We start from the raw sequence: 57,671 nt of genomic DNA, 5'->3' as shown, positions 1-57,671 counted from the left end.
ATTTAACGAAGGATCACAGGCAGGCGATTGAAATCTCGCGCGATAACCCAGCGATGCTGGTCTATAGCATGGCTTCGCTGGAAGAAGAACTGGGATTGAAGCAGGACTATAGCGTAGGCCGATAAATAAAATGGACGATTTTGTTTCAACTAAAAGGTCGCTCGAAAATGACAAGCTGCGGGGAGTTGTGGTATTTGTACACCCTGAACTGCAATGTGATCCTTTGGGCAAGCGCAACCAGGTCGGCGTGATCTGCGAAGCCGACATCGCCCTTGATAATATTTATGTTGACTTCCGGGATAAGGTCGGGCTTTTTTCCGCCGATGCCCTGTTTACTTTTCTGCGTTCGGATCAAATACAGGATAACCTCGTGAACCTGTTACAGGACAAGACGTCCTTGGAGTTCAAGGTATTGCGGAGTGTGGAGCTGCTGGTTCGCTATGGCGATGTGACTGAAAAAATCAAAGCCATGCAGACGGCCCGTGACTTCCCGGCTATTCAACCTATGTGCGTCGAAGTCTTAAAAGATAAAATTTCGCGCGACATTTCTAACCAATACGAACGGTGATTAAATTATTTTACTGCTGCTTGCTGGCTTTGCCCCTGCGGCACATGGTATTAACATCAGGCTATGGTTGCAGGGTTCATCCCGTCACCGGGCGGTTCTGTTTTCATTCTGGCGTTGATCTCCAGGCCAGGCATGATACCGTTTTTGCGGTGATGCCGGGCCGCGTTGCCTTTGTCGGCTATGACCCGGTGACGGGTGTGCATATCCGCCTGACAAGCGATGACTTTAGTTTGCTGTACGGCCATTTATCGCAGGTTTTTGTCTTAGCGGGGGATTCCGTTAATTCCTGTACCCCATTGGGCATTACGGGTTCATCCGGCCGCGTGACCGGCGAGCATTTACACTTCAGCGTCAGCTACAGACAGGTTCCTGTCAACCCGCTGCATTTTCTGCGGGGCTTAATGAATAATCAATTAACAAATTAAATAAGGAAAAACCATGAGTGCACCTTTTAAACCCCTGTCCGAACAGATCACAGGAAAAATGATCGCGGACCTGAAAGCCGGAACTTCTATCTTTCAACGGCCAAACAACAATTCAAACTCGGCATTGCCGTTCAACATCGAAAGCGGCCACCGTTATGCCGGTCCGTCGGCGCTGATCCTTTTAATGCAGAAGCGGGACGACCCGCGCTGGGGCACCTCCAATCAGGCCAACCGTAACCATACGGCGGTGGTCAAAGGCGCGACCGGCTCACTAATCCAGTTTATGTCCAATTATGAATACCAAAAAATGGTGGACGGTGACGGCCAGCCTGTTTTAAAAGAGAACGGCAGGCAGCGCACTGAACGGATCAGGCTGGAGGAACCCAAACAGGTCGATGCCTGGCTCTTCAACGGCGAGCAGATGCGCAATATTGAAAAATGGGAAAAAGAACCTAACATCCTTTCACCCGCTGAACGTGCCCAGGTGATCCTGGATAATAGCAAGGTGGTGATCGAAAATGGCGGTGAGGATATGTTTTATGACCGCCAGCTGGATGCGATCATTATCCCTGAAATGGAGCAGTTTGCCAGCCCGGAACAATATTATGCCGAAGCGCTGCACCAGTTGGCGCACCGCACCAATGCGGTGGAAGCACTGGACCGTCCGCAGGCCGGTAATGATCCGGGCGGCATGATCAGTGAGGAACTGCGCACTAATTTAGCTTCTCTGTTTTTGAGCAAGGAACTGAATTTACCGTATAGCCTGAATGACCATGTTGGCTATGTGCAAAGCTGGTCGGTGATGATGAAAGAAGACCCTGCCGAATTGTTTAAAGCCGCTTCCGATGCGCAAAAGATCGTGGATAAAATTTTAGGATTTGAGCAGCAGATCGAGGAAAAACAGGAAGTCGAACAAACACAGCAGTCAGAAACGGAGGCTGGAAGAGTAGCGGAAACTCAAATAGATACACCGAAGATCGATCTCACCAAACTCACCGAAGGCGAGGTCATCCCCCATAACGGCACCGAGTTTAAAGTGGTTAAGGCCCAGAAGAACAACGTTTACCAGATGCAGGATTTAGGAAGTGAGCGCAAGTTCAAAATGAGTTCGAAAGATGTACTGTTTAACGAGTTGCTGGATGCCCGGAATAACTCACAGGAAGTGTCTTCCAGCCGGGGTATTTCCACTGACGAATCTGCTTATTATGAAACCGAGGCTGTTGAACAATCCCTGGATGATCAATACCAGATAGAACGCTAATACGCTATGATAAAACAACAATTCAAAAGGGAGGAACTCCCGATGGAGGAACTTCAAAAATTAGGGCTGGCCGATTGGAATGTCCTGCACATCGATGATGACGACCTGGCAGCTTTGCTGAATGGTCGCCGGACGGATATGCTGCGTCTGGAAAATCTGGAACAGCAGGGTTTGCATATCCCGGCATTGGATGCGAAGCTATCGCTGCGCCGCAATGAAAGTGGTGGTGTGGATCTCTTGGCGCACCCGATTTATAAATTCGCCGAAAGGCCGGAATACCTGACGGATACCGAAATTGAAAGCCTGGAAAAAGGCGAAGCCGTGAATGTGGTAAAAACAATAAGTGACGGTGAAGGCGATAAACGCGAAGTGCTGGTCGAATTTGATAAGGATACCAATGAGTTTATTACTGTCGATACCGGGAAGATATTTCCACCGGATGAAATCAATGGCATCCCGCTGACACAGCAGCAAAAGAAAAACTACCGCAGAGGAAAAGAAGTCGAGACCGAAGACGGTACGACTATCCAGTATTCTGCCAAAGACAAACAGGCTATACGTGCCGATCGTTTGGCTTTGATCGCTTCCGTGCTGATCGATGGCGGTGTTTCTTATATATTGTTCAAAGGGTTAAATGCCTTGTTTAACAAGAAGCAGGAGGCAGCACCGGGCAAGAACTTTCATAAGGCTTTGGAAAAACTCAAAGAAGCGGAAGCAAGACAGGCTGGGCCAACTGCACACCCAGAACAAGGTGAGGACGAGGAACAGGCAGAAACGATCAGCCGCTGATGCACCCTTATTTTACCCGTTTAGGTATCAGGCCGGAAGTGCAACGGTTCTTCCGGCCATTTTATGATTCGGACGCTTTGGGTAACCTGGTCTTTCCTTATAGTGACGGAATGGAACACTATGGTTTTGCTTTTCATCGGATACCAGTAACGGATGGGTTTTGGCTGGCGGGAAATTTGCAATTTTCGCAAGTCCGGCTTGTCATCCTGTCCGCTTCGGCACTCGACGCCGTTTCCTGGCTGAACAAAAAGGCGGCTGCCTTTCCGCAAACCGAAAATTTGCTGTTCGTGAGTTTGGGGGCAGGTGTGAGTGAGGCAGTTTTGTTGTGGATCAGGGCGCATTTGGAAGGTAAAGCCTTCCGGCTGTTGTTTGGGCTGGATGTGCTGGGCGGTATAGCTGATGTGAAGCTGGCGGCTGCCATAAAGGGCTGGCCTTTGTCGGTTTATTTGGGCGAAGGTGAACAGGTAGTTGTTAGTTTCCGGCAACATTATTTTTCTTTCAGCCAGGAACAATTCAGCCTGGCGGCTTTTGAGAAGGCGGCGGGAGTCCGGTTTGGCGTGGCCACCGACAAACCCAAAGTGTATAATTCTTTTTTTGACGAGCTGAAGGCGGAAGCCGGGCTTTTGATCTGATTTAATCTTTATTTTATGGAATCAATAATAATTGATGAGCCGCAGGTGATCACGATCCGGCCTGCTGCGGTGTTTGCCTTTGTCCATGTCATGGCCTTTATGTTGTGCAGCCTGGGCTTTTTGTTGCTGGCCTGGCGTTACTGGCCGGGGCTGGTGTGGATCAGTTTATTGTCGGCCGCATTCGGGCTATACCGCTTTTGGTTTATCCGCCATATTTGTTATACCATCACGCCGGAGATTATCCGCATCAGGCGGGGGATCTTTTTTAAGCGCACCGACCAGGTTGAGTTATATCGTGTGAAAGATTACATTTTAACGCAGCCGTTTTTATTGCAGGTCTGCGGGCTGATGAACCTGACGCTGAAAAGTACCGACCCGGAAACCCCCATTGTTTGGTTGCGTGGAATTCCAGCCTCCGACCTCGTAGATACCCTGCGCGGATATGTGCAACAGGCCCGGCTGAATAATAAAATTTACGAGATCAATTAAACTTTTTTGTTAAAACCCTTTCTAATAACTAATTAAATTAGTATCTTTAAATATAAAACATGAGGGTACTTTTGCCAATTTGCCCGAGGTTGCTTAGCAAGGAAATCCGATCATTTACTATAATGAAAACGTTTGTTTATTTGGTATTTACCTGTTTTATTTCTACCGGTGCGTTTATGGGTGCCCTGTATTCCAAAACACCCTTCCTGCTGTATGCCGTTGGCTTTGGGGTTTGGGCGCTTTTCCTTTGGGGCGTTTATCGCCGCATGAAAAAAAATGATGAGCGCCGTGATATGGAGCGTCAGTTTCAGAACTACATGCGCTACCAGCTGCGCAAGCCCGGACGCTGAGAAGATAATTAACAGACCCGCTGCCCCCAGCGGGTTTTTTGTTTTCCCAAATTTCAGGATATATGCCTAACTGGTGTTCTAACAGCGTGGTGTTTTCCGCAGCAGAGGACAAGCTGGAGATGATTCGCCAATTATTTGCGGAGAAATAGCTCAAAAAAGCAGCGACGACATTTACCAGCGGCTGCACTGATCACTCATTAAAGGAATTTTTGCTTATTTTTGTACCATTATATGCTTGCATCCTTGCGGGCATTGATAAGGTTTAGGTTGAAAGCCCCGGGCAGCAAGTGCATCGGGGTTTTCTATTTTAATACCGTTCCCTGTGAAATACATCCGGTTGCGAAATCACCACATCTGTTTTCTTAAATGCTCGCCTATAACCTGCAGATCCTGCGCAGTATAATAAGGAGTGCCAATCGGCTGATAGGTGCCATTTTTTTGCCTGGAGATATAACCCTTGAAGCAGCCGCCTACGGTGATCATAAAACAGGGACCGGCTTCACCCGGCATCGCCTTTTTGTCAAATTGCAGTTCTAATTCCTGGCCTTCTATCGGGCATTTTATATTGATTCTATCCATTTTATATCAGGTTAAGAAATGACGGGATTGGGCAAAATCGGCAGTTTGGCAAATTTGAGTACCTCCAGGCTGGCAAATCCGAATTCAGCAACCACTTTACCGAGTATTAAATAACATCCTTTTCCACGAAAAGGGTAAACGGGTGTCCTGTTTGGAAAATGTACGGTATCAAAGGTGTTCCCCTCAACATCCAAAAAATTGCCGAACCACATTTTCTGATTGTTTTTGGTATGTACGGTTTTCTCACAGATATACTGTCCGACCATTCTTACGAGCTGACCCACATGATTGATCAGATCATTGGCACCGACTTCGCCACGATATTCGGTCTGCAACAAATCAAACATGGTCATACTTAAGGGAAAACCGAGCAGTTCCAGTTCATGGTAAGCATTTTCCAGTTGGGTATTGACCAGTACAGGTAAGGAATAGTTTTTTGCCTCCAGGCAAAACAGTTCCGCATTATTGTTGGGTTTTGCTTTAGCGCCCAGTAAAAGATGTATCGCCCACAATAATTCCTTTTTGCTTTTCCCGGTAAACCGGAGCGCACCTACGCGAATAAGGGTAATCGCATGTTCCAGACCGATCCCTGTTCTTTTTACAAAATCCTCCAGGCTCTGATAGAGTCCATTCCTCCGGCGTTCTTCAGGTATCAATTCGATGAAGGTCTCATTCAAACCGTGAATACCTACAAAGCCGAGGTAAACGTCCACCCCAATTATATTGACAATGCCGTCGCTGTTATTTACACATGGCAGATGTACGATCCCTCCCGACCGCTGCAACTCCTGTACGTATAGTGCCCGGTCATAAAATCCCCCATAATTATTTAATACCGCCACCATGAACTCCCTTGGAAAGTAAGTTTTCAGGTACAGACTTTGATAGCTTTCCACCGCGAAGCTGGCAGAATGTGCTTTGGAAAAGCTGTAACCGGCAAAAGAGGATACCTGTCGCCATACCTCTTTCACTACGTCTTCCGGCCGCCCTAGCGCCATCGCTTCCTGGTGAAACCTTTCCACCAGTCGGTCAAATTCTTTTTTTGACCGGTACTTGCCGCTCATTCCACGTCTTAAAATATCGGCATCCGTCCCATCCATCCCTGCAAAATGAATACAAACTTTGATCACATCTTCCTGGTAAACCATCACGCCATAGGTTTCCTTTAATATTTCTTCCATGACGGGATGCAGGTATTGCACGCTATCGGGGGCATGATGATATTTGATATAGGTGCCCATCATGCCCGAACTGGCCACACCCGGCCGGATAATAGAGCTGGCTGCGACCAGCACCAGGTAATTATCGCAACCCAGTTTCCGGTTTAGCTGGATCATGGCCGGAGACTCGATGTAAAAGCAGCCCTTGGTATTCCCGATCTTTAAATTGGCATTTACTACCGGGTCTTTCATAAAGTTCTTGACCTGGTGAATATCGATCTTGCGCTGCTGATTTTCTGCTACCAGCTGAACGGCCATTTTGATATGTCCAATACCTCGCTGGCTGAGGATGTCATATTTATCAAAGCCTATCTTTTCAGCTTCGTACATATCCCATTGTACCGTCGCCATGCCTTTGGGCGGCAGGTCAAGCGCGGTGTAGTAAGTAATCGGCTCTTCAGTGATCAGCACGCCACCCGCGTGAATGGAACGCTGGTTGGGCATATTGGCCATTCGCTCATAGATAGCGGTTATCTTTCTGAAGGCCTCGTTATCCCGGTTAAAGGCTATCCGCGTAGTGTCCGTAAAGCCGTCGATCTCAGACTTCGGTAAACCCATGACCTTACCGATCTCCCGGATAATACTGCGGTCTTTAAAGGTTGACATCGTACCAAGCAAGGCGGTATGCTGACTGCCATAGCGCTTAAAAATATAATCCTGCACGTCTTCCCGCTCGTCCCATGAGTAATCAATATCAAAGTCAGGCGGAGAAGTGCGCTGCGCGTTCAGGAACCTTTCAAAGTACAGGTCCAGTTCAATAGGATCAACATCGGTTATTTTAAGACAATAGGCTACTATGCTATTGGCCCCGGAACCGCGGCCGACATGGTAATAACCCTGCGAACTGGAATAGCGGATAATATCCCAGGTAATCAGGAAATAGGCGCAAAAATCAAGTTCGTAAATGACCTTTAGTTCATGCTTGACCCTTTTCAATGCTTCTTTGTTGGATTTGCCATACCGGTATTCCATACCGCTAAGTGCCAGTTTCTCCAAAAGCTCCCGGTCATTTTTCTTGTTACCGGTGAACGTTTTGCGGTTTAGGTTTACCCTCCCTTTCGGATAATCCATCTCACAGCGGCTCATCAGGTTGCGGGTGTTGTCCAGTATAAAGGCATACCTCGAAAATTTCGCTTCCAGTTGACCGGGTGCCAGAAACATATCGGTCGGCGCACATTTGTCTTCGGCGGTGACTTCTGTAAGCACTACATTCAGATCGATGCCCCGCAGGTATTCATGTAACCGGTATTCAATTTTATCCGCGACAAAGACAGGCTGCAAAGCCAGCAGTTTCTCCCTGATGCCAATGAGATCTTTGTTGAATAAACTATTGAGCTGATTATAACGGATACCCAGGTATTCATTTTCCTTCAGCGGCTCCTGATGACCATATGGATAAACAATAAAGGCATTTACAAATGCCGGCGCAAGATCAGGTAAGGGCTTTTGTTCCAGGTTATGCTCCGTCAGGAAATCATTCAATTCCTTCATGCCCTCCTTATTCCGGGCGATGCCAAAATAAAGCAGCCGTTTATCCCGCCTGAATTCCATGCCTGCAATGGGCTTGATTCCTTTTTCTTCACATTCCCGCATAAATTCCATAATGCCGGTCGAATTGTTGATATCCGTAAGCACCATTTGGGTCACGCCCCGCGCAATAGCTTCTTCCACCAATGCCGGGATCGACATGATGCCATAACGGAGGCTATATTGGGAGTGGACGTTGAGATACATAGCTACTTAAAGATTGATATTAATACCGGAAGCGAGTTTGATGGAATCAGGGCCGAAACGTCGGCGTATCTTATCCATCGCCTGGCAAAGACTATATTGTTCTTCAGATTCAGCATACAGGTCGATCTGTTCGAAACCATTCACGAGATTAGACAAACGAACGCCCACCAGCCTGATCAGTAACCTTTTCTGGTAAGCCGCCTTAAAAAGCTCTTTCACTTTTTTGATCAGCGGCCCGTCTAAGGCGGTGTAGGGAATCGTTGCCTGTTTGGTAACATCCTCGCGGGTGGAATAACGAACCGTCACGGTCACACAAGCGGTTTGTTTCTTTTTCTGACGCAGTTCAAAAGCCAGTTCCATCACCATCGAGGTCAGCAGGTCGTTGATGGCTGCAAGGTCGATACTGTCGTTTTTGAAGGTGGTTTGTGTCCCGATGGATTTTTGCTCCTGGTAGGGTATGATTGGCGAATCATCAATGCCCTTAGCTTTTTGTAAAAGCCAGATGCCGTTTTTGCCCAGGATACTGGTCATGTATTCCGGATGAACCTGTGAAAGTTCATAGATCCGCTTAATACCCATGTCGCTGAGCTTGACAAACGTTTTGTCCCCTAAGCCTGGAATTTTGCGGATGGATAAGGGGTTCAGAAAGGGGCGCACCACTGCCTTTTCGATATTCAGTTCGCCGTTTGGCTTGCATTCATTGGTTGCCATTTTGGAAACGGTTTTATTGACCGAAAGCCCGAAAGAAATTGGCAGTGCGGTTTCCTTCATCACCTTTGCCCGTAATTCTTTGGCGTAACGCAGCGTACCGAAATGCCTGTCCATGCCGGTCATATCGATATAGTGTTCGTCTATGCTGGCTTTTTCAATGAGCGGCACATTCTCTTTAAGGATTTCCGTGATCTCGTGGGAGGCTTTGGAATATTCATCCATGTTGCCTTTGATCCAGATGCCGTGCGGGCAAAGCATTCGCGCCATACGGGCGGGCATGGCAGAGTGGATACCAAATTTACGTGCTTCATAACTGCACGAAGCCACCACACCACGATCCGACAGGCTCCCGATGATCACCGGTTTGCCTGTCAGTTCTGGGTTTTTACGGACTTCAACGGATACGAAAAATGCATCCTGGTCCATGTGGATGATCTGGCGGTCTGTGCTCATTTATGCCTGGGATTTTAGTATTAAAACTTCAGTGTTTAATCATTATATAACTTTGCTTTTATTCGTTCCAAAAACGGATAACAAAACTAATACTAAAAATATTAGCATTTTGTTTATATTTGAAAATAATTTTAGAATTGGGCTAAATGGCTGATAGCTTGTTTTATAATCCATTTCTTCGCATTAAGGAAGACTCCTTGAAGAAACTCATGGGTGCAGGTAATCCTTATGTGGTCATCCAACGCTTTCAATGGCCGGGCCAGCCGCTGCAAAAAACTTTTTTACTGTCGGCATATGCAGATGAGCAGGAAGCGCAGTACCATGAACAGGAATTAAGGCCGAATGAAGGTAAAGCACAAAACCTGCGGGACCCGAATCAGTACCAAACGGTTGTTAAGCTCTTAAAAAACGAATCCGGCGTTACGATGTTCTTCAATAAAACAATAGATGTCCGTCATGAAAAACGACTGCAGAAAGCCTATGTGAAAAATGTTTCTGCGTATATTCACTATATCCGCATGAAAAAAGAAGATCACTATGATGTGCGTATATTTGTGGTTTACGGCCGACTTAAAGCAGAAATCACCTCCGGTGACCAAAGCCATACGGCCCTTTTTTATGATATGATCAAATAGCTTATGTGCAGAGATATCAGCTTTCATTCAGAAATACAAATCGTCACCCAGGATTTTAAAGGCATTCAACTGGCCCCCAGTTTGGCGCATTACCCCAATGAAATGTTGCATGTAACCTGCGAGGTATTGCCTACGCATCCTATCGTTGTTAATAGGAAGGCTTTGGTGTTAGCGAATATGAGTTGGGGCGTGGTACCAACCTTTATTGACGACCCTAACGAAAGGCAAAAGCAGCGACTCAACTACGTTAACGCCCGGTCAGAAAGAATTATCGGTGATAAAAAATCTTACTGGTATAGGATTCGTAATAACCGTTGCCTGATTCCGGTTACTGGCATCTATGAACACCGGGAAGTTAAGGGCTTTAAAAACAAGATCCCTTATCATATCAGCCTCGAAGGCCGCAAGCAATTTTACGTTCCCGCACTTTACCAGGTTAGCCAGGAAGTAGATCAGCATAGCGGTGAGTTCTACAATCTCGCATCTTTCACGATGATCACCCGGCATGCCAACGATAAAATGCAGTGGATACATAATGCCGGCGACAATAAACACCGTATGCCATTGTTCCTAACACCTGAAATGGAACATGCCTGGGTACTGGATGACCTGGGTGACGACGACATGGATGAGTTCTTTCATTTTGAAATGCCATCCGATGCTATCGCACATCATCCCGTATACTCCATACGCAGCCGTAAACCAAAACCGGAAGGTATAATACCGGACGCTTATTATGACTGGGGTAAGAAGTTGCCAGTTTATGGGCAGGAAGAACCACCGGCGGACCAGGCCAGCCTCTTTTAGATAATGGAAATTATGGTAGACCAGGATTGGTTGCTGTGACGGGTTTTGGTTGTAATGCCAGGTTAACGCCATATATCATTAGGTAAGTGGGAAACGGTCGGACTTATTCAACCCGTAACGAATCTTTTGCTCCACTTTTGTTGCTCTTCGGATTTTGACGGGCTCTATAAATCAAATCGCCAATTTGCTAAATAAAATCCTTTATCATTAGCTTTAGCACATGATTGAAAATACCATCGGTCTCATGCCCGTTAGCGAATTACTTGGAAGATGTTTTTTTGTACCGGCGTACCAACGCGGTTATCGCTGGACAGAAAGACAAGTAACCGATTTGCTCGAAGATATATACACCTTTGCCAAAAAGACGGAAAAGACTCCGGGGGAATTTTACTGTCTCCAGCCAGTCGTCGTAAAATTCGATGAAGAAAAGAATTACTATGAGGTAATCGATGGCCAGCAAAGGCTGACAACGATCCGGATACTGCTGGTCTATCTGCAAAAGGAACACCACCACGGGCAGCCGCTTGAAAAATATTACGGCAAAAAGTTGTTTAAATTAGTCTACGAAACGCGTCCAGATTTAACACTTTTTCTGGATAACATCATTGCCGACGAAACTAACATTGAATTCTACCACGTCTATAAATCCTATGACTATATAAGTAATTGGTTCGCTGAAAAAGTCCAGTTAGGCGAAATGTTTTATGAACTGTGCGACACTATTATTAAAACGCTGGTCTACAATCAGAAACATAACAAGCAGGAAGGCGTCGTTCAGGTGATCTGGTATGAAATGCATCCCGGAAGCACCAATGCTATTGATACATTCATCCGCATTAATCTTGGCAAGATTCCGCTGACCAACGCGGAGCTGATTAAAGCACTTTTCCTGCAAGAGCGTAATTTTGGTTCAAGTGAGGCTGCCAGGCTTATGCAACTGGAGATTGCTCAGGAATGGGACAACATCGAAAACCAGTTACAGGATGAAAACTTCTGGTGGTTTCTGAACAGATCCGGTAACAGCGCTTCGTCTCATATCGAATTCATTTTTGATATTATGCAAACCGACATCGTTGGCGAAAATAAAGAACTGGATAAAGAGATCGGCAATGATAAAGACCGCACCTTCCGCTTTTTCAGTAAACTTTTTGGTAACGAGCCGGATTATGAGGTGATCAAGGCGAACTGGGATCGCGTGAAGGAATACTTCGCTACCTTTAAAAAATGGTTCGATAATCCTAAATGGTACCATTACATTGGCTTTTTGATCTATACCGGTAAAACTGTTGAGGAAATTCTTAAACTACTGAACCAAAAAAACATTCTCACCAAAGAAGATGCAGACAGAGAATTAATCGACACGATCAAAAAAGAGTTCGAACACCTCGATTGGGAAAAAGTTGACGACGAATACCATCTGAAAGTAACCTATAAAGAAGGCAGCGAACTTCTAAAGCGCTTTTTTCTTTTGTTTAACCTTGAATATATCGTCCGCAAAGCCGGGCAGGAAAATCTTGTTTACCGTTTTCCCTTCAAAGCTTTTAAAACACTAAAAAAGAAACGCGAGGAAAATAACTGGGACATCGAACACATCAACGCTGCTACGGATAACCAGCTGGAAAAATGGGAAGATCAAAAGACCTGGTTACTGAATGCCATTGAAGATGTAAAGGAGATGCCGGAACCCCTGCAAACTACGATCCGTCACTTTCTTAGTGTGGCTAATGGGGAAGGTTTTGAGTCACTCCATGAACAGGTATTGTTAGTTTCCGGGGAAACGAATATGGAAGAAAAATTAAAACACAGTCTCGGTAACCTCACCCTGCTGGACGCAGGAACTAACCGCGGATACGGCAACGCGCTTTTCACCTCAAAGCGGCGCATAATTATTGAAAAAGATAAAGCGGGCACCTTTGTGCCGATCTGTACAAAGCATGTTTTTTTGAAATACTTCGATGGCAACCCCAAAGCCACCTGGACAGAGGATGACGTAAAAGCTTACCGCAATGCCCTGGAAGATACTATGTCTGTTTTTCTAAACCCCAAACCTCATGAAAACGCATAACCTGCTCGACCTGTTAGGCGGCACAATTATAATAACCACACCGGATGGTGACCATCCGCGAAAGATAGATGGCATTACGATCCCAATTATACAGCGCGATTACGCCCAGGGACGTCCGGATGAGGACCTGATCAGAGGACGATTCCTTACCGCATTATTTGCTGCTCTTGAACAGGGTAATGGGTTGGAGCTTGATTTTATTTATGGGTCAGTCAAAAAAGGAACAGGTGAAACAGAAATGTTCCTTCCATTGGACGGGCAGCAGCGCCTGACCACACTCTTCCTGCTTTATTGGGTCGTCTCCAACAATGAACTCGGCACACATGAACGCCAGCTTTTCTGCGCACAGCTGGCCAGATTCAGTTACGCCACCCGCTCCACAGCGAGAGATTTCTGCCAGAAACTTGCTCACCTGACTTTTACGAGCGATGCGGCAGGACAGATCAGGAAAGCTTACTGGTTCCACAATGGTTATGCGCAGGATCCTACTGTGAAAGCCATGCTGCGCACAATTGCTGACATTGAGGCGCGATATGCGAACTGCGGGTCACCTCTTTTCGCAAGTTTGGCCAGACTGTGCTTTTATATTCTGCCGCTCGATGGGTTCAGACTCACCGATGAGCTCTATATCAAAATGAACGCGCGCGGTAAGCAGCTGACGGGTTTCGAAAACTTTAAGGCAGATCTCATCGGCTGGATGAAGTCTGACGAAAACCCCGACGCAACGAAACTTGCACGGCAGGTTTCCTATGGCAAAACGATGATGCCGCATTACCTTACAATCGCCTCCAAGATTGACAACATCTGGACCGACATTTTCTGGCCGGTTGCAAGGGCGCAGCCAAAAGAAGAAGATAAGATCGTCGACCCCTATTACTTTCGTTTTATCAACCGTTACGTACTCAACGAATTTATAGTCCGTTACGACCGCAGTGCGGCACAAATTGAAGCTTCAGAGACCTTTACCCAGCTATATGGCGATAAAGGCAGCGACGCTTCGCCGCGTTACCGGGAGTTCACCTATTACCGGCCCGTCTTTTCCGGAGATTTTGCCGGTCGTTTCGAGCGGGCTATGGACCAGCTGGCAATTCACCAGGAAAGCATCCGTGCAGCGCTGAATACATCCCTGAACAGTACACCCAATTGGTTTATTTATGATGAAAGCATCAGCCAGGTGCAGCGAATCCTGTTAGCGGCGGTTACCGGATATCTGGAAGAACACACTTATGACATTCAAAAATTCAAAGAATGGATGCGGGTGGTCTGGAATATCATAATCGACCCCGACATCAGGAGCATAGGCGCCATGGTCGCTGTTATGAAAACAGTAACTTCCCTCGCAGCGGGCAGCGGGGATATTCATGCTTACTTTAAGACACCGGAGTTTACAGCGCTGGCAGAAAGAAGCGGTAATATCCAAAAGGAACAACTGGCAGAGGAGAAACTGAAAGCCGGATTATTCGAAAACGAAGGGTGGGAACAAATTATCAAAACAGCTGAAGCCCATCCGCTTTTCCAGGGCAATATTGGCTTCCTGTTGCTCAGCAAACCAACACTGGCCGAATTCGAACACAGATTTACCAGCTCGGTTCTGCTGTTTAGTCATTACGGCGCAAACAAGGCCTTCAGGCAGGATCGTGGGCTATATCGTTACCTTATAAGCGCGTTGCCGGACTGGTCAGCGTTGTATGCGTTTACCTACGCTGATGACTTCCAGAACTGGCAGCTAATTCTTCGCAGAAATCAAATTGCCAAAACAGTCATCAATCAACTTTGCGCCTGCGAAAGTAAAGCAGCAATGCAGCAGGTAATCAACGCCGGTATTAACCGGTCATCAGCGATATCCGGCTGGGATAACGGGAACGCAAAATTAAGGCTCATCCATACGAACCTATACTTTGACGAGCGTTTTGTCGACTGGACGCAAAAGGAGAATAAGCTTACTAAAGTAAAGGAACTTTATGGTCATCGTTATTTGATCAGGCCGAGCGCCTGGTTTGATAAGGTCATGATCGACAATCGCAGAAACGAGGTCATCAACCTCTTGTGCCAGCAACCCGGGGCAAGAACCGAAAATCGCTGTGGTTCTACACAGTTCTTCTGGGGCGAAGAAATCAATGTGTACATTACACGAAACGGTCATCAATACCTGCTGGAATTCACCCGAGACATAAGGCTCCATATCAAGATCGCCGCCGAGGCAGACGGCCTGACCAAGTGGACGCCTTATAAGGGCTTTGACGAATTGAGGCTGGGAAGCACCGAAGAAGCAGCAGCAACAACTTTAGAAATTGTTAATAGTCTGGAATGATATTTATCGGCCCCGGCGAACAAGTCACTTACATTTTTTGGTATCATGTTAACTGATGGAAACAGCTGATTGTTTTTGCAAAAGTTCAGGTGGCAGTATCGTCAATTGCAGCAACTGAGTGAAAAGCTTATCTTTATCTTCGCTGAAACATGGTTATGAACGACAATAAATCTCCGGAAGCTGAAATCCTTAAAGCCGCTGAAACTAATAATGATATTGTTGGCCCCGCGAAAGCCGGGGATAAAACCGAACAGGATGACGTTATTACAAATACGCCTGAACCACCGAAAAATAAAAAGGAAGTTCCCAATGATGAAGGCAGTTCGCCATGGAATATCGCTAAAGCGGAAAAGGATGTACTTGCCTCATTTGCCAATGACTCGGAAACTGATCTTTTGAAAGTATTAAAAGATAACAGCTTTCTCTTTTATGATCTCTACGATAGAAAGTATGGGATACAGCCAGTCTTCAGGGAATTAAACTTTGGAGCCGAATTCCGTTGTGATTTTGCATGGTTAAATGATAAGTCTTCCGGCCCGGAATGGGTGCTTGTCGAACTGGAAAAACCCAAAATGCCCTTATTTAATGCAGATGGTAAGCCAACTGCCAAATTGCAGGGAGCATTGGAGCAGGTTAAAACCTGGGATCAGTATTTTGAGGAAAATAAAGGAGAGGCAAAACGCATTTTCGGTGCGGTGGCAGAATTCAGGTTTATTCTGGTTGCAGGTTCCGGTGAACATTGGGGAACTGAACACGCACAAAAATGGCGTATTTACAACCATAAGAGGTTTCACATCGAGATCAGGTCAATGGACACTTTTTTAAGAGCAATCAAGATTGCAAAAGAGCATCCTGCGGAACTCTGGAGTTTTAAGGAAAAGCCCGTCACTTTGCCCCATACCAGGTTGGAGAGTTACTGGCGCGAATTCGACTACATGGACAGATGGCGGCAGGTTATTGATTAATATGATTGAGTAATTATATAGTCATTGTAAACGGTTACTAAACTATTAGTCAACTTATGCCCTGGATACCTGAACCATTGATGGCTGAAATATGTCAGATATTTACTGACGCAGACCATCGTACCCGGAATGATTTTATCGTAAATGAAGTTGTTAACGAACGTGATTACCTTAGTCGCTTTCTGACCCTTGCAGCTTATCCCCGTATTAGCGGCGGCAATAAATATAAAGGCATTTCCTCCTGATTTCAAAATAGCCGTTACCGGGATTTTTGGCTTTGGTTAATGACTCTTAATCAGCATACCGATTATGATGCCAAGGATTACAGCGATGATAACCGCTGTCCAGTTAACCGGGGATTTGTTCTCGAGCTTAGATAGCTGGGCTTTATAATTGTTAACCTGGTCATTAAATATCGCCTGCTTTTCATTTTGCAGCTTTTGGCTTTCGCCCAGTTGCTGGTTGTAGGTATTAGTCAGCAAACTGATCTGGCTGTTTAATCCGTTAATTTTTTCATTATACACCTTTTCGAGGTCTTCGTTGTTTTTCCTTTTAAGTTCTTCAACTGCTTGAATCTGCTGTTTCAGATTATTGATTTCTTTTTCATAATTAGCTGTTAGCTGTTTCTTAACCGACTCAACTAATCGCGCCCTTGAATTTTGCACTTCCTCAATAGTCTGATTATAAGTATCATTCAGGAACTGACCAAATTCAGATGGTGTAATGAATGCCTTGTCAGCAACTTTTTGAAGCAATGTTACATCATCTTTGTGTCCAATAGCTGTTATCAGCAAGGCTTTTAATCCGGTCGCTTTTTCGGCTATTGCAGGCTTGTTAAAAATTTCGAGGTTTTCTCCGCCACCCCGTGAAATAACGATAATGTCTGTTCCCTGTTCGTCCAGCTGATTAAGGGTCTTGATAATTTCAGTTTCCGAGCTTAGGTTGATGCGGTGAAAATCGAGTTGATAAAGGGCGATAGATTCTCTGAGCTGATGTTTAATGTCGTTGTCAATAATTGCATTTTTGCCGACAACCACGCCGATTTTAAACGGATGTTCCTGAATGATCTTCTCTTTTATCCAGCTTTGCACATCCCTGAAGCCAGCTGCTGCTTTTGCTTGCTGGATCTCTATCCGTTTTATTTCTTCTGATGAATACTTATTTAGGGTCTGGTCAACCAAATCAGTTACCGTTAACTGAATATCGATGCGGCTGGCATTGTTAACCACCCGTCGCGTTATAAAACCGTTTATAGTGATTGTTTTGTTATGCTGCATCTCATTACGGATAAGAGCAGGCACAATCAGGGTAATCTGCGCATCGGAAGATTCGTCGCGGAGGCTATCATAATAAGAACCATTGTAAAAGGCACCTTTACCTAACTGGAAAATACCTTTAAGCTGTATGATCCTTTGGGTTTGTTTTAGGGAAATTGAATTATTAAAAAGATTAAGCACCGCAGCGGGTGAGTAAATAACAGGTGCCAGGTTTTCTGCTTCCATTACCGTAAAATTATTAAAATTATCGGTTAACAGTCCTGGATGGTATCAGGGAAGCATCCCGGTTAGCTATAACTCATCAAGCTTTCGTTCTTCCTCATCTGAAAAGCGGACATGCTGTGACAGGTCCTTAACCATTTTACGGGCGAAGACAGCGCCGTCCTCTTCGCTTTTCATTACATCGTCATCTCCAAGATCGGCATTTTGGCCGTATATAGCCTGTTTCAAATCGCGGCGCTGCTCCATCTCTTTCACCTTATCATCAACCTTCTCTACCATAGAATAATCAGGGGTGCCGTTTTCGGCGAGGTCGCGGAAATCCCGGTAGGGATTAAGGTTAGTCTTCATCACCTTTTGCATCACCTCTCCCCATTGCAACAATTCTTCTGCTGTATAATCAGGGTTATTCTTCTTTGCCATGTATTGAACCATAGCCAGATATTGTTCCGGTGTGCCGTTGAACCTGCGGCCAAAGCCGAGTAATTTGCTGATAAATGACAGAAATCCCATAGCGTAAATGTTGGCTAATGTAAAATTAGCGATTTTTAAGATAGCGGGGTTATCTCTTTTAAGAGATATTTATCGAGGTGCAAGCTCAATTTAAGGGCCAGCCACCAGGTATAAAATCCGGCGGGTGCAAAGAATTGTCCTGTAGCGTATTTTCCGTGGGCAACCAGGTTCCGGATATTGTTGCCGAAGGATTCATTTAGTAAGCCTTCCAGGTCAAAGATCAGATCCTCGTGTAAAATACCGTTTAAATGGTTGAAATAAAATGCCAGGCTATTTTCGGTTTGAATATCTTCAGTCAGCTTTCTGGTGATGACCCCATAGGTTTGCAGCACATGACGCAGCCCGTTCTCTATTTGGGGGATCAGTAGATGTACCGCAACCGCAAAATTTCCGCAGAAACCATGATAAAGGCCGTGGGTGTAGATGTCCAGCCGGTCCTGCGGTATAAATTTACTGTGGCTGATCAGCCAGAATACTTCGGGTTCGCTGATTGCATATTTGTCCGAAAATTTATCGTAGGCGGGACGAAGCACCATTTTACAGTGAATGTCTCTGATCATCGCGGCATCTTTATAGATCAGATCGCTATTATCTGCGCTAATGGCAACAGTATTTCCTTCTCCATCAGTCATTGTTGATCCCATAAATTTAAGGTGCAGGAATTGGTCGGACTTACCCTTCAGATCATCGACAAGTTCCTGCTTAACAGGAAATTCGCGGTCGATCATCCAGTAAACGGCCTGGAATAAATGGCTGAATTCTGGCATTTCAAATTCCGGCTTATCTAATGGAATTGCGGGTAAGGCACCGATCAGCTGGTGCTGGACTGCTGCTTTCTTCAGGATTTCAACCAGCTTATTCCGTAGTGTTTCCGTTTCGGCATCCTTAATTCCCAATTGCTGAAAATGACGGATGCCTTTCTTATACAGGTCAGCCACCATATATTGCAGGGCATTCATACGGTGGTCGTAATCGTCTGCTTCCAATATGTAGCCCCTGGCAACTTCGGTACCGTAGTTAACTGCATCTGCAGGGATCAGTAAAGCCAACACATGGTTACATTGCCGGTAACGTTCAAATTCGCCAGACGCAAGGAATGGCTGAACCGAATCCTTTACCTTTTGAATGAACAACTGGTACGTGGTCGGTTCCAGTTTCAATGGGATCATTTCTTCGGCAAGTTTGGTGATAGAGTAGCAATCTTGCGGCATATCTGCGGCAAGTATTTCCTGTTGGATTGGCAGCACATATTTATCCAGTAGAGCAAATCTTCCCCTACCTAAGCCAACTAATATGCGTAAGATGCGGATGTAGCGATCTCTTTTGGTGCTTAATGTATTGTCTTCTTCGATAAGCGACAGGTAGGTGTCAATGGCCTTTTGAGAGTTGTTAAATTTGTCTTGCTTGTTGACCTGTAAGATATCATAAAAGTAGGCCCGGATATAGGGATTAATGATCCTGGGGCTAATATCGGCTAACACCGCCAGTGTTTCTTGTCCAGGCCGGTGTTCATTGATCTCCTTAACTTTGCTGTTGCCGTTCAATAAACCCAATTTGAGTATGGCATCCAGGTAAGCGAATAAGTCCCGTTCAGGGCCTTGCAGTTCAGGGTCTTCCAGCCTTTCTTCGGTAAATAACTGTATATAGCCAAGCCCATGGCTGGCTGTAAAATGATGGTTCAAAAGGCTGGCTGCATCGGTCATGTCAATCGGTAAGGTTTTTCTATCTTTAAATTTCTAAATTTATATGAAGATCGCTGCAATTTATATCCCGGAGGGCAATTTATCGATAATTTTTGGTGAGGGGCATCAGGAAGTCACTATTAACCTGGGTGGCCGCAACCTGTATCAATTCAAAAACGGGGAACTGGATTCCGTCGAGCTAAACCAATATTATATTGACGACCTGCTAAGCAGTGACATCCCCCTGCTGAGTTGTGTAGTGGGTAATAATGGCGGCGGCAAAACTACCTTGCTGCAATACATAGCCAACGCATATTATTGCACTTATGTACTGGAGGAACAGGATGGCAGTTATGAGCTGACCCGGAATATCGAGAAGATACACCGCATTTATTTTACACCTTACCTAAATTACAATTCGTTAGATGCTGCCCGGAACAATTACAAGGATCTCACTAAACTCACGCTGCTGAAACTGGATAATCATGGCGACAGTGGCTTACTGGATGATTTTTTAGAAGCCCATAATTCAGAAAACACCAAACGCTGGATCAAATTCAACCATTTTTATAAGAACCGCGAGTTTACAAAGATAACTTTGCCGGTATTCCATGAGGTGACTTTAAGCCTGGGATATTTTGATACCAGTATTCATAAGCCGGATAAATTTAATGATACATCCTATCAGCTGCGGCCTGCCATTACCCTGATCTATGAAAAGATTAAACAGGAAGCATCCGAACGGGAAATACAAATGGGCAAGAATTTTACAGGTGATATCCGTGGAGAAGAAGCCAAAATTTTATCCAATGGAATACGGTTTGAATATGACCTGTTTGAAACGGCATTGGGTAAATTGGTGTCCCTTTTGGAAAGGGCCGGTAATCATTACTTAGATGAAGGCATCATCCCCGAAGATTTTGAAAATGTGCTTGAAAAACTGACCGTTAGGGAAGCTTTTCAGTGGTTCCTGGAAAATACCGGGGTGTATGCGGGTAGTGAACAATACCTGTTTGTACAGCACCTGCCTTTACTGGAACTGGTGGATTACGTGCGGTCGCTCGTGAACGAAGATACTCTGACGGATAATTGGCGGAGAATAGTGATCAACGAAGCCCAGGCTTTACGGGTGATCCAATTGTACGATGCTTTCAATGTTTCTTTTATTGGAGAGTGGTTTAATTTCGACACCAAGCCGATGTTTAAGTTCAAACCCGAGATCAATGTCAGTTCCGGCGAGCAGTCCTTTTTAAATTTATTCAGTGTCCTTTACGATCATGCGGATAATATCAAAACCGGCGTTGATATCGATAGATATTCTACCAATTCACTGGAAGGTATTGAAAAGGACATCCTTTTACTACTCGACGAGGGAGACAATGCCTTTCACCCACAATGGAAAAAGGAGTATGTAAAATACCTCCGCGAGATCATACCGATCATTTTCGAGGGGTATCAAATACAGATCATCATTACTTCCCATGATCCGCTCACCTTATCCGATCTGCCAAAAAACAACGTGGTGTTTTTGGAAAAAACTGACCAGGTAACGAAAATCGGCAACTCAGGCTTTAAACGCACCCTTGGTGCCAATATTGCGGATTTGCTGAAGGATTCCTTTTTTATGCAGGATGGGCAGATCGGCGCGTATATTGCCGGGGTGATCGACTTCATTATTGAGGATATTGGCGCAGGTCGTCTGACAGAGGAAAGGCAGATCGCTATTGAACGGATAATTTACTGTATCGACGAGCCCATTATTAAATTCAAACTGGCCGAAATGTTATCAGAGGTGTTGGGTGATCAAAGTTTTGAGGCGCGCCTGATCGATGATGAAATCAGCAGGCTCCAGGAAAGAAGGAGGCAAATCTGATGTTTTATATCGACCAGACAACGCCTTCTTTTTTGCTGGCCAGGGACGAACATTATACCAACGTCCGGTATGTGATCAAAAAGAAGTTATTGGGCAAAAGGTTTACCGAGGCCCATCCGAAAGGACTGGATAAAAGAATAGATGAGGTAACCGGCATTCATTCCACCGTTGCCGCATTTTTGAATGATGAAACGAATTTAAAAGACCTGCTTATCGGTTCTCCTGATGTACTTAACCAGTTCAAAAAAAGGTTTACCAGTAAGAAAGCCATTGCCAGCATTAAAGCATTGATCAGGTATGATGCCTTCATTGACAAAAGCGTGGAAAAAACCTTTGGATTTTATCATGGCTACCACCTGGCGGAAAATTTAGGGATACAAACCTGTATCTATTGTAACCGGCTATATACCCATACGATCATTACAGAAAACCGGGAATTTATAGCCCGGCCAACCTTTGATCATTGGTTCCCGCAAAGCAGCTATCCGTTATTGGCCCTATCATTTTATAATTTAATTCCCAGCTGCAATGTCTGCAACAGTAGCATTAAAGGTGCTTTGCCTTTTGCGTTAAAAGATATTTTTCATCCTTATCTGAAACATCCTGAAAATGAAAAATTGCTATCCTTTAAATTTTCCTACACACTGGAAGATCACCTGGCGGCAAAAAGCAAAATAGTTTCCGGTAATGATTTTACAGCTAATAGTATCAGGGCCATGAAGCTAAAGGAGATATATGCGGGTCATCTTGATGAGATCAGGGAATTGATCTATCTGAAGAAAGCTTATTCAGCCTCGTATATCAGCTCCCTCAATTCTATCTTAAAGTTAACCCTTTCGACAGACGAGATTTACCGCCTGGCTTTTGGCGTTTACATGTATGATGATCAGTTAAATAAGAGACCTCTAAGCAAATTGAAAAAGGATGTCCTGGCCGAGTTGGGCATCATCCCCTGATGTCTGGTTCGGGCATTGCCTCCGGCCCGTGCTGTCCGCTAAATCTTTTTTTTCAAAAAGGATACCGCTGCCATCACTAATGCGGCCATGTCTGCCGGTCAGGTCTGCTATCGCTGACCAAACCGCAGGACGCGCAGCAAGCGTCAGCCCGCCGGTAAGCCGCCACGCCTGCCAAATCGCTCCGTACCGCTGCGCTATACCAGCCGATTTGCGCGCCCACCGGCGGGCTGACCCTTGCTTTTTCCCTTCATAAACGGTTGGTTTACTTGCCGATTGAACAGGCTTTCCAACCATTTGATTTTTTTTAACCGCAAAGGTAAAGCCCTCTGCGCCGCCGTCAAGGGTCTATGAACCCCGCACCAGCCGGGCCCTTGACAACTGCGCACCATGCTTTTAAAACCTTGCATTAAAAAACTCAAATGTAATGTTATGGAAAGCCTGGTATTAAACCTTCAATCAAAAAATCAAATCACCGATTACATGAAAGACAACCACATGGTTGCTTACGAACGGGGTATCTTTCAGGAAATGATCGCTGCTATTAAAGCGGAAGATCAACAACAACTGGATTGGTTCCGCAGCTTCGGCGATTCATTCAGAACAATAACCATGAATGTTTATGCTTATCGTAAAGGCCTTGAATTCGGGTTTACCGAAATTAGTTTTGACAAATACGACTGGTTTACACGCCCCGTGTTTTTAGATAGAGAAGAATTAGCATTTGGTGATAAACTCCGTTATGGTAACCACAGCCTGATCTATTTAGGCAGAGGTGCAAACCACATTTGGACATACGGTATGAACTACAGCTATGGTGTAGCAGGCGGTTGCTATGGCCTGTCGGTTTACGGCAAGCAATTTGGAAGCCGTGATGCTGCCTTCAATCATGCACTGAATGAACTAAAGACCATGATGACAAAAAAGCTTGGCAGTACCGACACCACCAATGATAAACAGCCAGCGATCATTGCTACATTAAGAGAAATCGAAAAAGCACAGGTAAGTATGATCCAGCTGAGCCTTTTCTGAAAGGAGGCTTTTTCCGGTTTTTATTCCTGTCTGAAAAAAAAGGACGAAATCTCAGATGTCAGAAATATTATTAATTAAAATCGCTGGTAATGAGTTAATTAATTCATTTTTATTTGACAAAACGAGAGATTTTTGTTATATTTATTGTAAGATTTAAGAGGTTTACTGTGATGTTTTATGCTGATATGCAAATCACCAGTGATAAACCCGGAGGCATTCATCATAATTATTTAATTTTGGAAATGAACATTTCATTAATCCCGGTAAGGCCGGGGCAGATATGTAAGATTGTTTCGGATGTGCCGGACATGGAAGAGGAAGAAGTTTATATCGTATCTGAAGATCCGGCTGACTTTGATGGCGAAGATGATATTATAGTAGTCGGACTTAACGAACTGCAGCGTAACGTCAGAAACCCGGATAATGCTGAGCGAATTGGGGTCAGAAAGAATCAGCTTGTTGTAGTTGCGGAGGATCTTGAATCATATATTCATTCCTGGAATGACAGTGACAATAAAAAATAAATTTCGAGCATGAGCTTCTGGAGAAAAACAGGATATTCCTATCAGTCGGTCGTCGAAATCAGCGAACCTGCTTTGCTGCAACTGGTAAACGGACTGACCAGAACTGATATTATCGAGTGGCTCATGTGGAACGATCCGAACGGAATCTACAGCGATGAACGTTCTGAAAAAGAATTCGGGACAATCATGTCCAGGGAAGAAGGCCTTGAAATCATGCTGCGGCAGGCAGAAGAAAACCGGATAATAACGTAAATACCGAAATATGATCACCGAAATAAAAACACTTGACGACGTTAAGGAATTTGTGCATCAGCTGATGGCTGAAGGCCTGAATTATCATCCCGATGATGATTTTGACAATTACGTCAATATGCAAACCGGCGACCCTTCCTACACACCAGCGGAGGCATTGCTGAGAAACCAGTTAAATGATCAGTGTTTTAGGGTTTGCGAAGCAGCCGGGGCGGATATCTATGATATTTCCATGGAGATATTCCTGAAAGAAACGGGACTAGATGAATTCATCCCCCTGCCTTCCCAGGCATTACCTGAATAGTGGCACTGTCGTTGCTGTGATCTTCTTATGACCGATGTTCACTCCAGAGAAATCCGAAGTTTTAATATGTCGCGTATCCGCAGCAAGGATACCTCGCCTGAACTGATCGTCCGCAAATTTTTGTTTTCACGCGGCTTCCGCTACAAACTCCACGATAAATCACTTGCCGGCAAACCCGATATTGTACTTCCGAAATATAAAACCGTCATCTTTGTTCACGGTTGCTTCTGGCACGGCCATGAAGGCTGCCGCTATTTTGTGGTTCCGAAAACCCGCACGGAATGGTGGCTGAATAAAATCAATACAAACATCAATAAAGATGCGGAATCCGTTTCCAGACTCCGTGAGGCAGGCTGGAAAGTGCTGACTCTATGGGAATGTGACCTCAGAAAAAGCACAGCTGACAGCACGCTGGATAACCTTTTAAAAGAATTCCACACCTGAGCCTGCGCGCTGCACACACACAATATTATTGGTGTAAGCATTAATATTTCTATCTTAGATTTTTACTTTAAAAAATCTATGCCTTTCCCCATCATTGATTTGTTTGCAGGCCCTGGAGGACTGGCTGAAGGATTTAGTTCACTGACTGAAACGGATAACGAACGCGTATTTAAGATCAAACTGTCTATTGAGAAGGATACCCATGCGCATGAGACACTGACGCTGCGTTCATTTGTCCGGCAGTTTCCGTTTAAACAGCTGCCCGAAGAATATTATAAGTTTCTTAGTCGCGATATTTCCATCGCAGAATTATATCAGACTTACCCCGAAGAATACAGAGAAGCCGCAAATGAAGCATGGCAGGCTACACTCGGCGAAACACCGGAACCGGAAATTGACAGGCGTATCGCAGAAAGTCTTAGTGGTGAAACAAACTGGGTACTGATTGGCGGCCCACCCTGTCAGGCGTACTCCCTTGCCGGGCGCTCGCGTGTTGGCGGCATCCAGGAGGGGGATCACCGTGTACATTTGTATAAGGAATATCTGCGGATCATTGCCAGACATCAGCCTGCTGTTTTCGTAATGGAAAACGTGAAGGGCTTGCTATCAGCTGAATTAAACGGTGAGAAAATATTTACCAAAATATTGAGTGACCTGCAGCATCCATCAACCGTTTTCCCTGAATTCAATTCGTCAGGCTATAAAATATATTCACTCGTCAGATCAAATATCAAAAGTGATTCCGACTACCTGATTAAATCCGAAGACTATGGAATTCCCCAGAAACGTCACCGGGTAATTCTCCTGGGCATAAGGGAAGATATTCAGATCAAACCTTCAACACTAAGGCCTTCAAAAAAGGTGGATCTCAGATCGGTGATCGGAATGCTGCCAGCAGTACGCAGCGGAATTTACCGGGAATTTACCCATACGGACATCGTGGTTTCAGGAAGCGTACAGAAAAAGAAACGCAACTATAATAACCTGGAAGACTCTTACCCCGCATGGTCTGAAAGGATATCAAAATATACGGAGGAACTGCTTAAAACATTTAGCGGGCTGAAGTACGACATCGAATTCAATCCGGTTTACCCCCAGAATACGGGTAAAGAATACTATGAGGTGTCGAGTGATACCTTGCCTCAAAACCACCCGCTCCACGACTGGTACCTCGATCCAAAGCTCAATGCAGCGGTACACCACATATCCAGGGGGCATCTTACTCTTGATCTGAAGCGTTATTTGTTCGCGGCCCTGTACACCAAATTCTTCCATAAATTTCCGAGAATGGAAGATTACAGAAAGTTTGGTGAAGATCTTATTCCCGACCATGAAAATGCAGAGTCGGGTAAATTTAACGACCGCTTTCGGGTCCAGCTGCCGAATGAACCTGCAACTACGGTGACCAGTCATATTTCTAAAGACGGCCATTACTTCATTCATTATGATCCGTATCAATGCAGAAGCCTTACGGTGAGGGAAGCTGCAAGGATTCAGACATTCCCGGACAATTACTTTTTTTGCGGCAGCCGGACCCAACAGTTTCACCAGGTTGGTAATGCGGTACCGCCGTACCTGGCCTTCCAGATCGCAAATGTGGTCGAATCAATTCTTGTTCCTGAAAAGGCAGCGGTAAACAATGATCTTGTCCTGTTTTAAACGATAAATATGAAGAAACAGGAAGAACCAACCCAGCCCGATGAAAGATATGAGGAAGTACCCCCCAACCCGGAGTATCTTATCAAATCAATTGCAGAGCAGGGCTATTCGCTGGAAACCTCACTGGCAGACCTCATCGATAACTCCGTTTCAGCAGATGCACACCATGTCGAGGTAATCATCAATACAGATGCGGAGCCTTTTATACTGTTTCTGGCGGACGATGGCAAAGGCATGGATGAGGAAACACTCAAAAAAAGCATGCACTTTCCGAGTTCTTTCCTTGAAAATGTACGATCAGTTAAAGACTTGGGCAGATTTGGTTTGGGATTGAAAACAGCCTCATTCGCCCAGTCCCGCAAATTCACGGTATTATCGAGAAAAAAAGGTACCGCCCGCTTTTACGGTCGTACCTGGGACGTTGATTTTTTGAAAAAGAGCGAAAAATGGCGGATCATTGTTAACACTGAAGATGAGATAAAAGAACTGCTTGATCAATATGACGAGCTGAGTCATACGTTCCTGAACCGGCCTGAAAACTTTGAGACGAATACGATAGTTGTCTGGCACAGTCTTTATAAATTCGAGGACTACCTCGATGAGGAATCGCGGAGGACAACGATTAAACATCAGATTAGCGAAATCACAACTGAATACCTTTCGCTGGTTTTTCACCGGTTTCTGGAACGAAAAAACAGCCCCCTGATGATCCGCGTAAACAACCGGGTGATCCAGCCGTTCAATCCGTTTCCAGGTGAACAGGATTTCAGGCCGATCCCGAATAAACAACGGTGGCTGAAAGAGGATGTTGTTAAAATGGAAGGATTTATCCTGCCGTCAAGAAGTATTGATGAAAGTAGGGAATATGGTTCAGTATGGGCCACGAAGTCAAGGGGCCTCATGGACCTTGAAGGCATCTACGTTTACCGGGCTGACCGGATAATTGTCTTCGGCGGCTGGAATGATGTGATCAGGAAATCGCCTATCCTGCGGCTTGCCCGCTTAAGGGTGGAGGTAGGAAATAAAGTAGATCATTTGTTCCACCTCAACGTTGCCAAATCACAGATCGTTATTCCCTTTGACCTGAAGAGCGCATTTCTACGCTATGTTGTTCAGCTGAAGGCGGAAGCGGAAAGAGAGTACTACAATCGGGGCATTCAGCAGTTCGCAAAAAAAGGCAAAAAAGACAATTTGCAGCTTTTTGAGAAAAAAGCTACTTCCAAAGGAGTTGCCATGGAAATCAATTCCGATTTCCCGCTTCTCAAATCGCTGAGAACCGGTCTGAACAGTGAACAAAATTCGATGCTGGATTTCATTATCAAAATGGTAAACACCACGGTTAATATCGTCAGACATGCGCATGATGCAAACGTATTTACCGGTGAAAAGGAAAAAGATGGGATTTCCGCAGATGATATCATTAAATCAATTACTGTTCTGAAGAGTAGCGGAGTATCGAATAAATACATAAAGGATAACATCCTGAATGGATTGGGTTATACCGAATCCTCACTGCCCGAAGAAATACTAAACCTGCTGAACTGATGATTAACCGCAATTACACGGACGAACTCCTAAAATTCATTGATTCGGAAGTAGCCGAACTGCGCGAAGGTAACAATCCGCTGACCCGCGCATTTTTTGACAATCCGGAACTGGAAACAAAAGCCAGATCGGCAATAGATATCATTTCGGGCTTATACCGCTGGACGAAGCTGACGGATGAAGCGTTTAAGAAATGTTTTCAGACAGCAGTCAGCGAGTACCGCGCTAACAACGCTACTGACATCACGGCAAGTATGTCCCTGCAAAAATCCTGGAAGGAATCCTGGCTTAACGAAACAAGGATAAAAAGCATGAACTGGCATTACAGCGACCGCTATTTCCGCTATCTTAAGGATGATGGCAGACCGGATAAGATCGTAGCCGAAACACAAAGATCATCCCTCGAAATTCTAAAAAAAATTGGTGACCCGAAGGATGACAAATCCTTTTTTATCAAGGGCTTGGTGATGGGCAGCGTGCAATCCGGAAAGACTGCCAACTTTAATGCGGTTATCAACGGTGCCATCGATCTGGATTATACCCTCATCATCGTGTTGTCGGGGATTATGGAAGATCTCCGGGTGCAGACACAGCTCAGAATCGAAAATGATGTGATTGGCTGGGGCGTCACCGATCTCGAAAAAGGAACAGTTGATTTTAAGGGTGTCGGAAATATTCTGAAGTTCGGGGAACTCGGCGATAATTCTATCCGCCAGGTTATCATTCCTACCTCGCCGAAAGCTGATTTTAACAAAAACATCAAAGCTGCCGAATTTACGCTGAACTACAAAAATGTACTGGTATGCAAAAAAAACAGCAGCGTTTTAACGAACCTCCTGTTATGGTTGAGCGACTACCTTAGCGAAAACAATGACAAGCACGGCATTCCTTTCCTGCTGGTTGATGATGAAGCCGATAACGCATCATTGAATAATATGGGACACCAGGGCCGCGAGTATGCCACTAAAATTAACGGTCATATCCGGGCGCTGCTTGGGCTTTTCAAACGGAAAACCTATATCGGCTATACCGCAACCCCTTTTGCAAATGTCCTTCAGGACAGAAACGAAGCCCCCGATGGTAAATGGCAGGTAAAGACTAAAATAAATGGCTTGCCGGTAGTGAAGGAATTTGCAATGGTTCCGAACCTGGCACCAGATGATTTTATCGAATTATTATTTCCTCCATCCGTTTACGTGGGTGCAAAACATTTTTTTGAAACGAGAATTGAGGAAGTTAAAAAAATTGAGCCACTGGTCGCTCCCCCGGTTACCGATCACCTGAATGCTTTTCCATCGCGTGTATTTAAGGAAACAGGATTACCCTCCTATAATTATGAACCAGATAGCCGCGCGTCAAAAAAGGATGATCCCTATCCCCAATATCTGCCGAATTCTCTTAAAGAGGCTATCATGTGCTTTATCATCTCCACGGCGATCCGGCTGAGCAGGCGCTCCGAGATGATAGACTCCAAATTGTTTCAGCCGCATAATACCATGCTGATTCATATTTCAAGGTTTACAAACTGGCAGAACACCACAAAGGATCTGGTAAAAAAATATGCAGAGGAACTGTTCACCAGACTTGATACCGATCTGCCCAGCAGCGCTGGCTCCATCTACAGTGAATTTGAAAGGATCTGGTTCAAATACTATGCGGAGGTAGTCAGAAATATCCGTACCTATCTTGCCGAAGATTACGAAGATGAATTTTTGACTGTCAGGGAGTTTGACAATATTAAGGAACTGCTGATTTCGGCGGCCAGCGGCATTCAGGTGCTGGCTATCAACAGCGCCACAGAAGACGAACTGGTTTATACGAAGAAAACGGAGAAAAAATACATTGCCATCGGTGGTAACCGTCTTTCGAGAGGTTTTACCCTGGAAGGATTAACGATCAATTATTTTATCCGCGGCACGGATTACGCCGATACGCTGCTTCAAATGGGCCGCTGGTTCGGGTACCGCCCTGGCTATCTGGACTGCTGCAAACTGTTTACCACAAGGGAAAATATTCACAAGTTTGACACAGTAACTGTTACCGTGGAGGAACTGGAACAAGTATTTAAGGAAATCAACCGCAAAAAAGGGCGGCCCGCAGATTTTGAAATAAGGGTGCGGAATAACCCCAAGGTTATCAAGATCACACGTGCCTCAATCCTTAAAAATGCGGAAGATGTAAAGCTTAATTACAGTTCGGGAATTGAGCAATCGACAAAATTCATCATCAATAAGCAAAGGATCGAAAAAAGCTGGGCTGGCCTTTCTACGCTGATAAGATCGGTGAACTGGCGTTCCCGCGATGATATCGACACTTTTTTTTACCAAACCGATGCCGCCGGGTTGTTTAAATTTCTTGATCTTGAAAACTCCTTTTTCGATTTTGATTTGCAGGGGGTTAAAGAGTATGTAACGCTTTGCAATGCCCAGGGAAAGCTGACGAACTGGACAATCGGCATAAAGCGAAACCGCCATGCGATCACCAAAGTCGCCCTTGATAAAGCAGCTTCAGGCCTGCCCGCAGATGTCAACCTGTCCATCAGACGTGGCCCTAAAGAAGGCTCACCTTCGAGGGACGAACTGCTGTTCAGAGAGGTATTTAAAGTATCAGGCCGCTCCGCTCAGATCGTAACATCGGGTGCCGATTTTGCGCTGACCCTTGACCCCGGCCAGATCGCGAAGGTCAAAAAGAGTTTCCTGAACCGGAAAATTAAAGAATTCACAGATGCGGGAATGTCACCAGCAGATGCAAAAAACAAAGCGGAGGAAATTCAGACCATACCGGATAAGGATTACCGTTATGAAATGAATGAAAAGGACGGCATTCTGATGATCTACCTGATCGATCTGGAGCGCGTTTTTGAATCGGAACGCAATGTCTTGGATAAAGAACTTCGGGACAAAGCTGCGGAACTGGACCTTGACCTTAAAATACCGCTCTTTGGCTATGCCTTGGGTTTCCCTGACGTGGGAGCTGATATCGGCGGGGAATATCTGAGGTATAAGGAATTGAACGAAGAAAACGAAGAAGAAGAGGAAGACGAATTTATTGATGCACTTAATGAAGAATAATCTGGATGATGACGACAGAATTTCTTGAAGGAAAATGGAATACAATTGTTCAGGACGGCAGTGCTGAATTCAGGTTTAAAAAGATCAGCGCCGACTGTATGCCGGAACTGAATATCGGGATCAATAAATTATTTAACCGATGCCTGATCCTGGAATTACCAGCTGCAAACAATGTTGATTTTCAGGGTTCTGTTAAACAGAACCTTTCTATCGAATTTTACAGAGGATCGAACTATATTGTCATACAGCTCACGGACAATTCCTACCATGATTTATTCAACGATCTCATTATTTCGCTTTACCATAAAATAAAGGATATTTCTGATGTCGATGTTTACTCAAGGGAATTGATAAAAGCGTTCTACAAATGGAGCGGATTTTTTGACGATAAGCTATCAGACCGGATTTCCCCTGATATCATCAAAGGGCTGTTCGGTGAACTTGCCGTACTAAGATCACTTGTAGCAGATGCCCCTTCAGCAACTATAAACGATGTGCTTAACAGCTGGCAGGGGCCTTATGATAGAGGACAGGATTTTGTGCTTGACGACCGAAACCTCGAAATAAAAACAAAGGAAGTGGCAAAAGCCGACGTGCGGATTTCCAGTGAATTCCAGCTGGAGCCGGAGTTTCAGAAAGGTCTTGAACTCGTTGTGGTTACTGTTGATCCTGTCCCCGCAGACGGTTTATCTTTGCAGGATCTGGCACAGGAGATCAGAGGGCTGATCATTGAACGGCTCGGTGACACTTCGATATTTCTCAAAGCCCTTGCGCAAAAGGGACTGAACCTGCGCAATATTGAGGCGTACAATGACATCATGTACCGCCTGGTAAGCGAAACTTCCTACAACTGCCTGGCAGACGGCTTTCCCCGACTGACCGTATCTGGAATACCGCAGGAAATTAATAATTTAAAATACAACATTCGGATTTCTGCACTTGACGACTATATTTTAACCAGGAGAGATTATTAAGCATGGAGGTACAGGAATATTTACGCTACAGAAAAGACTTGCTGGTACTCGCCCAGGATGATGACAGCTTTATTTCAGAAGCTTCATTTATCGATGCGGTACTGCCTTCCATGCTGGATGCCAAACTGATCGACTCTGAAGAATGGAACGATACCGGTTTCTTATCGGAAACCGAAAAATTGAAGGTAAACGGTTACCTCATCAATGAATCAGAAGAACGGCTTCAGCTGATTATCCTGAATGAGTCCTCTATCGACATTAAAGTTTCTGATGCCGAATTTCAGATTTCCCAGAAAGCATATTACGAAACGCAGTTTGCAAGGACGACCAGATTTCTGAAGAAAGCAATGAACGGCCACTTAAATGAAAGCCTGCAGGATTCCGATCCGGTAAACGCTTTGGTAGCTCACCTTTCTTCCTCAGAAGGCGCCGATCAGTTTGACGTGGTTGATATATTCTTAATTTCGGCAACAGCAACTGTGGAGACGCGCGGCAGTATTCCGCAACCAAAAGGTCTTGAATTTGAAAACGAAAATCTGACGGTAACCTATACCAAAGACCGGCAAAGATTATCAAAGGAAATCCTGATTGTCAGAAGGCTTATTGATCTCAACTTCCTTTATGATATTTTAATTTCACAGGGGAACCGGGAGGTTCTGACCGTCAATTTTGAAAGTATATTTGATGCGCCCATCAAAGCGATAAAGGCTGCAAACGAACAGAATTTTGAATCGTACCTGTGTGTACTTCCCGCCCTGCATCTTGCAGAACTGTATAAGCTTCACAGTACAAGACTTCTCGAAAAAAACGTCAGGTCATTTCTTGATTTCAAAAATGAGGCAAACAAGGGGATGTTTACAACCCTCAGAAAAGACCCTGCCAAGTTCATCGCATTTAATAACGGACTGACGATTACCTCGACATTATCCGACACCTTTGAGTCGGGTGGCCTGACACTGATCAGATCGCTGACGGACTTTCAGATTGTTAACGGCGGCCAGACTACCGCCGCTATCTATTTTGCCAGAAAAAGCGGTATTGACATCAGCAAGGTGTTTGTGACGGCAAAAATCAATGTAGTCAGTGAAGCCGCTGAGGATGAACTGAACAAATTTATAAAAGAGATCAGCCTCTACTCCAATACACAAACCAAGGTAACAACCGTCGATCTGGATTCGCAGAATCCGCAGCTCGTTAAGTTAAAGGCCCTCACCGCCAGCGTTGTTACACCAAGCGGCAAGAAATGGTTTTTTGACCGGGCAAAAGGCGAATTCAACACCATGAAACGCAAGTCCGGAAACAAAACAAAAATCGAGAAGGACTATCCGGATGAAAGACGGTTCTCCAAAGAGCAGCTGGGTAAGTATTATTCTTCCTGGGGTGACCAGCCTTACATGGTAAAAAAAGGTGGAATCAAGGTCTTCAAATATTTTATAACCGCTATCTGCGGTGATGGCGACAAGAAAAAGGGCGTTATTGTTGACCGGAACTTTTATGAAGAACTCATTGCCAAAATGATCCTGTTTAACAAGCTGGAAAAAGTTTACGGCGCGGGTAAGAATTCAATAGGTCAGCTCCGTTCAGCCGTGGTTCCGTATTCCATTTCTATTCTTTACAGGTTTACCGATGGATCAAAATCAGGCAGCACTTTTGACCTGACCAAAATATGGATAAAAGAAGGCCTTGAAGACGACCTGACCCTTTACCTTGAGGACATGATGAAGCTGGTCAATGAACTGCTGAAAAAATATTCCGACAGTGACGACGTTGGCGAAAATACCCGGAAAAAGGAATTATGGGATAAAGTGTCGGAATGCCGTGAAATTGCTGCATTCATGGCCACTTCCAATAGTCTGAAAATAATAAAAAAGTATTCCATCAGCAATGAGGAACGTAAAAAACGTAATGCCAGAAATTCAAAACTTGCGGAGGTCGATTTCAAACTGTTGAAAGACAATATTGAAATTTACACTAACGGCATTGGTTTTTACGACAACGTGCTGACAGGTTATGGGAGATCTCTAACGGTAGCCGAGATGAACAAGCTGGGAATTATCAAATCCTCTATATCCAATCTCGAAAACATTAAGGAAGCGCATGTTGATTTTGAACGGGAACTGGTAAGACGGATAAGGACGGAGGCACCTGAAGTCTTCGACCGGAAGGTTAATAATGAGATGGTATTCTGGCAACAGATTTTTGATTTTATCGTACAGATTTATAACAACGCGGTAAGCGAGGGAGAAGACGTTGGAGCGGCATTTAATCGTGTTCAGGAATTCGCAAAATCAAAAGCGGTCAAATACCCTTCTGTATTCGGGCAGATCGGCGAGTTACTCAAAAACGGGGACACTCCGACCGTAAAACAGGTTTGGTATGCCTCCCATATCCTGGCGCTGAAAGAATACACATCATTAGCCACTCAATCTTAACCGGTAAGAATGAGTTACACTGATAGAATTCCACCCGCAGATCTCCCCGGTTACAAGGTTATTAAGGACTGGGAGAATTATTACGAAAATTTCCTGCACGCTTTTGAAAAACACAACCCGCACGATGATATTTCAAGTGCCGAACTAACGCTTGAAAATAAAATATTCGAATCGGACGTGTTCTTTACCGGGGAGTTCAAACCGCATATTAAATTTCTCAACTGCTATTTTCAGGGTGACATTAAATTCTATAAATGCCAGGTACAAAATGACCTTTCGATCAACCACTCATTCTGCGATGGTGAGCTGTTTGTTTTCGGTACGTCGGAATTTGACGACGAATTCAACCTGATTAACCTGATACTTGGGCGCCAGATCTACGTGGAAGGCGGCAATTTCCATAAATGCCGCTGGAATTTTCTTGAAAATGCAACCGTAAAAATTGCAGGAGGAGACTTTGATGAATTGAATATTGGTTACTGGGGCGGAGCAAAACTTCGGGAGTTGACGCTGCATAATCTAAAAACTTCCGGCTATATCAAAATATCGGGGGAGAACACAGAGATTGAGCATCTTTCGATTTTTCAGTCTTCGAAGGATCTTGAAATTTCTATAGAAGATATCAATGTTAATGTCCTGTCTGTGTACCGTTACCGGAACGAGGACGGGTTCCGACTAATCAATATTAAACCTTTGCCAGGGCCGCACCCGTCAGAGATTTCCATTACTGAATCTTATATGGGGAAAGCCGAATTCTATTCGCTGGATTTAACATCGTTTGAAAGCGTAACGTTCTACAATTCGCATTTGATCGATACCACATTTGTAAATATTAAATGGAATTACAAAATCAGAGCGCTAAAAGGTTTCGGGATTGGCCTGAATGCCGAAGAGCAACTCCTTCCAGAGAAGTTAAAACAACTCGAAGAGGATTGGTTTGCTCAGAACATCAATAGCGAACCGTTACGCGAAGACCCTGCTGTGATCGGCTATTTTATCAATTTGCGCGAAACTTTCCGGCAGTTAAAATTCGCGCTGGGAAAGCAGGGCGATTTAATCAATGAACAAAAGTTTCATACGCAGGAAATGCTGGCGTACGATAAAAGCCTGCAGCTGAAGGATGACTTCTGGACGACAGTAATTATCAAATTCAGTTACTGGTTCAGTGACTTCGGACAAAGCTTTACGCGCCCCCTGATTGCTTTGCTGGTCGGTCATTTCGCTTTGTTGATGGTGTTAATATCATTCAACGGAATAGACGGATTACATATTTCTTTTATTGATGCTGATTCGGCTGGTTTCAGGATCGCAATTGACAAATACTTATTCCTTATCAACCCACTGAGAAAGCTTGATGATAGCTTTCCAGGCTATACGATTATTATTGATGTACTGATGAGAATATGGTCATCATATATGATTTATAATCTTATCAGGGCGACAAGACGGTTCATCAAATAAAAGAGTTTTTACGCCGGTTTTTCCTGTCTGAAAAGAAATCCAGCCTTATGCTTGCCTGCACAATTTAGGCCAAACTGAAAAGTTCAATTCTGACAAAATATATTTTCTTGTTCAGAAATTAATTCGTATATTTAGGTATTAACGTTCTCATACACAGTCAAATTGATCTAAAGGATTCGGTATACTAATCGGTATACGTCTTAAATCAAACGACCTAACATATTGATAATAAGTGCTTTATCTCATGGGGTTCGAATCCCAGCGGGATCACAAAGACCACCCAACAGGTCGAACGTTTTGAAGTTAGAGCCTCTTGAAAAAGAGGCTCTTTTTTGTTTAAACGCGATTTTTAGGTCAAAAACCAACTTTTTTCAAAATTGATCCCCCTCTTTTTTAAAACTTTTAGTGCAAGTTAGTTCAATCTAATTCAGTGACCTACACTTTCTTCCAAGATTAGATCACGGAATTTGTATTTGACGTCTTGTATCATGGTAGAACATCATTGACCTGACATCTTCAAATTCTTTAATGTCCATGATGGCTTCCGGCTTTTAAAGCAGACTTAAAACCTTTCCGCGTTTTTGCGGTTATTAATACATTAAATTAAACAATGAGAGCCACTGAACAGATAATGCCGTTTTCTGGCCGCCCGAATACTAATGACCAGACTTCAGCATTCACAAGAACTATTAACCCTGCAATCCATATTTGAAGGCATTGATGACGCGATATTTTGCCATGACCTCGATATGCGGATTACCCATTGGAATCCGGCAGCTGAACAACTATTCGGCTATAGCCATGAGGAAATAATCGATGAATCTGTTTACCTCCTGATCCCCGAGAACCGGCAACAGGAAAAAAGCGATATCATGCGTGATATTATAGCGGGGAAGCGGATCGGGCAATTTAAAACGATTCGCAGAACCATGGCGGGTGTCGAAATACCTGTATCTATAACCATTTCGCCAATCAGAGACCCGGAAGGACAAGTTATAGGGTCGTCACAAATTGCCCGCAGTATCATCGAAGAAAATGCTGCCGAAGAGAAGCAGGCCAGGCTGGCAGCCATTGTCGCCAGTTCTGACGATGCCATCGTCGGTAAAAGCCTGCAAGGTATCATTACCAGCTGGAATATCGGCGCAGAAAATATGTTTGGCTATACGGAGCAAGAGGCTATAGGTCAACACATTTCATTACTAATACCGCCGGATCGTTTGGATGAAGAAGACGTTATTATCGAAAACATTCGTGCCGGAAAAAAAGTAGATCATTTTCAGACTATCCGCAGAACTAAAGGGGGCCAACAGTTGCACATATCACTGACCGTGTCTCCAATCCTCAACAAAACAGGTGAAATTATCGGGGCTTCCAAAATAGCCCGGAATATTACAGCTCAAAAAGAAGCGGAACGGTCCATCGCTAAAAGCATGGAGCGTATGGAAATTCTTAATTCGATTAGTAAGAGTATTAACGAGGACCTTGATCTACAACACATCTTACAAAAAGTGACCGATGCTACTACGAGGCTTATCGGCGCGGACTTCGGAGCCTTCATTTATAACCAGGTAGATCAGGCTGGCGAATCCTCTTGGCTTTATACCATTTCCGGTGCGCCAAAGGCGACTTTTGAGAACTTTCCCATACCTCGCAACACAGCTGTTTTCCAGCAGACTTTTAGCGGTGAGGGCGTTGTGCGGATTGATGACATTACTAAAGATCCGCGTTATGGAAAAAATTCACCATATTTTGGTATGCTCGAAGAGTATTTGCAGGTTGTAAGTTATCTGGCGGTTCCGGTTTTTACTCATTCAGGCGTGGTCATCGGTGGCCTTTTTTTTGGTCATCAAGAGGCTGGCATTTTTAAAAAAGAGCATGAGGATCTGGTTGTTACTGTAGCATCACAGGCTGCCGTTGCCATAGATAATTCCAGGCTCTTTGAGGAAGTAAAGAATCTGAGCGATAAAAAAGATGAATTTATCGCCCTGGCCTCCCATGAGCTTAAAACGCCACTGACTTCAATGAGCGGTTTTTTGCAGGTATTACAAAGAGCGGTTCCGGATGGCACTGCTAAAATTTTCGCAGAAAAGGCGCTGAACCAGTTGGCCAAACTCAACGAGTTGGTCAATGACCTGTTTGATATATCTAAAATTCAGGCAGGCAAACTGCAGTTGAACTTTGAACCTTTTGATCTTTCGGATCTTTTGGACGAGGTCGCTGATACGTTTGAGCAGGCTCATACCGCCTATCATTTAAAAATGTCGGCAGACGGAGAACTTTTGGTGTCGGGCGATAAAATGCGGCTGGAACAGGTGCTCACCAATTTATTGGGTAATGCTGTTAAGTACGCCCCGGAAGCAAAAGAGATAACCATCACTGCTATCAGGATCGGAAATGAGGTTCATATCTCTGTGAAGGACCAGGGCCCGGGTATTTCGATTGAAAACCAACAGCAGATCTTTAGCCAGTTTTACCGCGTTAAAGAACACGAGCGAAACACCTCCGGGCTCGGCCTGGGACTTTATATATCCAAAGACATTATCGACCGGCATGGTGGCAGGATTTGGGTGGAAAGCACCCAGGGCCATGGAGCGACATTTACATTTGCTTTACCAGCTTTTACAAACTAAAACGGCCTTATACACGTATATTATGTATAACTGATATTTTATGTCCACAAAAAAAGTGTTTGTTGTTGAAGATGATGAGGACATCAGATTGCTCATTGATTATATCTTAAAGGATGACCTATACCAGGTACAACTGTTTCCAGATGTAAACACGCTTAAAAAGGGTCTTTCCCTGGAATTACCGGCCTTAATTGTTCTCGACATTATGCTACCGGACGGCGATGGCGTCGAAATCTGCCGACAACTGAAAGCGAATGCGGCTACCGCACATATTCCGGTGCTGCTAATGTCAGCACACCGAAGCAAGAAGGAAATCCTGGAAAATACCCATAGCGATGGATTTATTAGCAAGCCTTTTGATATCAATCAATTCAAGGCGAAGGTTGATGAGTATATGATGGCTTCGTAATCCTGAACCATGGATATAAAGTCTACAGTAAAATTTTTAAAAAAGATGCTTCTGGTCCGCTGGCGAAATCCCATAACCTTCATCACGTACAAAATGGATGTAAGATATCTAAAGTGGGATGGTAAACCAAAAGGTACTCCCGGAACCGACTTTGCTATCCACTCCTATTGCTCCGCCATGCTTCTTGATGATCTCAGAACTGATAAATAGCCCAAGGCCGAGCCCGCTATATTGGGTATCCAACTTACCCGCCTGATAATGGCGGTTAAACAGAAGAGAAAGCTTATCTTCCGGTATACCCGGTCCATAATCTGTAACCGACACTTTTGCTGCTGTCCCCGTCTCTTCGATATTGATACTAACTTTCCTGGCATTCGGAGCATATTTAATGGCATTGCTCAGGAAATTAATAATCACTCTTTCAATGCGTTCGGCATCAGCGGTAACCATTAAGTCTGAAGGGCCGCTAATATCCACATCGTGTGAACCCTCCAGACGCAAATGCCCACTGGATTCTTCGACAACCGTGTACAGATTAAATGTCGTCTTTTTCAAGTCAAGTTGATCCTGGTACGTCTTATTGGCATTTAACAGATCATCAACCAAGACAACAATTTTATCCACACTTCGATTGGACTGGGCAACTAATGCTTTTAACCTATCCGGCAAACCCTCTTGCATCCTAGCCAAAAGCTGAAGGGATGTTTTCAAGCTGGTAATCGGCGTCTTGAGCTCATGACTGGCAATACTTATAAAATCGTCTTTGTGCCTCTCGGCCAGTTTATCTCTTGTGATATCTGCTATTGTTCCCAATACTTTGTCGGCATTACCAGAAGGATCATCTTCTATTTTGCCCTGAAAATTCACCCACTTAAGCGATCCATCTTTTGTTATAAGCCGTAATTGAAGATCCACCGATTTATGGTCGGGTAATGATTGGATTGCCGACAAAAACTTAGGGCGGTCTTCTTCCCATATCAGTGGCAGATAACTTTCGATTGTCCATGTGGGCTGCAACTTGTCATAGCCAAATAACTCATCATGCCCTTCGGAGCGGTGAACCGCATTGTTTTTTAATGACATTTGCCAAACTGCCATTCTTGAATACTTCAAAGCCATATTCAACCGTTTCTGACTTTCTCCGAAGTCTTTCAGTCCGGTAATATCATCCAGAACCGTGAACCCATAAGTTTCACCCTGGTCCTTAAAAAGGATGGTCGTTACGTTTACCCATACCAGGGATTTGTCTTTTTTATGAAGACAGGCCTGAAGCTTAAAAAAAGGCAGCTTGTTCGACCATAGTTCCATTTGCAGTTCATGCCAATGCTGGCGATATGCGTCGCAGGCATGTTCCAGGATCTTGGTTCCTTCAATTTCACTTGCGCTGTACCCCATTAATTCCGTCAGCGCGTCATTGACCTTTAAGATGGTCAGGTCAGGGGCAATTATCTTGCTGGCTGCACTGGTAAGCTTAAATATGGTATTAAATTTATCGTCGCATTCCAAAAATCTCTTTTCGAAGTCCTGGGGATCAGTTTTCTGTTGCATAGACAAACGATTTATCAACTGTAATAAACACGTTTAGGACCTAAGTGTTTGAAAACAACCGACAACACTATCTCTTATTTCTTACTAATCAGTGAGAAGATCACAATTTGATAAGAAGATTTTTATAGATTAAACTATAAACAGAAGAGAATAATTTATACCACACGGTCACCGGAAAATAAAAGATGAGGGGTTACCTCGTATTTACAGGAGAGCTGATCCTAACCTACCGTAAGAGGTGATGAATTTCGGTGGAATAAAAAACACAAAATGGCCATTGCGTTTTAAAAATAAAAAATATAGTTTTAGCTTAATTTATAATTGTAAAAAACACACTTAAAAAACATATTCTTTTACCTAATTAATCAGGCTAACTAAGCCACAAGCCAATCAAACTAATTAAACCAAATAATGAACAAATTTTCCACTATCGATTACGTGATCTTCGTAATCTATTTTATTATTGTTACGAGTTATGGGTACTGGGTATACAGCCGTAAAAAAGTCAAAGGCGTATCGGACAGTCACGACTTTTTTCTGGCCGAGGGTTCACTCACCTGGTGGGCCATTGGCGCCTCACTGATCGCGTCTAACATATCGGCAGAACAATTCATAGGCACCAGCGGGCAGGGTTTTGCCGTAGGTTTGGCCGTTGCGGCTTATGAATGGGTAGCAGCTATTGCGCTCATTATTGTGGCCGTTTGGTTTATACCGGTGTACCTGAAAAATAAGATTTTCACGATGCCGCAATTTTTGCATACGCGATACAACGAAACTGTGAGCTTTATTATGGCCATTTTCTGGCTGCTGTTGTATGTATTGGTTAACCTTACTTCCATACTTTATCTTGGTGCTTTAGCTATTAACAATTTAATGGGCGGCGGATACCTGCATGAGATCATCATCGCGTTATCCATTTTTGCCCTGTTTATTACGCTGGGTGGTATGAAAGTGATCGGCTTTACCGATGTGATACAGGTATTGGTACTGGTTATTGGCGGTTTGGCTACCACCTATATAGCGCTTACTTTGGTGAGTGACCATTTTGGCCTGGGTAAAGACGCCATGGCGGGTTTGAATAAAATGATGAGTGACGCGCCAGATCACTTTAAAATGATGATGGCCAAACCAAAGCCGGGTGCGCCGCAGGAAGAGATCAACAAATACCTGGCGCTTCCCGGTATTGCCATGTATTTTGCAGGCCAGTGGATCGTGAATTTGAACTATTGGGGCTGTAATCAGTACATTACTCAAAGGGCTTTAGGCGCTAACTTAAAAACTGCCCGTACCGGGATCCTTTTTGCTGGTTTAATGAAACTGGCCATGCCGGTTATTGTGGTTTTACCGGGTATTGCCGCTTACGTATTATACAAGAACGGTGCATTACAACAGGAAATGGCATCGGGAGGTCATTTTAATTCGGATAATGCCTACTCGGCTATACTGGGCTTTTTGCCAACAGGCTTAAAAGGGCTTTCGGTAGCGGCTTTAACGGCGGCTATTGTCGCTTCACTTGCCGGTAAAGCCAACAGCATCTCAACCATTTTTACACTTGATATCTACAAAAAACATATCCGCAAAGAAGCCAGCGAAAAGAACATGGTTGTTGTGGGCAGGCTTACCATCTTAGCCGCCCTTATATTCTCCATCATGCTAACCTGGAAAGATCTTTTAGGCATCGGCGGCGAGGGTGGCTTTACTTTTATCCAAAAATATACCGGCTTTATCAGTCCGGGCATCTTTGCCATTTTTATTTTAGGTTTCTTTTGGAAACGTACAACAGGTGCGGCAGCTATCGCCGGTATTTTAACAGGCTTCCTGATGTCGGTATTGTTTAATAATTATGCCCCTGCCCTATTCGGGCACGAAACATTCCTTTACTCGGCTTTCCCTAATGGCAAGGGTGGTTATGAAATCCCTTTCCTGATCTGTATGGGCTTATCGTTCATGTTCACCATTATTGTAATGGTAGCCATCAGCTTAGCTGGCCCGAAAGTTAATGCTAAAGCATTTGAAATCCCGAGCAGTATGTTCAAGGTTGAAAAATCAACCATGGCTCTGATCGTGGTCACACTGATACTCCTTACTATGCTTTATGCTAAGTTTTGGTAAATAGTTGAAATATTTGATTTTTGAATAAGAAAGTCCGCGCGAGGTGGGCTTTTTTTATTCAAAAATTTTAAGTGTTTTTTTAACAATTATAAATTAATTTTTATACATTGGTCTCGCTGATTCCTAACCATCAGCTAAACCAATTATTTGTCTGGAAATTATAATAGTTAAACAGCAATGCTTTAAAAAGGCAAGCTAACCACCTTAAATTATGAAAAATAACAAGAATTTATTAATGATGTTAAGCTGTTCGGCAGCGCTTTTCGCGGCTTGCAACGGTAATCCAAAAACAACTGATTCAACCGTGAAAGATTCGACCTCGGTAACTACTCAATTGATACCCGATTCGGCTAATTTTGAAGCCGATGTACAGGGACAAAAAGTAAAACTCTTCACCCTGAAAAATACCGGCGGTGCTACCGTTGCCATTACCAATTATGGCGGCAGGTTGGTAAGCTTGCTGGTGCCTGATAAAGACGGTAAACCTACCGATGTTATTTTAGGCTACGACTCGTTGAAAAGCTATCAAAAACCAAAAGAGCCTTATTTCGGAGCAATCATCGGCCGTTACGGTAATCGTATAGCTAAAGGTAAGTTTATGCTTGACGGTAAAGCCTATCAATTGGATATTAATGATGGTGTAAATACGCTGCACGGCGGCTTTAATGGCTTTTATGGCAAGGTATTTTCGGCTAAGCAACTAAGCGCTTCGCAACTGGAACTTACTTATGTATCAAAAGATGGTGAAGGCGGTTATCCCGGTAATTTAACAGCAACGGTAGTTTATACTTTGGGTGATGATAACTCACTTAAAATAGAATACAAAGCCACTACCGATAAAACTACAATCATTAACTTAACTAACCACGCATACTTTAACCTGAACGGTGCGGGCAGCCCCACTATTACCGATAACAGCATACAAATAAATGCCGACGCGTTTTTGCCGGTTGATACCACACTTATTCCAACAGGCAAGTTGCAGCCGGTTAAAGGTACCCCGTTTGATTTTACCGCGCCAAAAACTATTGGGAAAGATATCGTCACTGCCGATGAGCAATTGAAAAACGGCAAAGGCTACGACCATAATTTTGTGTTAAATAAGCATACGCTCACTGCACCTGTTGCTACCGTTAAAAGCACCAAAACAGGTATCACTATGGAAGTATTCACGGATGAGCCAGGTTTGCAATTTTACTCAGGCAATTTCTTAACAGGCCAAACCAAAGATGGTAAAGGCGGCAAAGCGTATCCATACCGCTCCGCATTTTGTTTGGAAACCCAACATTTTCCGGATGCACCCAATCAGCCGTCATTTGCGTCAACCGTGCTAAAGCCAGGGCAAACCTACCATACGGTTACCATTTACAAATTCTCCAAATAAATAAGCTATGCTAAAAAAGGCTTTTTTAATGCTGTGCGCCGCCGGTGCTTTTAGTACAGTACATGCGCAAACACAATATACTATAGCGGCCGATCAGGTGAAGGCGCATATCCAGCCGACCATGTATGGGATATTTTTTGAGGACATTAACCTTGCTGCCGACGGCGGCGTATATGCCGAACTGGTAAAAAACCGATCGTTCGAATTCAATATGCCTTTAATGGCCTGGAAAGAACAAAAAAAGGATGGCGGCGATGGTCGTACGGAAGTAATTAACCGTGCTGTTGAGCGACCGGAGAATGCACATTTCATAAAAAGCTATATTACCACGGATGCCGGTTTCTATGGTTTTTCGAATGAGGGCTTTCGCGGGATGGGGATTAAGGAAGGTGAGGAATACAGTTTTTCGGTAATAGCTAAGCAGGAAGGTGATGCCAACGTCAAACTGAACATTGAGTTACACGGCGATAATAACGCCATTATAGGTAAAGCCGAACTGACACCCACGGATAAAGAATGGAACCGTTACAGCATAAAATTTAAATCAAGCACTACAGCGCAAAAAGGGCAATTATATGTTTGGATGAGCGGTAAAGGTATTATTGACCTGGATATGATCTCCCTGTTCCCCGAGCATACCTGGAAAAACCGGCCGGGTGGCTTACGGGCCGACCTGGTCCAAAAACTGGCCGATCTTAAGCCCGGTTTTTTACGTTTCCCTGGTGGCTGTATTGTGGAAGGCCGCGACCTCAATAACCGCTATCAATGGAAAAAAACCATAGGCGCGGTTGATCACCGCGAGAATATTATTAACCGCTGGAATACCGAATTTAAACATCGCCCGACACCTGATTATTATCAGACGTTTGGTTTGGGCTTTATGGAGTATTTCATGACCGCCGAAGATATCGGTGCCTCACCATTGCCGATATTAAATTGCGGTATGGCCTGTGAATTTAATACCGGCGAATTGGTACCCTTGGATAAACTTGATCCATATGTGCAGGACGCGCTTGACCTGATCGAGTTTGCCAATGGCGATGCAGGCACCAAATGGGGTAAACTGCGTACGGATCTCGGTCACCCGGCACCGTTTAATTTAAAAATGATAGGTGTAGGTAACGAGCAGTGGGGACTCCAATATATCGACCGCTGGAAAATTTTTACTAAAGCCATCAAAAGCAAATACCCTGATGTAAAGATCATATCGGCTTTGGGACCGGCACCTGAAGGCAAGGAGTTTGATCTGTTAAATACAACATTCCGGAGTTTAGGGGCAGATATTCTGGACGAGCATTATTACGCCCCTCCAAAATGGTTTAGGGATAATGCCCGCCGCTATGATCACTATGACCGTAAGGGCCCTAAGATCTTCGCAGGCGAATACGCCGCGCAAAGCGCAGCTACGGTAAACCCGCAAAATAAGAACAACTGGGAATGTGCACTTTCTGAAGCAGCCTTCATGACTGGTTTGGAACGGAATGCCGATGTAGTGAACATGGCATCCTATGCTCCCCTGTTTGCCCATGTAGAGGGCTGGCAATGGACACCAAACCTCATCTGGTTTGATAACCTGAAAAGCTATGCCACGCCAAATTATTATGTGCAACAATTATTCTCGCTCAATAAAGGGACAGATGTAGTACCGCTTACTTTAAATAACGAAGCCGTAGCCGGGCAAAATGACAGCTATGCAACCGCCTGTTTAGATAAGAACACCAACGAACTGGTGATCAAATTTGTGAACACAGGTACGTCGGCGCAAAATGTAAGCTTTAAAATTACCGGTTCAAAAGGCTACCAAAAGCAGGCTTCCGTAATTACGCTGAAAGCGGACAGCAAGGATGCGGAAAACTCATTGACAGCACCAACCGCGGTTAGCCCAGTTGAAGGTACTGTTACTATTTCAGGTAATACCTTGAAACTGGCGGTCGAACCTTATTCATTTAAGATTATAAGGCTGAAAAATAAATAACAGTTGAATCAGATTTTTTCAATCATTGGGAGTTCATCCGGACAAAATCGTATAAACTCCCAATGAATTGATTAAGCTGATTTGATCATTTAGGTTGATTTTGAAATTAACCAGATCAAGTTGTTTTTTTTATAAGATTTACATGATCCACATTCACTAATGAAAATGTATGCTTTAGCGCTCGTTTGATCATAATGCACAATGTATAAGACAGGTTAATTAAATATTCGTTTGGAGGCGTATCCTCCTATAACCGGGTCCGGCTTTATTGTCCTCGTCGCCTCAACATAAACAAAAAGTCGGTTTTGTATAAAAAAAAGTCCTATTAAGTCAATTATTTAGATATTATTTCAAAGAAATTTGATTTATCAACTATTGATGGGAATGCATCAATTGCGGATCAACCAATTACAGCTAAAGAGACTTATCGAACCTTAATAAAATTTCGGATAACAGGTCGGCATAGCTATTTATTACGAATCACAAAACCCAATTATGAAAAGAAGAACACTCATCAAAGGTTTGGCCACAGGATTATCCTCCTTATACCTGTCGAAACTTTATGGAAACAGTTTGTTAACGCTCGATTCCAACGCGGATATTGCTTCCGGTCCATTTAGGCCGACATGGGATTCATTGAGTCAATATCAGGTACCGGACTGGTTTCGTGATGCCAAATTTGGCATGTGGGCACATTGGGGGCCGCAATGCCAGCCGGAACGCGGCGATTGGTATGCCCGAGGGATGTACCAGGAAGGCAGCGACCAATATAAATATCATATTCAGAAATACGGACACCCATCGAAATTTGGGTTCAAAGATGTAATCAACGAATGGAAGGCCGAGAACTGGAACCCGGAAGAACTGGTGGGTTTATATAAAAAAGCAGGAGCCAAATACTTTATGGCCCTGGCCAATCATCATGATAACTTCGATCTCTACGACAGCAAATATCAAAGCTGGAACTCTACCAAACTGGGGCCCAAAAAAGACCTGGTTGGCGGCTGGGCAAAAGCTGCAAAACAACACGGTCTGCCTTTTGGCGTAACAGTGCATGCGTCTCACCCATGGACCTGGTACGAGGTTGCCCAGCGAGCGGATAAAACCGGCCCATATGCAGGCATCCCCTATGATGGCAAGCTTACTAAAGCGGATGGCGCAGGTAAATGGTGGAATGGTTACGATCCACAGGAATTATATGCACAAAACCACGCGCTAAGCCAGGATAGCCTAAACGATGACAGCATGGGCAGTCATTGGGCTTGGGGTAACGGCGCCAGTGTACCAAACAAGGCGTATTGCGATAAATTTTTAAACCGGACTATTGAACTGATAGATAAGTACGGCCCCGAGCTTATTTATTTTGATGATAATGTACTACCACTTTGGCCGGTAAGTGATGTGGGCTTAAAAATTGCCGCCCACATGTACAACACCAGTGTTAAAAAGCATGGAAAACTGCAAGCCGCACTGTTTGGTAAAGTGTTGGATGAACAACAGCGCAAATGCATGATCTGGGATATAGAGCGCGGGCAAAGTAATCAGATAGAGCCTTTCCCATGGCAAACTGACACCTGCATTGGATCCTGGCATTACGACCGACGCATATTTGATAATAAAGGCTACAAAAGCGCCAAAACGGTGGTGCATACGCTTGTTGACATTGTAAGTAAAAATGGCAACCTGCTTTTGAACATACCGGTGCGTGGTGACGGCACCATTGACAGTGAAGAACGTACCGTAGTTGAAGGTGTAGGAGCCTGGCTGCAGGTTAATGGTGAGGCAATTTATGGCACCCGCCCATGGAAGATATTTGGCGAAGGCCCTGCAATAGAGTCGGCAGCCCCTATCAGCGCACAGGGCTTTAATGAAGGCAAAGGTAAACCATTCGGCTCCGAAGATATTCGCTTTACAACTAAAGGTAAAACACTTTATGCTACTATACTGGGTTGGCCCGCCGGTAACGAAGCGTTTGTTAGAAAATTAGCGAAAGGTAATGCGATAGGTAACGTGAGCAGTGTAAGCCTGCTTGGAAACGATAAGTTAAGTTTTGAACAAGGCGAGACAGGCCTCAAAGTAAAATTGCCAGAACAGGCCCCTGGTAAAGATGCATTCGTTTTAAAAATTGAGGGAGCTATTTAAACCATATCATGAATCTGAAATTTTATTATGTCTTGATCATTATTGTTTCATTGGCAGTTACCTCATTCGCGCAAACTTTTAAGCTGGTATCACCGGATAAAAAAACTATTGTTGAAATAAGCAACGGCACGAAGCTGCAATACACTGTTTCCAATAATGGTTTAACAATCATACATCCTTCATCTCTTGGTTTTGAGTTTAAAAATGAGCCGGCTATTGGCACCGATATGACCGTAACCGATCATGTAGAGCATTCCATTAGCCAAGTCTGGGTACCGGTAGTGAAATCAAAGCACGGGACTATCACCGATCGTTATAACGAATTAGTGTTATCGCTGGTGGAAAAATCCGGACAAATGCGCCGAATGAATATATTTTTCAGGGCTTATGATGATGGTGTCGCTTTTCGCTATCAATTATTCGGAGCGGATAAAATTGGCGACAGGCAGATTATCAGGGAGCTTACGAGCTTTAATTTACCGGCACTTGCAAAGAGCTGGGTGGCTGATTACGGCAGTTATACTTCTTCTCAAGAGACGGAGTTCTGGCCGCGGACACTGAACCACATCACGGAAAAAACGATTGCCGGTTTACCCCTACTGGTAGAGTTGGATCAACATCATTATGCAGCTATTACGGAAGCAAATATCGATAATTATCCTGGATTTTACATAGGGTCATTAAAAACGGATACCGGAGGGACTGGTAAAGTCGACCTGGTTACCAAGCTATCGCCCTTGCCCGGCGAAAATGAGAACGGGGTTAAGGCACGGTTTACAAATAACCTGCTTACACCCTGGCGGGTGGTCATGCTGGCCAATTCTCCGGGTAAATTAATTGAATCGGAGTTAATACAAAATCTGAACCCACCGTGTGTATTAAAAGATGCCAGTTGGATTAAACCAGGCATGAGCGCCTGGGATAACTGGTGGAGTGGGGAGGTGAAGATGGATATGCCAACGATCAAAAAATATATAGACCTGGGATCGGCACAACACTGGCCCTATATGCTCATTGACTGGCAATGGTACGGGCCGTTCAACAAACCGGAGGCTGACATAACGAAACCAGCACCACAACTAAATATGCCGGAGATATTAGCATACGCTAAAGCGAAAAATGTCAGATGCTGGCTTTGGTTATACAGTTCGGATGTAAACCGGAATGATAATTTTGAAAAAGCTTTTCCAATATATGAGCAATGGGGAATTGCAGGGATTAAAATTGATTTTATGGACCGGGACGATCAGCAAATGGTAAACTGGTACCGCCGTATTATTAAAACCGCCGCAAAGCACCATTTGATGGTTGATTTTCATGGGGCTTTTAAACCGGACGGTATTATGCGTACCTATCCTAATATGATTACACGGGAAGGGGTTTTAGGCGAAGAATACTCCAAGTTTTCAACCCGGATAACTGCCGGGCACAATACCACTCTGCCATTCACCCGTATGCTGGCCGGACCGATGGATTACACTCCTGGTGGATTTTTAAATATGAAGAAATCTGAGTTCAGACAAGGCAGCCCTACCCAGGTCATGAACAGCCGCTGTGCGGAACTGGCAAAATTTGTGATTTATGAAAGCCCTTTTACGGTTTACTGTGATGCGCCTGAGCATATTTTAGGTAAGCCAGGCGCCGATTTTTTAAGCAATATGCCTACCGTTTGGGATGACACCAGGGTGTTGGGCGGATACCCCGGCGAATACATCATTATCGCCAAAAGAAGCGGGAAGGATTGGTATATCGGCGCGATGACTAACGACGCTGAAAGGACATTACAATTGAAAACGGATTTTCTATCGCCGGGTAAATATACCCTGTCGTCCTGGGCCGATGTGTTATCGTCTCCGCAAAGTTTAACCAAATCTAAAAGAGCAGTTTCGGCGACTTCAGTGATCAATATCCATTTGGATAACGCGGGTGGATGGGTAGCGAAGATTTCTGCCACTAATTAAGCATCTGCGAGAGAAAATATAAAAATACAATATCCGGCTATGACAAAAAATAAAGATCTTTTCGCATTTATATTAATTACCAGTTTGTTCTTTTTGTGGGGCTTTGCTCATAATCTGGATCCCATATTGATACCGCACCTCAAGAAATCATTTACACTTACAACCGTTCAGGCTACACTGGTGGATTCGGCGGTGTTTATAGCTTATTTTTTGATGGCTTTGCCAGCGGGCTTTATTATGAAAAAATACGGCTATAAAACAGGCATTATAACCGGCCTGCTTATTTTTGCATTTGGCTCCTACTTGTTTATACCAGCAGCCAATACCCAGCAGTACACGTTTTTCCTGGTAGCCTTGTTTATCATTGCCTGCGGATTAACCATTTTAGAAACAGCCGCCAATCCATATGCTTCTTCGTTAGGCGACCCGGCAACCTCTACTCAAAGGCTTAACTTTGCGCAATCGTTTAACGGGTTGGCTACAACGCTGGCGCCTATAATTGGGGGGCGTATTATACTTACAAAAGGTTATACCCCATCACAACTAAGCTTAATGACAGAGCAGGGTCGCAAACTGGCGCTGGCGGCCGAGGCCTCTTCCGTGAAAGCACCCTACTTTGTACTGGGTAGCATACTTGTCATCATTGCCATCCTGTTTGCCTTTACCCGCCTGCCCCGGATCCAACGGCATGAGGGGCATGCAGCCAGTAAAAACATTTTCCACGCCCTGAAGCACCGTCATTTGGCCTGGGGAGTTGCCGCGCAATTTTTTTATGTGGGGGCGCAGGTTTGTGTTTTCAGCCTGTTTATCCTGTATGCTACAAAGGCAGCCGGTTTATCGGAAGTAAAGGCAGCCGACTATGTAGGTTTGTGCGGCCTGGCATTCCTGATCGGCAGATTCATCGGCACTTTCCTGATGCGTTATTACAGTTCTACCCATTTACTGGCCATCTACGCAGGTATCAATATTTTACTTTGTACAGTCGCTATTTGGGGCCACGGCATGATAACTATTTATACCATCATCGGCATCTGCTTTTTTATGTCCATCATGTTCCCAACTATTTTCGCACTGGGTATAAAAGAATTAAAGGGTGATACGGAATTCGGCAGCAGTCTGATCATTATGTCTATTGTTGGTGGTGCCGTTTTACCGAGGGCGTTTGGCTACATCAGCGATGCGACAGGTAATATCCAATACGGATATGTAGTACCATTGCTTTGTTTTGTAGTAGTGGCATTTTTTGGATTAAAAGGCTACCGTGTAAAAGTAGAGCCGGAAAGTTTACCGGTTTCCGCTATCCTTTAACAATAATTCATTCACATGAAAGAAGTCAGTTTACCACAAATAATTTTCGGAACCAGTAGTTTAGGAAATTTATACGTAGCACTTTCTGATGAGGCAAAGCGGGCTATTGTTGCAGAAAGCATCAGGTGTTCCCCTAAACCAGTTGTATTTGATTCAGCCGGTAAATATGGCGCCGGACTCGCCCTGGAATCGCTGGGAAGCTCCTTAACACAACTGAACGTCCCCCCCTCAGATGTGCTGATCAGCAATAAGCTGGGTTGGCTGCGTACTGAATTAACAACAGCTGAGCCAACTTTCGAACCCGGAGTATGGCGCGATCTAAAATATGATGCCGTTCAGCGGATAAGTTACGAAGGTATCCTGGAATGTTATGAACAGGGAAATGAGTTGCTGAGCGCTTATCGGGCAGAACTGGTATCTGTGCATGACCCCGACGAGTATCTTGCGGCAGCAAAGGACGAGCAGGACCAGACGAGGCGGTACCGGGATATATTGGATGCTTACTGCGCGCTGAATGAATTAAAGAGGCATGGTAAAGTAAAGGGTATCGGTGTGGGTTCGAAAGATTGGCGGGTCATCAAAAAAATAACTGATGACGTTACGTTGGATTGGGTAATGATAGCCAACAGCCTGACAATTCACAGCCATCCCCGGGAATTAGTGGAATTTATGCAGGAGCTTGAAAAACAGGGAACCCTGATCATCAATTCCGCTGTCTTTAATGGCGGTTTTTTAACGGGATCAGCTTATTATAATTATCGGTTAACTGACCCGATAAGGGACAAAGGCCTATATCATTGGCGGGAATTATTTTATCAGCTGTGTAACCAACATAAATTACAACCCGCAGATGCCTGTGTTGCATTCGGGCTAAACGCTCCAGGTGTTAAAAGCATTGCATTGAGTACCACCAATGCAAAAAGAGTGGCACAAAATGTAGCGTTGACCTCTTTAAAAATCCCGGCTGAGTTCTGGAAAGACATGAAAAAATACGGCTTGATTGAAGCATCATATGCTGCCGCTTATTTATAAAATTCAATATACTATGAAAAGATACTGTTTGGCCCTTGACTTAAAGGATGATCCACACCTGATAGCAGAATATGAGCGTTGGCACAAAGCAGAAAACAGCTGGCCTGAAATACGCAAAAGTATAGTGGATGCCGAAATCTGGGATATGCAGATCTACCGTACAGGCAACCGCTTGTTTATGATCATGGAAACCAGCGACCAATATGAGCCCCAAAAAAAAGCAGCGATGGATGCACTTAATCCAAGAGTGCAAGAATGGGAACAGTTAATGTGGATATTTCAACAGCCCCTACCCTGGGCAAAAGAAGGGGAAAAATGGGTAGTCATGGAACAGATTTTTCAGCTTTAACCATCAATCATATGCAAACCATTATTTGTGAAGAACCAGGCAGATTGGTTTTTAAAGAAAAAGAAAGACCTGATATAAAAGAGGGACATGCCCAAATCAGGATCAGGAGAATAGGTGTATGCGGTACGGACCTGCATGCCTTTGAAGGTACACAGCCCTATTTTAATTATCCACGCATCCTGGGACATGAACTTTCAGGGGAGTTGGTGGAGCCGAATGGTGCGCCAGGTTTTAAAAAGGGAGAGATCGTTACATTCATTCCCTACTTTAATTGTGGTGTTTGTATTGCCTGCAGATCTGGAAAGCCTAACTGCTGTGCTAAAATTAATGTTTGTGGCGTTCATGTGGATGGAGGAATGACCGAATACCTGAATGTACCAATCTATTCGCTGGTACATGGTGATGGCTTAAGCTATGATGAACTGGCCTTAGTAGAACCCCTCGCGATAGGTGCGCACGGAATCAGGCGGGCGGATGTAAAACCCGGTGAATATGTATTGGTTATAGGGGCAGGCCCCATAGGCCTTGGAATAATGGAGTTTGCCCGCATTGCAGGGGCCAAAGTAATCGCGATGGATCTGAACACAAAAAGACTTGAATTTTGCAGGGACAGACTGAAGGTAGACTATATTATTAACGTATTGAACGAAGATGTACTGGAACGACTGGCCTCAATAACAAAAGGAGATATGCCCACAGTAGTGATAGATGCCACAGGCAGCTTGAAAGCAATTAACAATGGCTTTAACTATATGGCCCATGGAGCAAGATATGTACTTGTCGGTTTGCAGAAGGGTGACATTAATGTTAGCCACCCCGAGTTTCATAAGCGTGAGGCTACATTAATGAGCAGCCGTAATGCTACCTGTAAAGATTTTGAGCATGTTATTGCCTCCATGAAAAAAGACTTGGTGCAACCGGCTAATTACATTACCCACCGTGTACAATTTGACAGAGTCACGGAAGAGTTCAAAAACTGGCTGGACCCGGCAAATGGCGTAATAAAAGCAATGATCGAAGTATAGCGGCTTATGGTAAACAAGGAAAGGCAACTAATGATAACTAAAAGGAAAGAAAAAACCGCTTTCCTTTTGACTGAAACATTAAACTTCATAAGTAAGCTGCGGTATCCAATTTTAATTAACGATTCAGATCTTTAGAAAAATTTTATTCCGGTATAAAATATACAGAAAGGTGAGTTGTACAATAACTATCGAAACCGCACCCCAGAAGGTTTGCCAATTCTGGGCCAGGTGAGCAATAAGCCCTCCAAATAAGAAATTAGCGGTATGTTGAAAGTCAACCATCCCCTCGGCTGCTAAATATATAACAATAGAATTTACACCAATAAGTACAAATGGAAATGCCCATTTACGGTAACCCGCAACATCAATAACTAAGTAAAAAACCGAAAGAAATATTAAACTCCACCCACCAACAAACAAAACAAAAGAGCTTGTCCATAAACGTTTGTTGATCGGGAAAGCCATGTTCCATAACAATCCCAGGGATATTAATACCAGCCCCGCGATAAAAAGCCCCAGCCCCTTTTTCCACATCGGCCATTTTGCTGATTCGTATTTCAAAAACTGACCGGTAAATATGCCCAGCATAGCCGTACCAATTGCCGGGATAGTGGATAATATGCCTTCGGGGTCATGTACTTTGTCATGTAACCTGCCAGGAAGCAATAGACGATCTATATACGATTCAAGACTGCCGTTCATTGTTAAAACGCCGGCTCCATAACCCGGAACCGGGATCAGCTCCATAGCAGCCCAATAACCCAGCAATAATATACCCAACCACCACACCTGTCCCCGCAAACCAAAATTCAGATAGATGAGGCCTGCAAAAAACCAGGCCAGGCCAATACGTCCCAACACACTCGCAAAACGGGTATTTTCATAACCATTAAATTTAAACAGCCCATTAACCACCATACCTAAAAAGATCAGGATCAGCGTTCTCCTGATCATTGATCTGTAGATTTCCTTTTTTGCATTAGCGGGCAATAAATCAGGATAGGCAACCCCATATTTACCTATCTTATTACTCATGGAATAAGGCATGGAAACCCCTGCAATAAATAAAAACAGCGGGAAGATCATGTCATAAAATGTGATACCATTCCAGTTGGTATGGTGTAGCTGGCCCGACATCCATAAAAATAAAGGCCAACCTGTGGCTTTAGCCAGCGCGTGGATAACTCCTTCTCCGCTCATGATCCAGAACATATCAAAACCACGCAGGGCATCAAGCGATAGCAGCCGGGCAGGCTTTACAGAATTTGAGGTGGCGTTTGTTTCCATCTTATTTTAAATCTTCTCCCATTGCTTTCCTGTATTTTATATACAACTGTTTGGCAACCGTCACACTGTTTCCCGAAGGCGATACTGGGTAGTTTTTGCGGGTATTAACCCATTGCCATTCCCATGCGCTTATCGATTTATCAAAAGCTTTAAGATCAGGCACCTTATCAGCCTTCAACGATTCGCCCAGCAGGTCAAAAAACTGCTGCCAGCGTACTTTATAAAAATCATTCAATAAACCGCTCCATTGCCGGCAGGAGTATTCGTGCAGCGGGCTGTTTTGGTCGCCCCAAAGGGTGATCAGATTACGGGCATTACGCTCATACAAGTTCTTTTCTTCTTCATTGCTTCCCCAGTTACGGGCATCTGAGATCCAGGGACCCAGTAAAAAATCTTTCCGGGTAGCCAGCAACTTATCTATATCTGCAATAAGCTCCAGGTATTGGGTGGTGTATTGATCAAATGCCTGGCGGTCCTTATCTTGATATGCTTTCAGCCATTTTAACTGCAGCGGCCTGGCATAATTGGCCAGGGCCTGACGTGAAACATCAACCAGGTCATAGTTGAACCCTTCGCTTTTCTGGCAGGCCGGAATAGCTTCTATCATTTTATCCCACGCGGGTAAAAAGTCTTTGCGTTTATAGTTCAGTCTGGTACGTGTCCACACAGCTGCAGAATCAAGCGTAGGTCTGCCGGTAATGATCGATTCGGCGCCATCACGAATGTCTTTTCCGTTAAAAACGGTACTCCGCAGTGTTTGCCAGGCCTCCAATACTGCTGTATTTTTTACCCCATATCGGTTCAGTAGATACTCGGGCAACCATTTATCCAGGTCAATAGGCTCTTTTTGCCAGGTATTTTGCGTCATCAGCTCATACAAAACGGGCGTTTGTTCAATAGCCTCCATGGTTAAGCCAATACCCACCATCCGGCCCGAAGCAGGGTCATGAAGAGCGGCGGCAGGTTCTTTTGCCACAGCATCCATTCTGCCAAATAAACTGATATTGCCACCGTAATTATGCAGCATATTCCAAATCCAGGGCTTTCCGTAAAACGCGTTGGTGCGTTTCCAGATGGGTTCAAAATCTGTATTCAGATCTAAAACGATCATGTGTTCATTAGGCACAGCATTTAATAAAGCTTTGATTTGCTGATCGTGCCAAAACTCGCGGTCGCTGTAAAACAACCAGCCCTGCATAACCCAAACCGCTTTTGGATCAGCGCCCTTCATACCATCATATACACGGGCGCTCAATTCAGCCAAAAATTGCGGATCATTTGACGGCGGCTCGTTTTCATTAAAGGTATCGGCCGAATACAGGTGATCTGTCCCGTAGATCCTGGTTTGTTCCTGAATAAATTTCCTGCCGATCTCCGCAAACAAAGGATCTTCCGAATCCAGTATATAAGTATCGGCAAAACCGTTTTTCCAATTGGTTTGCTTAAGTTTAGCCTTTGGAAAATGTGTTTTAAACGAAGCAGGAACATGTCCGGTAAAGGCTGGCAGTACGGGTTTTAAACCCAATTCTCTTTCTCTTTTTAGTATTTTTAATTGCAGATCTTTATGGTTATTTATCCAGCTCTCGGGTAAAGGGCCGTCCCATTTATCCATATTGCCCATATAAAACCAACCAAAGTAAGCCGGACCGGTAAAAAAGTCCTGCATATCGGTTTTACTAAATCCCATATCGGTGTATACTTTGTTCCACACGTATTCCTGCCCGGTAATGGCCAATGGCATGTTAATACCGTGCAAGGCCATCCAATCAATCTCCTTTTCCCAGCGTTTCCAATCCCACCAGCTCATGCTGTAGCTATAAGTACAATAGTTTAAATAGTAGCGGTAATCATAAGGTGTATCTTTCTTGGTCTTTTTAGTTGGTATAGGTAATTTAGCGGGCAAATTCAAATTCGTGCCATTCCAGGTTATTTGGCAATGCGCGTACTGTGTTAAATAATAATACAATGCCGAAGCCACCGCGATGCCGTTGTTTCCCCGCAAAATGATCATCCCATTGGCACCACCATCAACCTCAAAAACATCTTTTGCCGTATTGCTTTGTAGTGCCTGGACTTTAAATTTCTGCGCATAATCTGGTATTACTCTTTTGATGAGCGCATATGAAGCCGGCAAGTTTAATTGTGCGTGGGCATTGGTAAAAACACTACAAATAAAGCATATCAATAAATACTTGAGGCGGCCTTTATTACCTGTCATCATTTTTTTAGTTCTTTTAATAATTCTTTGCTCCCAAATTATTAAGAATAAGTTATTGTATTTTAATAAATTTCTTGTCATT

At 44.3% G+C, this 57,671-nt stretch carries 48 protein-coding genes (2 of these 48 running past the window's edge); 38 read left to right on the top strand and 10 right to left on the bottom strand.

The window, feature by feature from the left end:
• From AB6735_RS15185 to AB6735_RS15150, 8 genes are all read left to right on the top strand, one after another.
• Window positions 1–125 carry the final stretch of a hypothetical protein gene (locus AB6735_RS15185; RefSeq protein WP_370996696.1) on the top strand. The gene continues 289 nt to the left of window position 1, outside the view, so only the last 125 of its 414 coding nucleotides appear in the window; the start codon falls outside the window, past its left edge; it ends in the stop codon at window positions 123–125.
• A 5-nt stretch (window positions 126–130) separates the two neighbouring features.
• Complete coding sequence (locus tag AB6735_RS15180) at window positions 131–568, top strand: hypothetical protein (RefSeq protein WP_370996695.1); 438 nt, start codon at window positions 131–133, stop codon at window positions 566–568.
• Between the two features lie 44 nt (window positions 569–612).
• The gene (locus AB6735_RS15175; protein ID WP_370996720.1) at window positions 613–993 is read left to right on the top strand and encodes a M23 family metallopeptidase; all 381 of its coding nucleotides are present in this window, start codon (window positions 613–615) and stop codon (window positions 991–993) included.
• 13 nt (window positions 994–1,006) lie between these two features.
• Window positions 1,007–2,254, top strand: a complete 1,248-nt coding sequence (locus AB6735_RS15170) for a zincin-like metallopeptidase domain-containing protein (RefSeq protein ID WP_370996694.1) — start codon at window positions 1,007–1,009, stop codon at window positions 2,252–2,254.
• A gap of 6 nt (window positions 2,255–2,260) precedes the next feature.
• Window positions 2,261–3,043, top strand: coding sequence for a DUF4099 domain-containing protein (locus AB6735_RS15165; RefSeq protein WP_370996693.1), 783 nt, complete (start codon window positions 2,261–2,263; stop codon window positions 3,041–3,043).
• Complete coding sequence (locus AB6735_RS15160; protein WP_370996692.1) at window positions 3,043–3,675, top strand: hypothetical protein; 633 nt, start codon at window positions 3,043–3,045, stop codon at window positions 3,673–3,675. The genes AB6735_RS15165 and AB6735_RS15160 overlap by 1 nt, the downstream gene beginning before the upstream one ends.
• Window positions 3,676–3,690: 15 nt before the next feature.
• On the top strand, window positions 3,691–4,164 hold the full coding sequence (locus AB6735_RS15155; protein ID WP_370996691.1) for a PH domain-containing protein: 474 nt from the start codon (window positions 3,691–3,693) through the stop codon (window positions 4,162–4,164).
• Between the two features lie 122 nt (window positions 4,165–4,286).
• Window positions 4,287–4,514: a hypothetical protein gene (locus tag AB6735_RS15150; RefSeq protein WP_345955252.1), complete on the top strand. Its 228-nt coding sequence runs from the start codon at window positions 4,287–4,289 to the stop codon at window positions 4,512–4,514.
• A gap of 345 nt (window positions 4,515–4,859) precedes the next feature.
• Here AB6735_RS15150 and AB6735_RS15145 read toward each other — a convergent pair whose 3' ends face one another.
• From AB6735_RS15145 to dinB, 3 genes are read right to left on the bottom strand one after another with little or no spacing between them, the layout of a single operon-like run.
• Window positions 4,860–5,093, bottom strand: coding sequence for a hypothetical protein (locus AB6735_RS15145; RefSeq protein ID WP_370996690.1), 234 nt, complete (start codon window positions 5,091–5,093; stop codon window positions 4,860–4,862).
• An 11-nt stretch (window positions 5,094–5,104) separates the two neighbouring features.
• On the bottom strand, window positions 5,105–8,047 hold the full coding sequence (locus tag AB6735_RS15140) for a DNA polymerase III subunit alpha (RefSeq protein WP_370996689.1): 2,943 nt from the start codon (window positions 8,045–8,047) through the stop codon (window positions 5,105–5,107).
• A gap of 6 nt (window positions 8,048–8,053) precedes the next feature.
• On the bottom strand, window positions 8,054–9,211 hold the full coding sequence (gene dinB / locus AB6735_RS15135; protein ID WP_370996688.1) for a DNA polymerase IV: 1,158 nt from the start codon (window positions 9,209–9,211) through the stop codon (window positions 8,054–8,056).
• Between the two features lie 146 nt (window positions 9,212–9,357).
• Between dinB and AB6735_RS15130 the strand changes: the two genes are divergently transcribed.
• The 6 genes from AB6735_RS15130 (at window position 9,358) to AB6735_RS15105 (ending at window position 16,239) form a co-directional block, all read left to right on the top strand.
• Window positions 9,358–9,846 (top strand): hypothetical protein, encoded by a 489-nt coding sequence (locus AB6735_RS15130; protein WP_370996687.1) that lies wholly within the window; start codon window positions 9,358–9,360, stop codon window positions 9,844–9,846.
• 3 nt (window positions 9,847–9,849) lie between these two features.
• Window positions 9,850–10,653 carry an SOS response-associated peptidase gene (locus AB6735_RS15125; protein ID WP_370996686.1) on the top strand — a complete coding sequence of 268 codons (804 nt, stop codon included), beginning with the start codon at window positions 9,850–9,852 and terminating at the stop codon, window positions 10,651–10,653.
• A 220-nt stretch (window positions 10,654–10,873) separates the two neighbouring features.
• Window positions 10,874–12,718, top strand: coding sequence for a DUF262 domain-containing protein (locus AB6735_RS15120; RefSeq protein WP_370996685.1), 1,845 nt, complete (start codon window positions 10,874–10,876; stop codon window positions 12,716–12,718).
• Window positions 12,705–15,029, top strand: a complete 2,325-nt coding sequence (locus AB6735_RS15115; RefSeq protein ID WP_370996684.1) for a DUF262 domain-containing protein — start codon at window positions 12,705–12,707, stop codon at window positions 15,027–15,029. The genes AB6735_RS15120 and AB6735_RS15115 overlap by 14 nt, the downstream gene beginning before the upstream one ends.
• A 155-nt stretch (window positions 15,030–15,184) precedes the next feature.
• The gene (locus AB6735_RS15110; RefSeq protein WP_370996683.1) at window positions 15,185–15,994 is read left to right on the top strand and encodes a Shedu anti-phage system protein SduA domain-containing protein; all 810 of its coding nucleotides are present in this window, start codon (window positions 15,185–15,187) and stop codon (window positions 15,992–15,994) included.
• 56 nt (window positions 15,995–16,050) lie between these two features.
• Window positions 16,051–16,239 (top strand): hypothetical protein, encoded by a 189-nt coding sequence (locus tag AB6735_RS15105; protein ID WP_370996682.1) that lies wholly within the window; start codon window positions 16,051–16,053, stop codon window positions 16,237–16,239.
• 36 nt (window positions 16,240–16,275) lie between these two features.
• Here AB6735_RS15105 and AB6735_RS15100 read toward each other — a convergent pair whose 3' ends face one another.
• The 3 genes from AB6735_RS15100 to AB6735_RS15090 form a co-directional block, all read right to left on the bottom strand.
• The gene (locus AB6735_RS15100; protein ID WP_370996681.1) at window positions 16,276–17,496 is read right to left on the bottom strand and encodes an exodeoxyribonuclease VII large subunit; all 1,221 of its coding nucleotides are present in this window, start codon (window positions 17,494–17,496) and stop codon (window positions 16,276–16,278) included.
• 66 nt (window positions 17,497–17,562) lie between these two features.
• A complete protein-coding gene (locus AB6735_RS15095; RefSeq protein ID WP_370996680.1) occupies window positions 17,563–18,003 on the bottom strand; it encodes a hypothetical protein in 441 nt (146 codons plus the stop codon).
• A gap of 35 nt (window positions 18,004–18,038) precedes the next feature.
• Window positions 18,039–19,706: a DUF4209 domain-containing protein gene (locus tag AB6735_RS15090; protein ID WP_370996679.1), complete on the bottom strand. Its 1,668-nt coding sequence runs from the start codon at window positions 19,704–19,706 to the stop codon at window positions 18,039–18,041.
• Between the two features lie 43 nt (window positions 19,707–19,749).
• On the opposite strand from AB6735_RS15090, the gene AB6735_RS15085 reads away from it, so the two are divergent.
• From AB6735_RS15085 to AB6735_RS15015, 15 genes are all read left to right on the top strand, one after another.
• The gene (locus AB6735_RS15085; protein WP_370996678.1) at window positions 19,750–21,558 is read left to right on the top strand and encodes a hypothetical protein; all 1,809 of its coding nucleotides are present in this window, start codon (window positions 19,750–19,752) and stop codon (window positions 21,556–21,558) included.
• Window positions 21,558–22,514 (top strand): hypothetical protein, encoded by a 957-nt coding sequence (locus tag AB6735_RS15080; RefSeq protein ID WP_370996677.1) that lies wholly within the window; start codon window positions 21,558–21,560, stop codon window positions 22,512–22,514. The genes AB6735_RS15085 and AB6735_RS15080 overlap by 1 nt, the downstream gene beginning before the upstream one ends.
• Before the next feature lie 480 nt (window positions 22,515–22,994).
• A complete protein-coding gene (locus tag AB6735_RS15075) occupies window positions 22,995–23,543 on the top strand; it encodes a hypothetical protein (protein WP_370996676.1) in 549 nt (182 codons plus the stop codon).
• Window positions 23,544–23,785: 242 nt separating this feature from the next.
• Window positions 23,786–24,067, top strand: a complete 282-nt coding sequence (locus tag AB6735_RS15070; protein WP_370996675.1) for a hypothetical protein — start codon at window positions 23,786–23,788, stop codon at window positions 24,065–24,067.
• A gap of 9 nt (window positions 24,068–24,076) precedes the next feature.
• Window positions 24,077–24,319 (top strand): hypothetical protein, encoded by a 243-nt coding sequence (locus AB6735_RS15065; RefSeq protein ID WP_370996674.1) that lies wholly within the window; start codon window positions 24,077–24,079, stop codon window positions 24,317–24,319.
• Window positions 24,320–24,329: 10 nt separating this feature from the next.
• Entirely contained in the window at window positions 24,330–24,623 is a 294-nt protein-coding gene (locus tag AB6735_RS15060; protein WP_370996673.1) for a hypothetical protein, read from the top strand.
• Between the two features lie 27 nt (window positions 24,624–24,650).
• The gene (locus AB6735_RS15055) at window positions 24,651–25,067 is read left to right on the top strand and encodes a very short patch repair endonuclease (protein ID WP_370996672.1); all 417 of its coding nucleotides are present in this window, start codon (window positions 24,651–24,653) and stop codon (window positions 25,065–25,067) included.
• A gap of 78 nt (window positions 25,068–25,145) precedes the next feature.
• On the top strand, window positions 25,146–26,726 hold the full coding sequence (locus tag AB6735_RS15050; RefSeq protein WP_370996671.1) for a DNA cytosine methyltransferase: 1,581 nt from the start codon (window positions 25,146–25,148) through the stop codon (window positions 26,724–26,726).
• A 9-nt stretch (window positions 26,727–26,735) separates the two neighbouring features.
• Entirely contained in the window at window positions 26,736–28,271 is a 1,536-nt protein-coding gene (locus tag AB6735_RS15045; RefSeq protein ID WP_370996670.1) for an ATP-binding protein, read from the top strand.
• Window positions 28,271–31,342: a Z1 domain-containing protein gene (locus tag AB6735_RS15040; protein ID WP_370996669.1), complete on the top strand. Its 3,072-nt coding sequence runs from the start codon at window positions 28,271–28,273 to the stop codon at window positions 31,340–31,342. The genes AB6735_RS15045 and AB6735_RS15040 overlap by 1 nt, the downstream gene beginning before the upstream one ends.
• Window positions 31,343–31,347: 5 nt before the next feature.
• Entirely contained in the window at window positions 31,348–32,316 is a 969-nt protein-coding gene (locus AB6735_RS15035; RefSeq protein ID WP_370996668.1) for a PD-(D/E)XK motif protein, read from the top strand.
• Window positions 32,317–32,318: 2 nt separating this feature from the next.
• On the top strand, window positions 32,319–34,748 hold the full coding sequence (locus AB6735_RS15030) for an AIPR family protein (protein ID WP_370996667.1): 2,430 nt from the start codon (window positions 32,319–32,321) through the stop codon (window positions 34,746–34,748).
• Window positions 34,749–34,757: 9 nt separating this feature from the next.
• Window positions 34,758–36,209, top strand: coding sequence for a hypothetical protein (locus tag AB6735_RS15025; protein WP_370996666.1), 1,452 nt, complete (start codon window positions 34,758–34,760; stop codon window positions 36,207–36,209).
• Between the two features lie 659 nt (window positions 36,210–36,868).
• Window positions 36,869–38,839 (top strand): PAS domain S-box protein, encoded by a 1,971-nt coding sequence (locus AB6735_RS15020; RefSeq protein WP_370996665.1) that lies wholly within the window; start codon window positions 36,869–36,871, stop codon window positions 38,837–38,839.
• Window positions 38,840–38,879: 40 nt separating this feature from the next.
• The gene (locus AB6735_RS15015; RefSeq protein ID WP_370996664.1) at window positions 38,880–39,248 is read left to right on the top strand and encodes a PleD family two-component system response regulator; all 369 of its coding nucleotides are present in this window, start codon (window positions 38,880–38,882) and stop codon (window positions 39,246–39,248) included.
• A gap of 108 nt (window positions 39,249–39,356) precedes the next feature.
• On the opposite strand, the gene AB6735_RS15010 is transcribed toward AB6735_RS15015, so the two are convergent.
• Window positions 39,357–40,796, bottom strand: a complete 1,440-nt coding sequence (locus AB6735_RS15010; RefSeq protein WP_370996663.1) for an ATP-binding protein — start codon at window positions 40,794–40,796, stop codon at window positions 39,357–39,359.
• A 411-nt stretch (window positions 40,797–41,207) separates the two neighbouring features.
• Here AB6735_RS15010 and AB6735_RS15005 point away from each other — a divergent pair, with 411 nt between their 5' ends.
• The 9 genes from AB6735_RS15005 to AB6735_RS14965 all read left to right on the top strand — a co-directional run bounded on the left by AB6735_RS15005 (window position 41,208) and on the right by AB6735_RS14965 (window position 54,084).
• Window positions 41,208–42,908, top strand: coding sequence for a sodium/solute symporter (locus AB6735_RS15005; RefSeq protein WP_370996662.1), 1,701 nt, complete (start codon window positions 41,208–41,210; stop codon window positions 42,906–42,908).
• Between the two features lie 211 nt (window positions 42,909–43,119).
• Window positions 43,120–44,292, top strand: coding sequence for an aldose epimerase family protein (locus tag AB6735_RS15000; RefSeq protein ID WP_370996661.1), 1,173 nt, complete (start codon window positions 43,120–43,122; stop codon window positions 44,290–44,292).
• Window positions 44,293–44,299: 7 nt separating this feature from the next.
• Window positions 44,300–46,267: an alpha-L-arabinofuranosidase C-terminal domain-containing protein gene (locus AB6735_RS14995; protein ID WP_370996660.1), complete on the top strand. Its 1,968-nt coding sequence runs from the start codon at window positions 44,300–44,302 to the stop codon at window positions 46,265–46,267.
• 495 nt (window positions 46,268–46,762) lie between these two features.
• Entirely contained in the window at window positions 46,763–48,409 is a 1,647-nt protein-coding gene (locus AB6735_RS14990; protein ID WP_370996659.1) for an alpha-L-fucosidase, read from the top strand.
• An 8-nt stretch (window positions 48,410–48,417) separates the two neighbouring features.
• On the top strand, window positions 48,418–50,370 hold the full coding sequence (locus tag AB6735_RS14985) for a glycoside hydrolase family 97 protein (RefSeq protein WP_370996658.1): 1,953 nt from the start codon (window positions 48,418–48,420) through the stop codon (window positions 50,368–50,370).
• A 39-nt stretch (window positions 50,371–50,409) separates the two neighbouring features.
• A complete protein-coding gene (gene fucP / locus AB6735_RS14980; RefSeq protein ID WP_370996657.1) occupies window positions 50,410–51,678 on the top strand; it encodes an L-fucose:H+ symporter permease in 1,269 nt (422 codons plus the stop codon).
• A gap of 15 nt (window positions 51,679–51,693) precedes the next feature.
• Complete coding sequence (locus AB6735_RS14975) at window positions 51,694–52,710, top strand: aldo/keto reductase (RefSeq protein ID WP_370996656.1); 1,017 nt, start codon at window positions 51,694–51,696, stop codon at window positions 52,708–52,710.
• A 13-nt stretch (window positions 52,711–52,723) separates the two neighbouring features.
• Window positions 52,724–53,059: an L-rhamnose mutarotase gene (locus AB6735_RS14970; RefSeq protein WP_370996655.1), complete on the top strand. Its 336-nt coding sequence runs from the start codon at window positions 52,724–52,726 to the stop codon at window positions 53,057–53,059.
• Window positions 53,060–53,070: 11 nt separating this feature from the next.
• Window positions 53,071–54,084 carry a zinc-binding alcohol dehydrogenase family protein gene (locus AB6735_RS14965; RefSeq protein WP_370996654.1) on the top strand — a complete coding sequence of 338 codons (1,014 nt, stop codon included), beginning with the start codon at window positions 53,071–53,073 and terminating at the stop codon, window positions 54,082–54,084.
• A 123-nt stretch (window positions 54,085–54,207) separates the two neighbouring features.
• Here the strand turns inward: AB6735_RS14965 and AB6735_RS14960 are convergent, their stop codons facing one another.
• The 3 genes in view from AB6735_RS14960 to AB6735_RS14950 are tightly spaced (at most 49 nt apart) and all read right to left on the bottom strand, a layout consistent with a single transcriptional unit that may run on beyond the window.
• Window positions 54,208–55,371, bottom strand: coding sequence for an acyltransferase family protein (locus tag AB6735_RS14960; protein WP_370996653.1), 1,164 nt, complete (start codon window positions 55,369–55,371; stop codon window positions 54,208–54,210).
• 1 nt (window position 55,372) lies between these two features.
• Window positions 55,373–57,592, bottom strand: a complete 2,220-nt coding sequence (locus tag AB6735_RS14955; protein WP_370996652.1) for an alpha-N-acetylglucosaminidase — start codon at window positions 57,590–57,592, stop codon at window positions 55,373–55,375.
• 49 nt (window positions 57,593–57,641) lie between these two features.
• Window positions 57,642–57,671 carry the end of a glycoside hydrolase family 28 protein gene (locus AB6735_RS14950; protein WP_370996651.1) on the bottom strand. It continues 1,503 nt past the right edge of the window, so only the last 30 of its 1,533 coding nucleotides appear in the window; the start codon falls outside the window, past its right edge — the gene reads right to left on this strand; it ends in the stop codon at window positions 57,642–57,644.

The sequence above is a fragment of the Mucilaginibacter sp. RCC_168 genome (assembly GCF_041355315.1).
Taxonomy (GTDB): Bacteria; Bacteroidota; Bacteroidia; order Sphingobacteriales; family Sphingobacteriaceae; genus Mucilaginibacter.
Note: the sequence above shows the minus strand (reverse complement) of the source record. Positions and strands in the feature narration are given on the sequence as shown.

Bases quoted from the DNA above. Each gene is read 5' to 3' on its own strand.
- AB6735_RS15180 (WP_370996695.1), top strand. From the start codon at position 131: ATGGACGATTTTGTTTCAACTAAAAGGTCGCTCGAAAATGACAAGCTG.
- AB6735_RS15175 (WP_370996720.1), top strand. From the start codon at position 613: ATGGTATTAACATCAGGCTATGGTTGCAGGGTTCATCCCGTCACCGGG.
- AB6735_RS15170 (WP_370996694.1), top strand. From the start codon at position 1,007: ATGAGTGCACCTTTTAAACCCCTGTCCGAACAGATCACAGGAAAAATG.
- AB6735_RS15165 (WP_370996693.1), top strand. From the start codon at position 2,261: ATGATAAAACAACAATTCAAAAGGGAGGAACTCCCGATGGAGGAACTT.
- AB6735_RS15160 (WP_370996692.1), top strand. From the start codon at position 3,043: ATGCACCCTTATTTTACCCGTTTAGGTATCAGGCCGGAAGTGCAACGG.
- AB6735_RS15155 (WP_370996691.1), top strand. From the start codon at position 3,691: ATGGAATCAATAATAATTGATGAGCCGCAGGTGATCACGATCCGGCCT.
- AB6735_RS15150 (WP_345955252.1), top strand. From the start codon at position 4,287: ATGAAAACGTTTGTTTATTTGGTATTTACCTGTTTTATTTCTACCGGT.
- AB6735_RS15145 (WP_370996690.1), bottom strand. From the start codon at position 5,093: ATGGATAGAATCAATATAAAATGCCCGATAGAAGGCCAGGAATTAGAA.
- AB6735_RS15140 (WP_370996689.1), bottom strand. From the start codon at position 8,047: ATGTATCTCAACGTCCACTCCCAATATAGCCTCCGTTATGGCATCATG.
- dinB (WP_370996688.1), bottom strand. From the start codon at position 9,211: ATGAGCACAGACCGCCAGATCATCCACATGGACCAGGATGCATTTTTC.
- AB6735_RS15130 (WP_370996687.1), top strand. From the start codon at position 9,358: ATGGCTGATAGCTTGTTTTATAATCCATTTCTTCGCATTAAGGAAGAC.
- AB6735_RS15125 (WP_370996686.1), top strand. From the start codon at position 9,850: ATGTGCAGAGATATCAGCTTTCATTCAGAAATACAAATCGTCACCCAG.
- AB6735_RS15120 (WP_370996685.1), top strand. From the start codon at position 10,874: ATGATTGAAAATACCATCGGTCTCATGCCCGTTAGCGAATTACTTGGA.
- AB6735_RS15115 (WP_370996684.1), top strand. From the start codon at position 12,705: ATGAAAACGCATAACCTGCTCGACCTGTTAGGCGGCACAATTATAATA.
- AB6735_RS15110 (WP_370996683.1), top strand. From the start codon at position 15,185: ATGAACGACAATAAATCTCCGGAAGCTGAAATCCTTAAAGCCGCTGAA.
- AB6735_RS15105 (WP_370996682.1), top strand. From the start codon at position 16,051: ATGCCCTGGATACCTGAACCATTGATGGCTGAAATATGTCAGATATTT.
- AB6735_RS15100 (WP_370996681.1), bottom strand. From the start codon at position 17,496: ATGGAAGCAGAAAACCTGGCACCTGTTATTTACTCACCCGCTGCGGTG.
- AB6735_RS15095 (WP_370996680.1), bottom strand. From the start codon at position 18,003: ATGGGATTTCTGTCATTTATCAGCAAATTACTCGGCTTTGGCCGCAGG.
- AB6735_RS15090 (WP_370996679.1), bottom strand. From the start codon at position 19,706: ATGACCGATGCAGCCAGCCTTTTGAACCATCATTTTACAGCCAGCCAT.
- AB6735_RS15085 (WP_370996678.1), top strand. From the start codon at position 19,750: ATGAAGATCGCTGCAATTTATATCCCGGAGGGCAATTTATCGATAATT.
- AB6735_RS15080 (WP_370996677.1), top strand. From the start codon at position 21,558: ATGTTTTATATCGACCAGACAACGCCTTCTTTTTTGCTGGCCAGGGAC.
- AB6735_RS15075 (WP_370996676.1), top strand. From the start codon at position 22,995: ATGAAAGACAACCACATGGTTGCTTACGAACGGGGTATCTTTCAGGAA.
- AB6735_RS15070 (WP_370996675.1), top strand. From the start codon at position 23,786: ATGAACATTTCATTAATCCCGGTAAGGCCGGGGCAGATATGTAAGATT.
- AB6735_RS15065 (WP_370996674.1), top strand. From the start codon at position 24,077: ATGAGCTTCTGGAGAAAAACAGGATATTCCTATCAGTCGGTCGTCGAA.
- AB6735_RS15060 (WP_370996673.1), top strand. From the start codon at position 24,330: ATGATCACCGAAATAAAAACACTTGACGACGTTAAGGAATTTGTGCAT.
- AB6735_RS15055 (WP_370996672.1), top strand. From the start codon at position 24,651: ATGACCGATGTTCACTCCAGAGAAATCCGAAGTTTTAATATGTCGCGT.
- AB6735_RS15050 (WP_370996671.1), top strand. From the start codon at position 25,146: ATGCCTTTCCCCATCATTGATTTGTTTGCAGGCCCTGGAGGACTGGCT.
- AB6735_RS15045 (WP_370996670.1), top strand. From the start codon at position 26,736: ATGAAGAAACAGGAAGAACCAACCCAGCCCGATGAAAGATATGAGGAA.
- AB6735_RS15040 (WP_370996669.1), top strand. From the start codon at position 28,271: ATGATTAACCGCAATTACACGGACGAACTCCTAAAATTCATTGATTCG.
- AB6735_RS15035 (WP_370996668.1), top strand. From the start codon at position 31,348: ATGATGACGACAGAATTTCTTGAAGGAAAATGGAATACAATTGTTCAG.
- AB6735_RS15030 (WP_370996667.1), top strand. From the start codon at position 32,319: ATGGAGGTACAGGAATATTTACGCTACAGAAAAGACTTGCTGGTACTC.
- AB6735_RS15025 (WP_370996666.1), top strand. From the start codon at position 34,758: ATGAGTTACACTGATAGAATTCCACCCGCAGATCTCCCCGGTTACAAG.
- AB6735_RS15020 (WP_370996665.1), top strand. From the start codon at position 36,869: ATGACCAGACTTCAGCATTCACAAGAACTATTAACCCTGCAATCCATA.
- AB6735_RS15015 (WP_370996664.1), top strand. From the start codon at position 38,880: ATGTCCACAAAAAAAGTGTTTGTTGTTGAAGATGATGAGGACATCAGA.
- AB6735_RS15010 (WP_370996663.1), bottom strand. From the start codon at position 40,796: ATGCAACAGAAAACTGATCCCCAGGACTTCGAAAAGAGATTTTTGGAA.
- AB6735_RS15005 (WP_370996662.1), top strand. From the start codon at position 41,208: ATGAACAAATTTTCCACTATCGATTACGTGATCTTCGTAATCTATTTT.
- AB6735_RS15000 (WP_370996661.1), top strand. From the start codon at position 43,120: ATGAAAAATAACAAGAATTTATTAATGATGTTAAGCTGTTCGGCAGCG.
- AB6735_RS14995 (WP_370996660.1), top strand. From the start codon at position 44,300: ATGCTAAAAAAGGCTTTTTTAATGCTGTGCGCCGCCGGTGCTTTTAGT.
- AB6735_RS14990 (WP_370996659.1), top strand. From the start codon at position 46,763: ATGAAAAGAAGAACACTCATCAAAGGTTTGGCCACAGGATTATCCTCC.
- AB6735_RS14985 (WP_370996658.1), top strand. From the start codon at position 48,418: ATGAATCTGAAATTTTATTATGTCTTGATCATTATTGTTTCATTGGCA.
- fucP (WP_370996657.1), top strand. From the start codon at position 50,410: ATGACAAAAAATAAAGATCTTTTCGCATTTATATTAATTACCAGTTTG.
- AB6735_RS14975 (WP_370996656.1), top strand. From the start codon at position 51,694: ATGAAAGAAGTCAGTTTACCACAAATAATTTTCGGAACCAGTAGTTTA.
- AB6735_RS14970 (WP_370996655.1), top strand. From the start codon at position 52,724: ATGAAAAGATACTGTTTGGCCCTTGACTTAAAGGATGATCCACACCTG.
- AB6735_RS14965 (WP_370996654.1), top strand. From the start codon at position 53,071: ATGCAAACCATTATTTGTGAAGAACCAGGCAGATTGGTTTTTAAAGAA.
- AB6735_RS14960 (WP_370996653.1), bottom strand. From the start codon at position 55,371: ATGGAAACAAACGCCACCTCAAATTCTGTAAAGCCTGCCCGGCTGCTA.
- AB6735_RS14955 (WP_370996652.1), bottom strand. From the start codon at position 57,592: ATGATGACAGGTAATAAAGGCCGCCTCAAGTATTTATTGATATGCTTT.